This window comes from Nocardia sp. XZ_19_385, assembly GCF_015355755.1.
In the GTDB taxonomy this organism is placed as follows: Bacteria; Actinomycetota; Actinomycetes; order Mycobacteriales; family Mycobacteriaceae; genus Nocardia.
This window is the reverse complement of sequence record NZ_JACVEE010000002.1, coordinates 910,311-966,332: the sequence shown is the minus strand read 5'-3', so window position 1 is coordinate 966,332 and position 56,022 is coordinate 910,311. Positions and strand designations below refer to the sequence as shown.

Genomic DNA, 56,022 nt, shown 5'->3' with positions numbered 1-56,022 from the left:
TTCGCCCGCACCGGTATCGGGCGGTCCGCCTGCTGGAGATCAGCGGCTTCGCGCACAAACCCAAATTCGGCCCGCGCACTCCACTCACCGATCACTCCTGGCACTAGCCGGGACGACGGGACGCGCTGCCGCGACCTTCCCCAGTCGCGGCCGCGCGCCACCCTCGGCGGGGCCGCTTACGTTCGCAGCGCCCGCTCGTCCAGCACACACTTGCCCGCTTCGACCAGTGTCGCCCGCGCGCGGCGGCGCACCCGGCACCGGTCCACGGTGCAGTCGAGGTGCAATTGCATTGCCGCATGCGCCTGTTCGGTCGTCATCGGGCCGGGATCGGTCCCGCAGGCGAGCAGTGCGGCAACATGCATGTTCAGGTTGGTCAATTGCATGGCGCGACCTCCATCCTTTCCCGGGAGCCGGGTACCGGCATTCCACCAGTTACCTCTACCGCTTCGATCGTCCACGGCCCAGCGTGCCGACGCGCGTGTCGTGGGGGAACCATCCAGCGCTCACGGCGGGACTGGTCCGGGCATCGATCATCAACGGCCATGACTCCTCGTTCCTGCGTGCGATTCCTGTGATGTGCCCGGAGCTTTCGCAGCGGGGAGGGGCCGGGCCTGGAAGGCTCCGGGCACACTCTCAGCACACCACCGGATGCGGCGTCGAGCAACGGACTTGCCGGATGCCGGAAGATTTCGCGCGAATTCCCAGCACGAAGTCCATCGGGGAGAGGAAGATTCTCCATATTGGATGAGAAGTGCTGTTGCCCCCAAAGAGCCTATTGCCCAAGTGAAGTGCCGGGCGCCGAGCCGAGCGGCGGACCAGGTACTTCACCGGGTGAGCCGGAGCACTGAACGGAGCGTGCCGTGTCTGCGAGTATGGCAAGAGTTTCCGCGACCGACAGCGATACCGACCGCGGGTCCGCGAGCGCGGAGGGCGGGTCGTCGACGCTGCCCCGGCGCCAGCTCGGCCGCTATCTGCGCGATTGGCGCACGCAGGCCGGGCTGACCATCGCGGAGGCGTCCCGGTTGATGGAGTGGGGCGCAAGCACGTTGCAGCGCATGGAAAAAGGTCAGGCCGACCGGATCCGGACCATCGACATCCAGGAGCTGTGCCGCATCTACGGTATCCCCGGCGATCTGGCCGAAGCCCTCAAGGGCCTGGCCCAGCAGGCGGCGGTGAAGAGCTGGTGGCATGCCTACGGTGATCTGATTCCCGAGAATTTCGATGTCTATGTGGGTTTGGAGGCGTCCGCGCACCGGCTCACCTCCTACCGATCCGAGCTCGTCCTGGGCCAGCTGCAGACCGCCGACTATGCCCGGGCGCTGAACCGGCTCGGCTATCCGGAGGCCTCCGAGGACGAACTCGAGCGGCGGGTGCAGCTGCGCCAGCAGCGTCAAGCCCTGACCTCCCGGAAAACCGCGCCCGCGGCGGTCGACGTGGTCCTGCACGAATCGGTGCTGCGCCGCGTCGTCGGTGACGTGAAAGTGATGGCGGCGCAATTGCGGCACCTCGCCGATATCAGCACCAAACCGAATGTGACGCTGCGTATTCTGCCGTTCGCGGCCGGAATTCCCCTCGGCGACGCGACGGGGCCGTTCACCGTCCTGCACTTCGGGACCGACAGCAAGGGACATCCGGTGGAACCGCCGGTGGTCTATGTGGAGGGTTTCACCGGCGATCTGTATCTGGAGCGCCCGGCCGATGTCGAGCGGTACCTGCGGGCGCACGAAAGTCTGCAGCGCGCGTCGCTGGACGTGCAACCGAGCCGAAACCTGTTGCGGCAGGTAGCGAAGGAGTTCGTGACATGAAGGGGAACGTCGATTTAGCCGGCGCCAACTGGCGGGCGACCGGTGGACCGACCGGCAACGGCGTCGAGGTCGCGCTCCTGGCCGATGGATACGTGGCGCTGCGCAACGGAAATGACCCGGACAGTGGGGTTTTGATATTCACACCTGCGGAATGGACCGCATTCACCGCAGGTGTGCAGGACGGCGAGTTCGATCGGCCGCAGTGATTTGATCACGGAACGCACCGTGTGCTATCACCGGTTTGTTTACCTCGCCTAACAGCGGGGTAGCTATATTCATGTGGACCGTGGGTTGAAGAACACCCATCCCCGGTATCGGAAATTACGTCCGGGCGATTGGGTGGAATGGCTGATCGTGGCGCTGCTATTCGGCGTCTCGGCGATCGGCGTGTACATCTTGTCCGGCTCACTGCTGTCGGCGCTGTTCGTCGGTGTGCTGGTGTGGGTCGTTGCCCTCGGTGTCATCGCTACATTGTGAATTGGGTGCGCGAACCGGCCGGGTGATCCACCCGGCCGGTTTCCCGTTCTAGCGCCGGAAAAGCTTGTTACCCAGCCACACCAGCGGATCGTACTTCCGGTCCACCACGCGCTCCTTCATCGGAATCAGCGCGTTATCGGTGATCTTGATATGTTCCGGGCACACCTCGGAGCAGCACTTGGTGATATTGCACAGCCCGAGCCCGTGCTCCTCCTGCGCCAAATCGCGGCGGTCCGCCACATCCAGTGGATGCATTTCCAGCTCCGCGATCCGCATGAGGAAACGCGGGCCGGCGAAGGACTCCTTGTTCTCCTCGTGATCACGCACCACGTGACAGGTGTCCTGGCACAGGAAGCATTCGATGCACTTGCGGAACTCCTGCGAGCGTTCCACGTCCACCTGCTGCATCCGGTAGTCGCCCGGTTTGAGATCTGCCGGTGGCGTGAAAGACGGGATTTCCCTTGCCTTTACGTAATTGAAAGACACATCGGTGACCAGATCGCGGATCACGGGGAAGGTGCGCATCGGTGTCACGGTGATCAATTCGTCCGCGCCGAAGGTCGACATGCGCGTCATGCAGAGCAGCCGCGGCTTGCCGTTCACCTCCGCCGAACACGAACCACACTTGCCCGCTTTGCAATTCCAGCGGACGGCCAGATCGGGCGCCTGCGTGGCCTGCAGGCGATGGATGATGTCGAGCACCACCTCGCCCTCGTTCACCTCTACGGTGAAATCCTCCAGCGCGCCGCCCGTATCGTCGCCGCGCCATACGCGGAACTTCGCGTCGTATCCCATGGCTAGGCCTCACCTTCCGTGGCAGTAGCCGGTTGGCCCGGGAGTTCGTCCGGGCGGTAGTACTTTTCGAGTTCGGCCACATCGAACAGTTCGAGCAGATCGCCCCGCATCGGCGTCTGATCCGCCGGCGTCACCCGGACGGCCGGCACCGGGGCGTTTGCGTCGTTCGGATCGATGGAGCAGACCAGCAGCTTGTTGCGCCAGGCCGGATCCATCGACGGGAAGTCGTCGCGGGTGTGACCGCCGCGACTCTCGGTGCGCAACAGCGCTGCCTGCGCGACACATTCGCTGACCAGCAGCATGTTTCGCAGATCGAGCGCGAGATGCCAGCCGGGGTTGAACGGCCGCGTTCCTTCGACGACCACGCTGTCGAAGCGCTCCCGCAGCGCCGCGAGGCGGTCGATGGCCTGCTGCAGTTCGTGTTCCTTGCGGATGATGCCGACCAGGTCGTTCATCGCTTCTTGCAGATCGGAGTGCAGGGTGTAGGGGTTTTCCCCGCCACCCTCCTCCGGCAGCTCGAACGGCGCCACAGCGGCTTCCGACGCGGCCGCGACGTCCTCGTCGGTGACCGTGGGCCGCGCGGCCAACTGCTCCACGTAGCTCGCGGCGCCGAGCCCGGCGCGTCTGCCGAAGACCAGCAGATCCGACAGCGAGTTGCCGCCCAGCCGGTTCGAGCCGTGCATGCCGCCGGAACATTCACCGGCCGCGAAAAGCCCTGGGACAGTGGCGGCTCCGGTGTCCGGATCCACCTCGATGCCGCCCATCACGTAGTGACAGGTCGGGCCGACCTCCATCGGCTCCTTCGTAATGTCCACATCCGCCAGCTCTTTGAACTGATGATGCATGGACGGGAGCCGGCGCCGGATCTCCTCGGCGGGCAGCCGCGAGGCGATATCGAGGAAGACACCGCCGTTCTTGGTGCCGCGCCCCGCCTTCACCTCGGAGTTGATGGCGCGCGCGACCTCGTCGCGGGGGAGTAGATCGGGGGTTCGGCGCGCGGAATCGTTGTCGCGCAACCACTGATCGGCTTCTTCCTCGGTTTCGGCGTACTGCCCTTTGAAGACCGGCGGAATGTAGTCGAACATGAACCGCTTGCCCTCGGAGTTCTTCAGCACCCCTCCGTCACCGCGCACACCCTCGGTGACCAGGATGCCCTTTACGCTGGGCGGCCAGACCATGCCGGTGGGATGGAACTGCAGGAACTCCATGTTGATCAGCGTCGCCCCGGCGCGCAGCGCGAGCGCGTGCCCGTCGCCGGTGTATTCCCAGGAGTTCGAGGTGGTCTTGTAGGACTTGCCGATGCCGCCGGTCGCCAAAACCACTGCGGGCGTTTCGAAAAGGATCAATCCGCCGGTCTCACGCCAGTAGCCGAAGGCGCCGGAGATCTTGTCGCCGTCCTTGAGCAGCTCGGTGATGGCGCACTCGGAGAAGACCTTGATCCGCGCCTCGTAGTCACCGGTCGCCGCGAAATCCTCCTGCTGCAGCGACACGATCTTCTGCTGCATGGTGCGGATGATCTCGAGGCCGGTGCGGTCGCCGACGTGCGCCAGCCGCGGGTAGGTGTGGCCGCCGAAGTTGCGCTGGCTGATCCGGCCGTCTTTGGTCCGATCGAACAGCGCCCCATAGGTTTCCAGTTCCCAGACCCGGTCCGGCGCCTCCTGTGCGTGCAGTTCGGCCATGCGCCAGTTGTTGAGGAACTTGCCGCCGCGCATGGTGTCTTTGAAATGGGTCTGCCAGTTGTCCTTCTCGTTGGCATTGCCCATCGAGGCCGCGCAGCCACCCTCGGCCATCACGGTGTGTGCCTTGCCGAACAACGACTTGCACACCACCGCGACGGAGTGGCCTTGTTCCCTGGCTTCGATCACCGCGCGCAGACCGGCGCCGCCGGCACCGATCACGACGACGTCGTATTTGTGCCGCTCGAGTTCTGGCATGGGTGCGAATACTCCTGGGGTCGAGGCTGATTCAGCTCTAGTTGATGAACCGCAGATCCGAGATGGTGCCGCTGGCCACCAACATGACGTAGAAATCGGTGAACACGAGGGTGCCGAGGGTGACCCAGGCCAGCTGCATGTGCCGGGTGTTGAGCTTGGAGATCTGGGTCCAGAGCCAGTACCGCACCGGATTCGCGGAGAAGTGCTTGAGCCGTCCGCCCGCGATATGCCGGCAGGAGTGGCACGACAGCGTGTAGGCCCAGAGCAGGATCACGTTGCCCAGCAGCACGATATTGCCGAGCCCGAAGCCGAAGCCGCCGCCCTTGCCGTGGAACGCGGAGATCGCGTCGTAGGTGTTGATCAGCGAAACCAGCACTGCCACATAGAAGAAGTAGCGATGCACGTTCTGGATGATCAGCGGCAGCTTGGTCTCGCCGGTGTACTTGGCATGCGGCTCGGCGACGGCGCAGGCGGGCGGGGAGAACCACACCGCGCGGTAGTAGGCCTTGCGGTAGTAGTAGCAGGTCAACCGGAAGCCCAGCAGGAACGGCAGTACCAGGAAGCCCAGCGGCAGGATGGCCGGGATCTCCCCGAACCAGGCGCCGAAGTGCCGCGCGCCCTCGACGCAGCTGGTGCTTACGCAGGGGGAGTAGAACGGCGTCAGGTAGTGGTAGTCCTCCACCCAATAGGCCGTTCGCACATAGGATCTCACCGTCGCGTAGATGATGAACGCGCTCAGGCCCAGCACCGTGATCAGCGGTGGAACCCACCACTTGTCGGTGCGCAGCGTGCGCTCGGTTATCCGGGCCCGGGTCTTGGCGAAGACGCCGGTGCCGGTTTCGGGAGTGGATGTCGGTGCGGCACTCACAGCTGGATGCCTCGCTGATCTGCTCTACGGATGGTCATTCGATACCTCCGCGATCGAATGTGATGCTGAGCACCATACGACACGTCAGCTATCGCGTGAGCGGGGTCCTGGCAAAGCTGACCCATATGATCTGCGCCACAACTGATCTTGTGTTGGTATGACACCAACCGAAAAGTAGCACTCGTCGAACTCCGTTCGAACAGAACAGGATTCATGTCACAGCACCCGAAACCAAACCGTACGGCCTTGAACTTCACACGGTCGCAACATGGCTGTGCTGTGCTGACCCGATGAGAAGAGCCGCGATTGTGGCGCCGGTCCGCACCCCGAGTGGAGTCCACGGCGGCGCGCTGTCCGCACTGACACCGGACGGACTGGCCGCCGCGATCCTGGACCGGGTCGTCGAACGATCCGGCGTCGACCCCCGGTGCATCGAAGACGTCGCGATGGCCGGCGGGGGAGTACCCGCCGGACTGGCATTGCCCGGCTTCGGCACCGACCGCCGCTGCGGCAGCGGACTGCAAGCGGTGATCACCGCGGCGATGATGGTGCAGACCGGCGCCGCCGACGTGGTGGCCGCCGCCGGCGTGGAGTCCACGCCGCGCCCGGCCGCGCCGGATCAGCGGGCGCTGGTCAATGCCGAAGTCGTGGCGCAGCGCTACGGCATCGGCCGCATCGAGGCCGACGAGTTCACCGCGGCCAGCCACCGCAAGGCCGCTCGGGCCTGGCGGCAAGGCATTTTCGCGGCCGAGATGGTCGCGGTCGGTCCGGCGGCCGATCGCACCGGCGGCATCGATCCGCTGACCGATTCCGCGATGCACCGGATCCTCCGGGACGAAGGCGTCATCGAGGAGATCTCGGCGCAGACCCTCGGCATGCTGGACCCGGTGCTGCCGGACGGCGTGGTGACCATGGCCAATATGAGCTCGCACCGGCACGGCGCCGCCGGCTGCCTGGTGGTGGCCGAGGACCGGCTGGAGGAACTGGGCCTGCGGCCGATCGCCTACCTGGCGGGCTGGGCGGTAGCTGGAACCGATTCCGCCGCAGCGAATCTCGGCGCCGCACCCGCGGTCACCAAACTGCTGGCCCGCACCGGCCTCACCCTCGACGACATGGACCTGGTCGAGATCAACGAAGCCTTCGCGGTCGAAGTGCTCGCGCTGGCCCGGGAATGGGACCTGGATCCGCAGACCCGCCTGAACGTCAACGGTTCCGCCCTCGCGCTCGGCCACCCCGTCGGCGCGACCGGCCTGCGCATCATGACGACGATGCTGCACGAACTAGCGCGCAACGACGGCCGCTACGCCCTGGAAGCCATCGCCCTCGGCCCAGACCACGGAATCGCCGCGATCTTCGAATCCGCCCGCGAAGCCCCGGTCGTCGAGGCCCCACGCGGCGCCCGCTTCCACGGCTCCCGCCCATCAAGACGTTTCGGCCGCCACCGAGCCTGATACGCCGAACGTCCCGGCTGCTTGCGCGCCGGGACGTTCGAGGAACTGTTATTTGGTGCGAGGACGGGAGTGGAAGCCCAGGCCCTCGTCTTGTGCGCCCATCCACGCCGCCTCGTCGGACTTGCTGTCCGGGACGTAGATGGTTTCACCCGGGCGGCGGGTGATCTCGGGCGGCGGGGCCTGCTCGAAGTCCTCGGCGTCGATGACGAGCCGTTCGAGATCGTTCTCCAGCCGGCGCACGGTGTTGGCGTCGCCGTAGTGCGAGCGCAGTGCGCTGATGGATTGCCGGAGCTGGCCCACCGCATAGCGGAGTTCCGCGATTTCGCTGGCTGTCATCGTTTCCTCCTGTGTTCGCTGGCAGGTCATCGATCGCGATGAGGCTCGACAACCCTGTGACCCACCACACATCGTGATCTACAACACAGTACGTGACGATTGCCGATCTGGCTCGTCGGAACCAGAACTCTGGTGGATAGCCCGAGTGTTGCCCAGACTCTTCAGGGAGTTGTCATAGCTTCCGCCAAGCGATGGACCCCGGCCTCCGCCGGGATGACGGGGGCAGGTGGGCTCAGCTGGCCGCCGCGAACTCCGGCTCCGGTCCGTGCTCGCCGATCGTCGCGCACACCCGGTTGACCAGCGCGACGATCTGCAGCGCCACCTCTTCGGCGCGCTCCAGGATGACGCTGTGCCCGGCGCCCTCCACCCGTACCAGCTCCGAGCTGCTCAGCTGCGAGGCCAGCACCACCGAGTGCACGAACGGCACCACGATGTCGTGCGAACCGGCCAGCACCAGCGCGGGGATGTTCCCCAGATGGTGCAGTGACGCGGTCTCGTCGAAGGCGATCAGCGAGCCGAGGAAGCTGGACATGGTGAGCAGCGGCGTGTCGTTCAGCATGGCGGTGGCGACCGCGACCATGCGCGGGTTCACCTTCTTGGTGCCGAATTGCGCCTCCCGGATGATCGGCTCGAAGATCCGGCGGGAGAACCGCTTCGAGGCCTGCATCACCCGGGGCGCGCGCACCACCGCGGTCTGTAGCGAGTTCACCGCGTACCGGTGCAGGAAACGGCCCAGGCCCACCTCGGTGATGCCGTTGGCGGCGCCGGCGATCAGGCCGACGCCGACCACGCGGGTGCCGATCGCCTCGGGAAACAGGCGGGCATAGGCGAGGCACACCATCGCGCCCATCGAGTGCCCGACCAGGACGACCGGGCCGGCCGAGGCGACCGCCCGCAGCACCGCGTCGAGATCCTGGCTGAGGTGATCGATGGTGTAGGTCGAGGGCGGAGCTACCCCGGATTCGCCGTGCCCGCGATGGTCGTAGAAGACCATCCGGGTGTCCGAAGTCCACCGGCTCAGCAGTTGATCGCGCAGGTAGGACCAGGAGTCGGTGCGCAGGCAGTGTCCGTGCACGAAAACCACGGTGAGTGGGGCGGTGTCGGCGCCGAAGGTTCGCACCGCGATCGGGACACCGTCGTCGGCCGATACCGTGACACGATGGCCGTCGTAATCGGCGGCCACCCGGGCGATGGGGGTGGACATGACTTCTCCTGTGGTGCGTCGACCCAGTCGGAGCTTCTTGCCCGGTTGTCGATATACATTGCCGCCCCGTTAGCTCTTCATACCTGCCGTTATGTACGCGTTGTGTAACTGACGCGGTAGATCGACATCGGAGAATCTAGGAAGCCGTAGGTCAGGCCCTAGATATGGCTAGATCTTCATGATCGATCGGAAACATCTGTCTATCAAGCGATCTCGGAAATGCCGTAGAGAGTCCTAGATATTGTTATCGAAGATGACAAGGGCCCTCGCGGCGAATGGCGAGAGCCCTTGTATCGAGAGTCTTCAGTTATCTAGCAAATATCCAATACGTTCGAATACTTGCCGATCGACCGGCTCAAGTGGTCGTCGTGCGGGTGGAAGGCAGGAACGGATTGAGCAGGTTGGGTTCGGTGGACGCGCCCATCTGCCACTCCGAGATCCACGGTCCGGTGCCTTCGCTCGGATCGAAGACGCCGCCCTCCAGCCAGGTGTAGCGGCCGTCGAGCACGCCACGGGTGACGGCGCGATCCTCGTCGTCGGTGTTGTCCCAGAGCGCGCCGAACAGCTTGCGCACCCGGACCCGGGACTGCTGGCAGAAGGCGTCGGCGAGCTCCGCGGCGGCCTTGCCCTCCGGTGCGTCGCGCAGCGCGTGCGCCCGCACCACCGCGGCCGACATGGCGAACAGTTCGGCGCCGATATCGACGATGCGGCCCAGGAAGTTCTGCCGGTACTCCAGATTCGCTTGCCACCGGCCCATGGCGTACATCAGCGAACGCGCCTGCTTGCGCGAGTTGCGTTCGATGAAGCGCAGATGCTTTGCCAGCGCGCCGAATTCGGCGTAGGTGGCGGGCACCGTGCCGGTGCCGACCGCGAGCTGCGGGAACCACTTGGCGTAGAAGCCGGTAGCGCCCACGGCGGCTTTCGCCTTGTCCTTGAACTCGGCATTGCGGTCCACCAGCGCGCCGGCGGCGGACATGTGCGCGTCGGCCATCTCGCGGGCGATGAGCAGCTTCATGATCTCGCTGGAGCCTTCGAAGATGCGATTGATCCGCAGATCGCGCACCAATTGCTCGGCGGCGACGGCTCTTTCACCGCGTGCGGCCAGCGACGCGGCCGTCTCGTAACCGCGTCCGCCGCGGATCTGGACGAGCTCATCGGCGATGGCACAACTCATTTCGCTGGCCCACAGCTTGGCCAGCGCGGCTTCGATGCGGATGTCGTTGCGGGCCTCGTCGCACATGGTGGCCGAAAGGTCCAGGGCCGCTTCGAGGGCGTAGGTGGTGGCGGCGATGAAGGCGATCTTCTCGCCGACCGCCGCGTGCTCGCCGACCGGCCGGCCCCACTGCACGCGCGCACCGCTCCACTCGCGGGCGATCTTCAGCGACCACTTCGCCGAGGCCGTGCACAGCGCGGGAATCGCCAGGCGGCCCGCGTTCAGGGTGGTGAGCGCGATCTTCAGGCCGTCGCCCTCGCGTCCGATGAGGTTGCGCTTGGGCACCCGGACGTCGTGCATCCGGGTGACGCCGTTCTCGATGCCGCGTAGCCCCATGAACGCGTTGCGCCGCTCCACGGTGATGCCGGGGGAGTCCGCCTCCACCACGAACGCGGAGATGCCGCCGCGATGGCCTTCGCTCTTGGGCACCCGCGCCATCACCACGAGCAGTTCCGCGACAACGCCATTGGTGGTCCACAGCTTGACGCCGTTGAGCACGTAGGCCTCGCCGTCCTCGGTCGGCGTCGCGGTGCTGGCCATGCGGGCCGGGTCGGAGCCGACATCGGGTTCGGTGAGCAGGAACGCGCTCACCGCGCCGGCGGCGCAGCGGGGGAGGAACTCGGCCTTCTGCTCATCGGTGCCGGCCAGCTTGAGCGGTTCGGGTACGCCGATGGACTGGTGCGCCGAGAGCAGCACGCCCAGGCTGGCATGGGCCGAACCGACCAGCATCAGCGCACGGTTGTAGCCGACCTGGGAAAGTCCCTGTCCGCCATAGGATTCCGGGATCTTCAGGCCGAAGCAGCCGAGTTCGGCCAGGCCTTTGACCACCTCGTCCGGGATGCGGGCCGATGCTTCGATCGCGGCGCCGTCGATGCTTTCGCAGAACGGGCGCAGCCGGGCCAGGTAGGCCGCGGTGCGCGCGGCGTCTTCGGCGTCGGGCTGGGGATAGGGGTGGATGAGGTCGAGCCGGAATCGTCCGAGAAACATCTCCTTCGCGAACGAGGGTTTGGCCCAGCTGGTTTCGCGAGATTCCTCGACGAGCGCGCGGGACTGTTCTTCGGTGGCGTCGACTTTGGCGGTGGTCGCCATGATGTCCTCCTTCGGAGGTGATCAGCGTCACATCCGAGTGTAGGAACTATGGTTACCCGCCGGTAGGCATATGGCCGAAAGATCTTGAAGGGTGCGATATCCGGTGCGGATCAGACGCTGCGCAGATAACGCCCGAAGTGCGGAACGGTGAAGCCGATGGTGCCGCGCTCGGCCGAGTAGATCAGGCCCTTCTTGATCAAACCGTCGCGCGCGGGGGACAGGGAGGCGGGTTTGCGGCCCAGCTCCTGCGCCACCGCCGAGGTCGCCACCGGGCCGTCGTCGCCCGCCAGATCGGCCATGGCGCGCATGTACTCGCGCTCGGCCGGTGTCGCGCGCTCGTAGCGTGAGCCGAAGAAGCCCACGGCCAGCTCCTCCTCCGCGGTCGGCGCGGCCACCTCGACGTCCTCGGCGGAGATCGGGCTCTCCGGCGCCTGATCCCAGGCCGCCTTGCCGTAGGCCTGCACGAAGTACGGATAGCCATCGGCTCTCTGGTACAACGCGTCCAGGGCTTCGTCGGTGAATTTCACCTCCTCGCGCTGGGCCGGCGCGATCAGGGCCTGATCCGCGGATTCCCGGTCCAGGCGGTCGATTCGGTGATAGCTGAACAGGCGCTCGGAGTAGCTCTTCGACGCCGAGAGCACCGCGGGCAGGTGCGGGAGCCCGGCGCCGACCACGATCAAAGGCGCGGCGTCCTGGCTCAATTCGTGGCAGGCGCCGCAGATGGCGGAGATGTCGGCGGGGCCCAGATCCTGCATCTCGTCGATGAAGATCGCGATACCGACGCCGATATCGCTGGCCAGGGCCGCCGCTTCCTTGAGCAGCTCCACCAGGTCGATCTCGATATCGCCGGAATCGGCGCGGCCGGAGATTGCCGGGACGTCGATACCGGGCTGCCAGCGGTCCCGCATGCCCTTGTCGGCGGTGGAACGTAGCGCGAAAGCCTTGAGGATGCCGAGGAAGTCGTCGACGCGCTCCGGATTGCGGTGCGCCATCGCGACCGCGCGAGTCGCCATGTGCAGCGCGGAGGAGAGCGGGCGGCGCAGTTCCTGATCGGGGCGGGCCTCGATTTTGCCGGTGCCCCAACTGCGATTGATGGCGGCGGAGCGAAGCTGGTTGAGCAGCACCGTTTTTCCGACGCCGCGCAATCCGGTGAGCATGACGCTGCGTTCCGGGCGACCGCGCGCGATGCGTTCCAGCACGATGTCGAAAGCGGTGAGTTGCTTATCGCGCCCGGCCAGTTCGGGTGGGCGCTGGCCGGCTCCGGGAGCATACGGATTCCGCACGGGGTCCATACTCTGACACCGTAGCGCTTGAAGTCCGTTTTCTCTCAGGCAATCTACGAACTCTCCTAGACGCGACAATTTTGTCCTTGCCATTGCCACGGAAGTCTTGCCCACCCGTCGCCCGACCACCGCCCCCCATTGAATCGCTGCGCGATGCTACTAACCTGGGGCGGTGTCCGAGGAAACCGTTCCCCATACGACTGCCGAGGTAGTCGAGTCCTGGCATGTGCCCGCAGGGGCCACCCAGGCGGAGCTGATCCGATCCAACATCCTGGTCGCGATCGAGCAGGGATACGACGATCCGCAATTGGTGGCGGATCTAGCGGTCGGACCGTTGGTGATGGCATTGGGCAAGCTCGAAGTCGGCTTGGCCGAAGCCCGCCGCCGGATCGCCGAACTCGAACGCGCGCTGGCCGAGCGGAACAGGTAACGGCGTGAGTTGCCCGGCGATATCGAGTTGTAACCCCCATAACGCTGCCGCTGGCAGCGTCCCGTCCTGGGGTTTTGCTGTCGCACAAGAACATGCGCAGGTGTGCGCTGGACAACATTGGGTATGCACCGTAATCTTCTCGTGACTTAGTGGAGTCTGTCGCTCGTAAGAGAAGCGGCGCCACGAAGTCACCACCGATCGGTCGTCGGGGCCTCGTGTCCCCGGTTGGTGGTGGAGTATGAAACGGAGACTCAGCTCGGTGGGTAGACACAGCTTGCAGCGGGAATCTCGGGTTCCGAAGTCCGTAAAGGGCGCCATCGTCATGGGCGCAATTGCTACGACCGGCGCGATGCCCGCCATTCAGGCGCAGGCCGCGACGATCAACGTCCCCGGTATCGGCGACTTCGATGTCCCGGTGCCGCAAGAGTTCGAGGCGCAGGCCCAGGATCTCGGCAAGCAGCTGGGTCAGGCGCTGTCCTCGGTTCCGCCGTCCTCTCTCGGCACCCTGCCCGATCCGGGCATGGCCCTCCCGTGGGATGCCCCGTCCTCCTCCCCGGCCGACATCGCGCTGGACGCCGCCAAGACCAAGGTCGGCGCCGCGTACTCCTGGGGTGCCTCGGGCCCGTACAACTTCGACTGCTCGGGTCTGGTCCAGTGGGCCTACAAGCAGGCCGGAATCGAACTGCCGCGCACCAGCTTCGAGCAGTCGCACGTCGGCGCGCCGGTGGCCTTCAAGAACCTACAGCCCGGCGACATCGTCATCACCAACGGCGGCGGCCACGTCGGCATCTACGCCGGCGACGGCAAGCTGCTCAACGCGGTCCAGTCCGGCACCCCGGTGTCCTACACCCAGCTGCGGCCCGACCAGGTCGTCACGGCACGCCGCGTCGTTTAATTTGTAGGGGTGCCCCCTACCGAACGGATTGCTCCCGTCCAGGCCCGCGTCGACGCGTGGACCTGGGCGGTGCGTCTTTTCAAGACCCGTTCAGCCGCCGCCGAGGCGTGCCGGGGCGGTCACGTCCGCGTCAACGGCGCCACGGCGAAGCCCGCCCAAACCGTGAAACTCGGTGATGAGATCCGGATCCGCGGCGGCGGTCTCGAACGCATCGTGATCGTGGAGCGCATTGTCACCAAGCGCGTCGGTCCTCCGGTCGCCGCGCAGTGCCTGATCGATCGCAGCCCGCCCCCGCCGCCGAAGGAAGTGCTCGCGAGTCTGCCGGTGCGCGACCGCGGCTCGGGCCGGCCCACCAAACGTGAGCGCCGCGAAACAGATCGGCTGCTGGGCCGGGCCGAATAGTTCTCCGGATTCACCTAGATCACCTACGGTGACAAGCGTGCCAGATTCCGATGGTTCCAGAGCCGGGCGGACACCAACCCTGTCGACCGTGCTGCGCTGCTGTGCGGCGCTGGCGGCGACACCGGGGCGACTGTTGCGGCCGCGGCAACCCGACACTGCGTTGCTGGCCGGCCTGACCTCGGCCGATGCGCCGCCTGCGACCAATACCGTCCGGCTCACCGTGCTCAACCAGGCGACCATGTCGGCACCGGAAACGATTGTTGCCGAAGGAGTGCGGAGCCTGCGGGAACTGCCGCTGACCATGGCCGCGTTCCTGATCGAGCACCCTCGAGCCCGGTTTCTGGTCGATCCGGCGCTGTGTTCGGGTGTGCACGACCGGGTGATCCCGGAAATGCCGTTCCCGATTCAGCTGCTGGTGGCGCCGGACAAGCCGGTGCTGGGTCTGGCCGACGCGCTCGCCGCGCGCGATATCGCGGGCGGTGACATCGATTTCGTGATCCCGACCCATCTGCACTGGGACCACGTTTCCGGCTTGCTCGACTTGCCGGCCTCGGTGCCGATGAAACTTCCTGCGGTGGAGCACGATTGGGCACTGGGTGGGCCGCACGCGCCGATCGGGGTAGCGCGTGGCCCGCTGCGCGAACGCACCTTCGACCTGTTCGAGCTGGACGGCCCGCCGGTGCTCACCTTCGCGCGCAGCAAAGATCTGTTCGGCGACGGATCCGTTGTGCTGGTGGATCTTTCCGGCCATACGCCCGGCAGCATCGGAGTCCTGCTCGCTGTGGACGATGGGACCCGGGTGCTGCTGGCCGGTGACTCCGTCTGGAGCAAACTGCAGATCGAACTGCTGCGAGAGAAGGCCCCGATGCCGGGTCTGCTCTTCGACAACAACCGGGACGCGGCGTTCGCCACCATCCACCGGCTGCACGCGCTACCGCCCGGCATCGAGGTGATCGCGGGCCACGACCTGGCCGCCGTCACCGCGCGCGCCGCCAAGAATTAACTGCGCGCCGCGACCCCGAGGCCCGCGGGCACCGAGCGATGGATCGGCGTCCAATCCAGCTCGCGCCGGGCCTTTTCGGCCGACACCCGCATCGAGGTGTCGGACATGAGGCAGGCCAGGTAGGGCACCGTCAGCCGGATCAGCCAGGTGGGCATGGCCAGTGCGCGCGGTGTGTGGTGCGCGGCGGCGACCGCGTCCACGAACTGCCGCCAGGTGATCGGCACGTCGTCGACGATGTTGTAAGCCTGTCCGCCGCGCCCGTTTTCGAGCGCGGCGACGGTCGCCTCGACCGCGTCGGCGATGTGGACCCAGCTGGCGAACCCGCCGCCGCCCATCGGAATGACCGGGGTGCGCTTGCGCATCAGGTCGGCGAACATGTCACTGAATGCCCGCGGGCCGTAGAAGAGGCCGTAGCGCAACGCGATTCCCTCGATCTCGGCCGCGAACACCTGCTCTTCGGTGGCGCGGCAGCCCGCGAGCACCGGGTCGGCGTAGCTGCCGGTTTCTACACCGAAGGGGTCGTCCTCGGTGAGCCGCTTGTCCCCGTGATCGAAGTATCCGTACCCGGTGATCAGGGACTGGGTGATGAACCGGTGTGCGCCGACCACCTCTGCCGCCGCCAATAGGTGCGCGGTTCCCCTGTCCCGCAACGCGTTTGTCGGGTCGTCGGCGGTCAGCTTGCGGCCTACGCCCTTCAGGGCTGTCGCTTCGTGCAGCACGGCATCGGCACGGAGTCCCCGCACCGCCCGCAACAATCCGTCCCGATCCATCACGTCGGCGGTCACCGGCTCGCCGCCCAATTCCCGGATCAGTCCGTGGCTTTCGGGCTTGCGCGCCAGCGCCAGCACCTGGTGACCGCGTCCGGTCAGCGCCGCGATCAGTGGCTGCCCGATCGCTCCGGTCGCACCGGCAAGAAGAACTCGCATCGTCCCATCTCCTGTTCGTCGCTTGTACCCCTTGGACGAGACAGCGCGCGACGATGTGATGCGGAGTGACACAGCACACGACGCCGACACAGCCGCTGACCGTGCTTGCCGGGTTCCGGCGGCCACCCGGGGAAGAATCCGTGCTGACTGCCACCCGCCCGAAGGAGCCGGATTTGGGAGAGTTCGTCGCATACAGCCCGCAGGAACTGCGTCAGCATGCCCTGCGCCAGCGTGACCCGGAGTTCACCACGTGGCTCGCCGCGATGGACGAGGACCTGGAGCGACTGGCCCTCGACGAGGTGCCGGAACTCGGTGCGCGACCCTGGGGGCCGGACCGGCTGCCGATTTTGGAACAGGCGCTGCTGCGCCACTTCCCGACCGGTGGATTGGCGCCGACGGTGGCGCAATACAGCCTGTTCGAGCGGTTCGCCCGCGGTGTCGGGCACATCTTCGCCAGCAACCTGGACGGTAACTGGGTGTATGCGACACCGATCGTCGCGCCCGGCGCACCGGCCCATCCGGTGGTCGAAGTTCCGCCGTTGCCGGTCTGGATAGATCCCGGCGCGTTCCTGGGTGAGGCGCTGACCCGGCGCAGCGGCACGATTTTCGAATCCGCCTACGAGGTGGCGGCCACCGAGCACCGGCACTGGATTGCCGCGGGCAGCCCCGACCCGGAGCAGTGGGCGCGGACCCACTGACCCCGGGGTTCGTCACTCGTATTCGGTGCCGCCGTCACGGAGCAGGTACGCGTTGGACACGATCTTCCCGATGGCGCGGCCGGCCAGGATCGGTGCGTACCGCTCGACGGCGGGCCGGACCACCAGGCCCTCCCGGATGTTCGCACCGGTACCGGTGACGGCTTCCTTGCCCTCGGCGAGTTCGAGCAGGACCTCGGCGTCGTACGGGCCCTCGTACAGCACCGGTACGCGGGGCACCGAGATGCCGAGATCGCCTAGTGCGGCATCGATTTCGGCATGGCTGAGCCACCGCACCGGTTCCGGTTCCGGATCGATCGCGATGTCGAACAGCGCATAGCCGAGGGTCTCGTCGTGCGCGGCGGCAGCGCCGTAGTGCAGGTCCTGCACGCCCTGGCCGTACACCTCGCCGAAGAACGCGACCCGCGCGAGACCCATTGCGGCACTGAGCTTCCGAGCCGCTTCGAGCAAGCCGTGCCGGTGCACCGCGCGCCAGTACAGGTTGCCCTCGGCAGCCACCAGCGCCAGCGACTGGCCACCGACGCCCTTGGAGGACACCTGAACTCGGTCGCCTGCGCGGAGGTAGGTCATGAGGCAGGCGCTGCCGTGGATCTTCTCGGTGGCGACCACCGCTTCGCCCGGTTCGAAGATCCCCGGGTACCGCTTGATGTTTTCCACATCGATCCACCGGATCAGCTCCGGGGCGGACTCCACCTGCCCGGACATGGCGACCGGAATCGGCGGCACCCACTTGATGACCCCGAGCAACTCGGCGAAGTCCGTCCGCTCGGCCTCGGCCCGGGCCAGATCGACGCCGTCCAGTGCCGCGGGCCGGCACACGATGCCCTGCGACACCTCACCGCGCAGCCGCACCGTCTTCACCCGATTGCGTTGTGCGCCCGCCAGTTTCCCGGTCAGCCCGAGCTCCTCGATCAGCGCCTCGGGCAGGATCGCCTGCTCCGGGATGTACAGCGCGTAATCGCCGGTCGCGAACTCCCCTTTGGCGACCACGGCGCGATACAACCCGACCTGGGCCAGCTCGAGCCGGTCGGCATTGGCATGCGGGTGGACAACCAGCTTTTCGACAGTGACGGACAAAGTAGACATGGACATCCCCTCCAGAAGATCGCGCCAGCCTACGTCCGCACCGTTCCCGCGGTCGAAGGATTTTCCGCCGCATCCAGCGCGAAGGGGTGCCCGCGCCGCAGCGCGAACACCCCTGTCCTGCCTATCGGTTCGTCAGTTGGCGCACGCCGAGATCAGGATCTCGGCGGTCTTGGGCGCCGCGCTACCGAAGTTCGGGAACGGCGGATCGAGCGGCCCGAGATTGCGGATCGCGGTCAGTTCGGCGAGCCGAAGGGTGGGGCCGTAGCCCTCGATCCACTCGTTGTCGGAATTCACCGCGATAGCGGCACACTCGTCCTGGAAGCGCACGACGATGACGCAGTCGGCGCTGCCGCACTCCTCCAGCGCCCTGGCATCCGACGCCGCCCAGTCCGGGTAGTTCGCGCCCCATCCGGAGTCGCCGTTCCGCTCGTTCAACGCGAACGAGCCGTACAAACTCCCGTCCGGCCCCGGCTCGGCCTGTGCCGCACCGGCCCCGGCCGTAGCCAGCGCGATCGTGGCGACCGCAACCAGGGCTGCTTTGCGCGACAATGACATTCAGTACTCCCACTGCAGAAGAAATCCCGACCCGGCCGAGATCTTTACCGAGACATCCGATTTGTCCAAATAACGCATACCGATCGGTATGTAAGACCTGGTCGGGGCTCAATGGCAGCTTCGTACTGAAAGATTCATTCGGCAGTCGTCAGGCGACGAAGTCGGCCAGGCGCGCCTTGATGAGGGCTTCCGCCTCGGTGACCATCCGCTCGATGAGCTCGGCACAGGTGGGGATGTCGTGGATGAGACCCTGCGCCAGGCCGGCCGACCAGATACCGGCGTCGAGGTCGCCGTCCTCGAAGACGCGACGGCCGCGCGCACCGGAAACCAGTTCCCGGACATCGTCGAAGGTGCCGCCGGACTTCTCGATCTCGACGACCTTGCGGCTGATCTCGTTGTCCGCGACCCGAGCGGTATTGCGCATGGTGCGGAAGATGAGCTGGGTGTCGAGCTCGCTGTTGGCGACGATTTGTTCCTTGACCTTCTGATCGATCGAGGACTCCTGGGTGCACAGGAAGCGAGTGCCCATATTCACACCGTCGGCGCCGAGCGCGAGCGCCGCGACCAGGCCGCGGGCGTCGGCGATGCCACCGGAGGCGACCATCGGGATGTCCAGCGCGCGGGCCGCGGCGGGGATCAGGATGAGCCCCGGGATGTCGTCCTCGCCGGGGTGGCCGGCGCATTCGAAGCCGTCGATGCTGACGCCGTCGACGCCGATCTTCTGCGCCTTGAGGGCGTGCCGGACGCTGGTGCACTTGTGTAGCACCTTGATCCCCGCTTCGCGGTAGTACGGCAGGAACGGCTCCGGGTTGCTGCCCGCGGTTTCCACGATCTTGATGCCGCTGTCGATGATGGCCTGCACGTATTCGGCGTACGGCGGCGGGTTGATCGACGGCAGGATGGTGACGTTCACGCCGAACGGCTTGTCGGTGAGTTCCCGGGTGCGCGCGATTTCCTTGCGCAGGTCCTCGGGGGTGGGCTGGGTGAGCGCGGTGATGAAACCGAGGCCGCCGGCGTTCGCGACGGCGGCGACGAGTTCGGCGCGGCCGACCCACATCATGCCGCCCTGCACGATCGGGTGCTCCACCCCGAAGGTCTCGGTGAACCTGGTACGCAGCATCGACGCTCTCCTGTATGTCTGTCGGACTTCGGCCTTGATGGTGACACGAGAGTCGCTTGGTATACAAGCAGGAAGTGAGCCGTGATTCGCTATAAAACGATCGACTACCTGGATTTCCCGCACATAGATTCGCTCTTGCCGCTGAATTAAGTTAGTTGTTATTCTCGTCTCAGTCGGCCCCGACGGTGTGGGCCGCCGGCGAGGAGCTCAACTCATGACCAACGGTGCCCAAGCGCTCGACGAGCCGATTCGTTCGCGGCGCAACCACTGGAACAACCAGCTCGCGACGCACGCGCTGATGCGCCCCGCCGCGGTCGCGCTGCGGTTCCGGGGGCAGGACACCACCTGGGCGCAGCTGCACGAGCGGTCGCAGAAGTTCGCCGACGCGCTGGCCCGCCGCGGCGTCGGCTTCGGGGACCGGGTGCTGTTGCTGGCGCTGAACTACCCCGAATACCTGGAGGCCGTGTTCGGCATCAACGCGCTCGGCGCGATCGCGGTGCCGGTGAACTTCCGGCTCACCCCGCCCGAGGTCGCCTACATCGTCGGCGACAGTGGCGCGAAGGCGATCGTCACCGACACGGTGCTGCAGCCGCTGGCCACCGCGGTGCAGGCGCAGGCGCCCACGCTGGCGACCTGCGTCGTCATCAACGGCAAGTCCGGCGAGGGCGTACTGGGCTTCGATGAGCTGCTCGAAGAGGGCGGCGCGGCGCACACCCCGCTCGACATTCCCGAAGACACCCCGAGCCTGATCATGTACACCTCGGGCACCACCGGCAGCCCCAAGGGCGCGGTGCTCTCGCACGCGAACATGAACGCCCAGGCGCTGACCTGTATCCGGGCCATGGAGATCACGCCCGACTCGGTCGGCTTCTGTACCTCGCCGCTGTTTCACATCGCCGGATTGGGCAGTCTCGCACCGTATTTCATGCTCGGCGGCAAGACCATCCTGCATCCGCTGGGCGCCTTCGACGCGACCGAATACCTGGACGCGGTGGAACGCGAAGGGGCCACCACGGCGTTCTGCGTGCCCGCGCAGTGGCAGCTGATCTGCGACGAGCCGACCGTCAAGCAGCGCAAGCTGGCGCTGAAGATGCTGAGCTGGGGCGCGGCGCCCGCCTCGGACACCGTGCTGCAGGCCATGGCCGACTGCTTCCCGGAGGCGCAGAACGTCGCGGTGTTCGGGCAGACCGAGATGTCGCCCATCACCTGCGTTCTGGAGGGCAAGGACGCGATCACGAAGCTAGGCTCGGTCGGCAAGCCCATCCCCACCATCCAGACCCGGATCGTCGACGACGAGATGAACGATGTCGCGCCCGGCGAGATCGGCGAAATCGTCTACCGCGGACCGACTCTCATGCAGGGCTACTGGAACAAGCCGGAAGCGACGGCGGAGGCCTTCGCGGGCGGGTGGTTCCACTCCGGTGACCTGGTGCGTCAGGACGCGGACGGTTTCGTCTACGTCGTCGATCGCAAGAAGGACATGATCATCTCCGGCGGTGAGAACATCTACTGCGCCGAGGTGGAGAACGTGCTGTTCGCGCACCCGAAGATCCGCGAGGCCGCGGTGATCGGGCGCGCGCACGAGAAATGGGGCGAGGTGCCGGTCGCGGTGGTCGCGCTCACCGACCCCGCGGCGGAGCTGACCATCGCGGAACTGGAACCGTTCCTCAACGAGAACCTGGCCCGCTACAAGCACCCGAAAGACCTGGTCGTGATCCCGGAACTGCCCCGCAACGCCAGCGGCAAGGTAGTCAAAGTACAGCTCCGCAAGGATTATTCGGCCTGAACCGTGCGCCGCCGGTGCGGATGCTTCATGATCGGCCCATGGCTACTCCCCGCATCCGCGCCGCCGTGCTCGGACTGCACTGGCAGGTGAATGTGATTCGGCCCGAGGGCTTCTTCGGGCCGATGCTGGCGGCCCCCGTCGCACGCAGCGGGGTGGTGCGCCGGGCCGTCGGCTTCCACGCGGGCGCCCTCGATGCCGGGGTGCCGGTGGTGTTCACTCGCTTCACCATCCCGATCGGGGAGGGCGAGCTGGTCCGCAACACCGGTTTCATGCGCTCGGTCGCGGCCGGGCAGACCGATTTCCGCCCGGGATCGGCTGGGGCGCAGACTATTCCGGAGATGGCCGGGCGGTACACGGTGGCCTTCGAAAACCAGAAGCTGTCCGGTCTGGCCGGTAGCAAGATCGTCGAATGGCTCACCGAACACGAGGTCGACACTCTTTTTCTGACCGGCGTGGCCACCAATCTCACGGTCGAGCAGACGGCGCGCCACGGCACCGATCTCGGGTTCACCGTGCACGTCGTCACCGACTGCGTCACCGCCGCCACCTCGGAGGCGCACGCCGCGTCCCTGGCCAACCTGGAGCTGGTCACCGCGGGCAGTCTCACCTCGGCGGTGGCGCTGGAGTTGTTGCGCCGCCGCTGAGTTCAGCGCAGCTGGGCGCGAAGCCCGGGTTCGACCAGCTGATTCAGGCGCCGGTACGCCTCGCGCGGGGGAGTCGGCGGATCGTCTTGCGCGATCGCCCCGAGCAGCCCGACCACGCCCCAGGACAGGAACGTCACCGTGGCGGCCAGCTCGGCCTTGTCCAGATCGAGGCGATCCGCCAGTCGTTCGCTGAGTATCTCGGCCAGCACCGCCTGGTAGGCGCGCAACAGCTCGCCGCTGCTCTTGCGGCCCAGCCAGGCTCGGTACACATCGGAGTATTCGGCGGTCAGCCAGAAGATGGTGTACATCGGCGCGAGCGGATCGGACTCCGGCGGTGCCCAATCGGCATGCGGCGCACTGCGTTCGGCCGCACTCAGGGCCGTTCGCAGGAACTCGGTGCTGCTCACCACCAGTAGATCGTCTTTGTCGCGGAAGTGCGCGTAGAACGTGGATCGTCCGACATCGGCGCGTTCGAGGATGTCGCGCACCGTGATTCGGTCGTACCCGCGCTCGAGCATCAGCTCGATCAACGCCCGGTGCAGCAGCTGCCTGGTCCGGCGGACGCGGCGATCCGCGCTCTCGTTCATATCGTCTCCCGAAGCCGGACAATACCCGGCAAGGTGTCCGGAAACGAACTGTTTGCCGCGCATTGTTCCTGGTAGATACCGCCTTACCCGCTGACCATAAAGCTATGAACGAATCCACGACGCACTCCGCGAACCCTGCCGACGAGGTCGGCATCCTGCTCACCAATCCGCGCAGCTACCTGATCTTCCGCTCGGTGTTCATGCTCGGCCGCAGCACCTCGCTCAACCGTAAATTGGCGGTCCTGAGCGGTGTACGGCCGGGCAACCGTGTGGCCGACATCGGTTGCGGGCCGGGCGATCTGGTACGTCACCTCGCCCAGCGCACCGGTGCCGAAGGATCGGTGACCGGCGTAGATCCTTCCCCGGAGATGATCGCCTACTCGACCACTCACTCCGCGCACCTGCCCAACTGCACCTTCGAACTCGCTCCGGCCCAGCAACTCCCACTGCCCGATGCCAGTCTCGACGTGCTGACCTGCACCTTCGTCATGCATCACATCCCGGAAGCGCATCGGCCCGCCGCGGTGGCCCAGATGTTTCGGGTGCTGCGGCCCGGCGGCCGAATCCTGCTCGCCGACACCCATCCGCGCGGCCTCGTCCTGCCGGCACTGATCCGCGCGATGGGCCGCTCGGCCGGGCGCAAGACCCACGATCACGCCGCGATCGGCCCGGACGCCGATCCGGTGGCCGCGGTCGACATCCGCCGCTACCGGGACCTGCTGCGGCAGACCGGCTTCCGGGACATCGAGTTCACCGCGGTACGGCCGATCACCGGTGCCCTGCTCGCCGTCAAACCGGACTAGATCAGGTTGCGTGACGTCATCCAGCGCATGGTGAACCAACCGCAGAAGACCGGCAGCCAGCAGGTCAGGACGCGATAGAGCAGGACGCTGGGGACGGCGATGGCCGGAGGCAGGCCGAACGCGGCGAGGCCGCCGATCAGGGCGGCCTCGACCGCGCCGACGCCGCCGGGGGTGGGCGCGGCCGAGGCGAGGGTGCCGCCGATCATGGTGACAATGGTGACGGTGACGAAGTTGGCGCCGCCGCCGAAGGCCTGAACGCTGGCCCACAGCGCGCCGGCCATGCCGAGGGTGATGGCGGCCGAGCCGAGCACGATGATGGCGAACCGCCTCGGGTCGCGGGCCAGATCACCGAGTTCGCCCAGTACCTCCTGCAACTGCGGGCGCACCGAATTGTTGAGCCAGCGGCGCAGTTTGGGGACGAACATGAAGGTCCCGATGACGCCGACGCCGACACCGGCGGCCAGATACAGCACGGTCGCGTCGGGTACGAAATGCGAGAGATTCGTCGAGGTGCCCGCCACCACGCTGAACAACAGCAGCAGCGAGAGGTGGGTGATGATCTGCACGGCCTGCTGCAAGGCCACCGCCGCGGTCGCGCGCACCGCCCCGAGCCCGCTCTTCTGCAGGAACCGCACACTGAGCGCGAGGCCGCCGACGCGCGCCGGCGTGGTGGTGGCGGCGAAGGTGTTGGCGATCTGCATGATCACCAGGTTCGGGAACGACGCCAGCCCGGAAGCGCAGGCCCAGAGTGCCGCCGCCGCACCGATATAGGTCAGCAGCGAGACACCCAGCCCGGCCAGTGCCCACCACCAGTTCGCCGTTTTCAACTGGGTGAAGAAGGTCGGCACCTGGCTGATGAACGGATACGCGACATAGACCAGGCCGATCAGCAGTGCCAGCTGAATGATCTGCTTGCGGCTGAACCGGGTGATCTGATCGGCTTCGATCTTGTCCTTGCCGGTTTGCTCGCGCACCTCGTCCCGGGTCCCGGCGAGTACGGACTTCCACTCGGGGATCGACTTGCGGATCCCGGAGGGCATGGCGGACTTGGTGAGTCGCGGTGAGGCGGTCAGCACCGGCTCCTCGCCGAGCGCGTCGATCGCCGCCCGCACCGCGGTTTCCTTGCCGAAGACCGCGGAGCTGAGCACCAGCAGCTGGGCGATATCCGATTTCTGCTGCACCTCGGAGGCGCCGAACTCGGCATTGCCGAAACCGGCGAAGCGGGTGATGCCGTCGTCAGCGAGCCGGACCTCTTCGGGCCGCAGGTCGCCGTGCGACACCTGGCCACTGTGCAGGCCCTGCAGCGATCTCCACACACTGGGCAGGTCCTCGGCGGTCAGTTCGCTCAGCGGCTTGCCGCGGGGGATGGTGTGCGCGTACAGCATCCAGCCGCGATCGAGCGCAGCGACCGCGATGGTGTCCTGGGCGGCCAGGCCCAGATCGCCGACCGCGACGGCCATCAGCGCGCGATGCTCGACGGCGCGATGCATGGACCCGTGCAGGGCCGCGGTTTCGCCGCGCCGGATGGTCAGCCACCGGAACAGCATTCGGATCGCGCCGTGACTGCGCTGATCCTTGCCGTACAGCTCGACATTCAGGTCACCTTCGTCGCCGACGGTGGCGGCGGCCAGTACCAGGGGACCGGGCCCGGCCGGGCGCACCACCCGGAACGCGGTGACGGTGTGCCCGCGCTTGGCCAGCACCCGCACGGCGGCGTCCAGTGGCACCTCCAACGCCGGCGTGCCGACCAGCCACACCAGGACGGCGCCGACGAGCCAGCCGACCGCCAGCCCGAGCATGGCTCGGGCGGGCACCACGGTCGAGAGCACCAGGTGGATCGGTGCGAACAACAGCAGCAGGAACCACAGCCAGCGCCGCGGTGTCCGCGGCAGCCACGGGCTCGACACCGTGAGCACCGCGGCGATCATGGCGATCCAGCGCGGGTCGTCGAGGAATTGGGACAGGAAGGTGTCCAGGCGATCCGGCACCTGCAGATGCCATTGCGGCGCGGACAATCCGGTGCCGGTAATCGAGAGCAGCAACCCGGCCAGTAGCGCCGCGGCCGCGTATCCGGCCAGCAGCTTCCACTGTCTGCCGATGATCAACTCGACCAGGATCGCGAACGGCAGGATCAGGATCAGCACGCCGTAGACGAGATAGACCAAATTCGACTGATCCGGCGTCAGGAAGCTGACGATATCGGAGACGGAGCTTTCCAGCGCCAGCCATTCCGGGCGGGTGATCACCGACGCGGCGATGATGATGCCCAGCCAGGCGGCGGCCAGCACGACGCGAACTATGTCGGTGGTCCGCCTGGTCAGGGGCTGCAGCAGGCTGCCCGTGACCGGGATGTCCCGCCCGTCGACTCGCATGTCGTATCGGCACTTTCGGATCGAGTTGAGCTGCATCCTGCGCTGAGTGGCGGGCCACCCCGTGGTGAGTATGCAGCAGCCCGCCGGGACGTTCGGCGCCAACACGCCGACGTCCGCGCGGTGATCAGCCTGCCAGAACCGCACCCGCCGGTCGCAGTCCGGGAGACATCTTCGGCGCGACCGCGGGTATGCGCCCTTGAAGAACTCTTCCTTACCATCGACGATCAGGGAGGGTAGGCAATCCAGGGAGGAAGTTATGGCAGTGCAGGACAAGGACTTACAGGGCAAGACGGTGGTCATCACCGGCGCCAGCAACGGGATCGGCGCGGTGGCGGCCGAGCGGCTGGCCGAGCGCGGTGCGACGGTCGCGGTCGTCGGGCGCAATCCGGAGCGGACCGCGCAGGTCGCCGACAAGATCGGTGCGGCGCATTTTCTCGCGGATTTCGCCCGGCTCGACGACGTGCGCAAGCTCGCCGATCAACTGCTGGGGCGTTTTCCCCAGATCGACGTCCTGGTCAATAACGCGGGCGGCTCCTGGGCCGAACGCGCCGTCACCGCCGACGGTAACGAACGGACCTTCCAGGTCAACCATCTCGGCGGCTTCCTGCTGACCGCGCTCCTGCTGGAACGCCTGCAAGCCGCTCCGCAGCCGCGGGTCATCAACACCTCGAGCGTGACCTATCGGACCGCGAAACTGAACCTGGACACCGCGAACGCGCCCACCGGCTCGTTCTCGATGCTCGGCTCCTACGCCGGCTCCAAGCTGGCCAATATCGTGTTCACCCGGGAGCTGGCGCGCCGCACCGCGAGCACCGCGCTGGTCACCGCCGCGTTCCATCCGGGTGCGGTCGCCACCAATGTGTACGACAACATTCCGTTCGGGGTCGGCGCGCTCATCCGCTCGCCGCTGTCGCGGCCGTTCTTCATCCGGCCCGAGAAGGGCGCCGAACCGATGGTGCACCTGGTGACCACTCCGGATGCCGCGGCGATCAACGGCAAGTACTTCCACCGGTTCAAGGAAGAGCCGCCGAGCGTCAAGCAGGCGGTGGATCCCGCTTTCGCCGAGCAGCTCTGGGACCTGTCCGAGCAGCTGACCGGGGTGAGCTACCAGCGCTGACGCGCCGTCAGGCGGGCAGGGCGTGCCTGCCCGCCGGCGGTTCCCCGGATTCGAAATCGACGTCGAAGACGCCGCCGGTCATATCGCCGTTGTCGAGTTCGAAGATGGCGCGCAGCACGTTCTCGATCGGCACGACACCCGGAAAACTGTTGGGCGTGATGGCATTCACGCGGATCCCGAATTCGGTGAACTCGGCGGCCATATGCCGGGTCAGATGGTTCAGCGCGGCCTTGGACGCCGCGTGCAGCGCCTGCCCGCCGGGGAAGACCTCGGTGCCGTAGACGCAGGAGACATTGACGATATTGCGGTTCCAGGTCTGGTTCCCGGCGCGGTCGTGCAGCCAGCTGCGCTGCGCTAGGCGGGTTGAAAGGCGCAGGGGCACACCGACGTTGGTGCGGAAGGTGCGATCGAAATCGTCGAGTGCGGCGTCGCCGTCGACGAGCCCGTAGAGATGGGTGGGAATGTGCACCGCGTTGTTGACCAGCAGGTCCACCTGGCCGAACCGGGCCAGCGCCAGGTCCACGACCCGCTCCACCTCGCCCGGCTCCGTCAGGTCGGCCCTGATCAGATGGACGCGCGAATCGTTCTCCGGCACAGCGCCGTCCGGCTGGAACGGGTCGATGAACCATTCGTGCTGGGAGGGCGCCGAGGGCACCCGCTCGCGATGTACCGCGACGATGTCGTATTCGGTATAGAGGCGGCGGCAGAATTCGTCGCCGAGCTGACCGCCCGCGCCGGTGAGCAGGCAGACGCGGCGTTCACCACTCGACAATGTGGTTCTCTCCCCAGCGCCGGACGGCCTCGGACTTCGGCCGGTGCAGCCACATCACCACGCAGTTGCGATCGTGGACGTTGTTGCCCGCGAAGGTGTGCCAGGACCGCGGCGTGCACTCGAAGATCACCATGGAGTTGTTCAGCGGCGGCACCAGCAGGTCGGGCTCCGGATCGTGACGGCCGTGCACATGCGCGAACAGCGCGGTCTCGCCGCCGTCGCCGGCGTTCCAATTCGGCTCGTTGGCGAGGTAGAACATGATCGCCACGCCGCGCACCAATTCGCGGGCGGCGACATCGGGTTCGCGTTCACCGTTCTGGATGTCGACGGTGTTGTCGGGGAGCCGGGTCTCATCCGGCGCGGGCGGTTCGCCGGGGAACCAGGCGGGCGCGAGGTCGCTGTGCGGCCAGCCGCGCGGGCTCTCCGGCGGGTGGTGGTGCACGCCCCCCTCGATGTCGCCGGTCCCGGGCACGCCGGCGACACCCGCGATCAGGTCGTGCCATTCCCGGGAGGTGAACAGCGCCAGCGGCCCACTCCGCAGCTTGTTCAGCGAGATCGAGTCGGCGCTGTAGTTCTCGTTGACCTCGTGGAATTCCGCCGGCCGTTCGCGGCGCACGCGCTGGTATTCGGCCGAGAGCCGCTGATAGAACTCGTCGACGAACACATCGCGGACATAGACGTGCGGAAACGGCGTGGCGCGGCGGACCCACCGCCGATGCGCGAACAGCTCGGTGAACCAGCCGGGCAGCGTGGTCGACGGACTTTCCATAACGCCGGTCAAGGTCACTCCCTCCCAAACGAACATCGCGATCCTATTGGGTCGGTGCCGGATTCGGCGTCCCGGTTAAGGAGAAATTGAGGCTGTACCGACAAAACTAGAACGTGTTACTGTCAATTCATGGTGCACCCGCCAGTCGATGCTGCCGCTGCCGCGCCACGGCGATACTCGCGGTATGCGGCAGTTTCGAGCGTTGCGGGCCGCAGCAAAACTGTAACCAGTTCCGCGAGGGAGACCAGCACGCCATGCGTACCGAAATCTGCGACCGGCTGGGGATCGAGTTCCCCATCTTCGCCTTCACTCACTGCCGCGACGTAGCCGCCGCGGTCAGCAATGCCGGTGGCATCGGCGTGCTCGGCGCGGTGGGCTTCACCGCCGAACAGCTCGAGGTCGAGCTGGCCTGGCTGGACGAGCACGTCACCGGCGTCTACGGCGTCGACTTGGTGATCCCGTCCAAGTACGAGGGTAAGGGCGTCGAGGGCCTGAGCCCCGAGGAACTGGAAGCCAAACTGGCGGAACTGGTTCCGCAGGGCCACCGGGATTTCGCCGAGAAACTGCTCAACGACCACGGCGTGCCGCATCTGCCCGAGGAGGAGCAGGTCACCCAGCTGCTCGGCTGGACCGCGACTACCGTCGCGCCGCAGATCGAAGTCATCCTCAAGCATCCCAAGGCGAAGCTGGTCGCGAACGCGCTGGGCACCCCGCCCGACGACGTGATCAAGCAGATCCAGGACTCCGGCCGCTTGATCGGCGCGCTGTGCGGTTCGGTCAAGCACGCGCTCAACCACAAGGCGGCGGGCCTGGACTTCGTCGTCTGCCAGGGCACCGAGGGCGGCGGGCACACCGGTGAGGTCTCCTCGATGGTGTTGTGGCCGCAGGTGGTCGACGCGATCGGCGAGCTGCCGCTGCTCGCCGCGGGCGGTGTCGGCAACGGCCGCCAGGTCGCCGCCGCGATGGCGATGGGCGCGGCCGGCGTGTGGACCGGTTCCATCTGGCTCACGGTCGAGGAGGCCAATGTGCCGCCTGCCCAGATGCAGAGCTATCTCGAGGCCTCCAGCAACGACACCGTGCGCTCCCGCGCCTGGACCGGTAAGCCGGCCCGCATGCTCAAGAACGACTGGACCGAAGCCTGGGAGGCGCCGGAGAACCCGAAGCCGCTGGGCATGCCGTTGCAGATGATGGTGGCGATCGATGGTGTCAAGCGCGGGCATCGCTACCCCGAGCAGGCCAAGGACGTGAACTTCAATCCGGTCGGCCAGGTCGTCGGCATGATGAACAAGGTCGAGCGTTCCGCCGATGTGGTCGCGCGCCTGATCCAGGAGTACGTCGACGCCTGCGACCGGTTGAACAAGCTCAACGACGCGCTGTAAGGCCGTAGCGCAGTTCGAAGTCCGGCACCGATGGTTGCCATAGGCTTGCCCGAAACCGGTAACGGCAGGGAGGTGAGCGGGCAGCGTGCACTCGGGACGGGTGAGGTCGTGGGTCGACGGGCGGTTCGGGGACCTTGCCGATTTCCTGTTGCGGCACTGGGACGCGGCGCGGGCGCCGTTGCCGCCCAAGCCGTCTCCGCTCGCGGAGCCACCGGTGTCGGCGGACCTGCTCGATCTGCTGCGCTGGCTCGGTGTCGCCCTGATCGGGGCTGGTGAGACCACTAACCGAGTGCAGTCGATGCTGGACGAACTGGCCCACCGCTACGGCGCGCAGGGCGTGCATTTCTTCGTCCTGCCGACCGGGGTCTTCGTGCGGATCCAGGACGCGAACGGTTCCGCGGTCGACATCCTGAGCGCCTCCGTGGATACCCTGCGGCTGGACCAGATCGCGGCGCTGTACCGGCTGTTGGATCGGGTGAAGGCGGAGCTGCCGCCGCCCACCGAGGTAACCAGGTCGTTGCAAGGCATCTTCGACTCGGAACCGCGCAACCCGGTGCTGCTGACCATGCTCGGGCAGGTGGTGCTCACCGTCGGGCTGGGGCTGATGCTCAACCCGGCCGCGCACGCGCTCGTCGGCTACTGCGTGCTCGGCGGGCTGGTCGGCGTGCTGGTGTGGCTCGCGCACCGGATCCCGCTGCTGTCACTGGCGCTGCCGGTCACCGCCGCGGCGCTGGTTTCGTGGGTGGCGTTCCGGTTCCCGGCGCAGCTGTCCGGCGGGCATCCCAGCCAGCTGCTGATCCCGGCGGTCGCCACCATGCTGCCCGGGGCCATGCTCACCAACGGCACCATCGAATTGGCCACCGGGTCCATGGTGGCCGGGGCGAGCCGGCTCATCTACGGCATGAATGTGCTGCTGCTGTTGTCCTTCGGACTGCTGATCGGGCTGGAAGGGCTTGGGCGGCACCCGGTCCCGGAATCCAGCGGGGTCGATCAGCTGGGCTGGTGGGCGCCGTTCCTGGGCGTGCTGCTGATCGGCATCGGGCATTCCTGGCGGGCCAGCGCGCCGCCGAAATCCCTGGGCTGGTTGCTGATCGTGCTCTATGTGACCTACGCGGCGCAGGCGCTGGGCGGGCACTTCTCCGGACAGGTGCTGGGTGCTTTCCTCGGCGGGCTGATCGCGGTCCCGGCCGCCTACCTGGTGCAGCGCCGCAAGAACGCGCCGCCGTCGCAGGTCGCGTTCCTGCCCGCGTTCTGGATGCTGGTGCCCGGCGGGATCGGGCTGACCGGGGTTTCGGACCTGATCGGGCAGTCCGATCCCAATGGGCTGCATGTGATCGTCTCGGCGCTGCTCACCGTGCTGTCCATCGCCCTGGGTGTGCTGGTCGGCTCGGGTCTGGTCGGGGATCAGCGACCGCGAATCAGCACGCTGCTGGACACTTTCCTGCCCGCCGGTCGCTCCTAGGCCGCGGCCCCATCGGCGGCGTAGCCGGGCAGCCATCGTTGCACCAGGCCGAGGAAAGGACCTTCCGCGTCCAGCTGCGCGCAGACACCGACAACCCCGGCGAATGTCCTTCCGAGCATGGCCAATTCGGGCCACTGCGCGGGCGCCTTGATCGCCATCGCGTTGTTCATCGACATGTTCTTCACGTCCAGTGCGCGAGCGGTGTGACCCTGCAACAGTTTTCGGCTGATGTGCAGGTTGTCGCCGTCGATCTGGGCGACGATCGGTGCGACCAGGCGTTGGATCGGTTCGATCTCCAGCTGCTGGCCCGGGCGCAGGAATCCGTTGTCCTGCAATGTCTTCGCCGCCGCGAGGTAGTCCTCGGCGACGGCGTGCCGGGCCAGTTCTCCGATGACTGCGGGAATGCCCTGCGGCAGTGCGATGGACGCACCGAAGTCGATGACGCCCAACCGGCCGTCATCGAGCAGCTGGAAATTGCCGGGATGGGGATCACAGTGCAGGTAGCCGACGCGCGCCGGTGAACTCAGGCCGAATTCGGCCAGCAGCAGTCCGGCGCTGTCGCGCTGCGCTTTCGAACCGCCGGTGATGATCTGCGCCAGCGGGGTGGCTTCCAGCCATTGGGTGACAAGCACTTTCGGGGCGCTCGCGATCACCTTCGGCACGAAGAATCGCGGGTCACCGTCGAAGGCCAGGGCGAAGCGCCGTTGATGCGCGGATTCGATGCGGTAGTCCAGCTCATCGGCGGTGCGGGCGATGAACTCGTCGATCAGGCCCTTGGCGTCCGCGCCCGGCATCAGCTTGGTGAAGGCGCCGGAGAACATCTGAAGCATCTTCAGATCCGACAGCAGCGCGGTATCCGCGCCCGGATACTGCACTTTCACCGCGACGGTGCGTCCGTCGTGCCAGACAGCGCGGTGCACCTGGCCGATGCTGGCCGCGGCGACCGGCTCGTCGTCGAACACGGAAAACCGGTCCCGCCAACGGGTTCCGAGCTGTTCGGTGAGCATGCGGTGCACCGATCGGGTGGACATCGGCGGCGCCTGCGACTGCAGTTTGACCAGCGCGGTGCGGTAGCGGTCGGCGAAGCGCGGCGGAATACTCGCCTCCGCGACGCTGAGCGCCTGCCCGAGCTTCATCGCGCCGCCCTTGAGTTCACCGAGCACAGCGAAGACCTCGTCGGCGGCTTTCTCGATCAGCGCGTCGTCGAGGTCGCCGCGGGAGGCGCCGGTGACCAGTGCCTTGCCGGTCGCGGTGACCCGGCGGGCCATGATGCCCATGGGCAGGCTCGCGAGCTTCGCCGATCGCGCAAAACCGGTGCGTCTGCTGCCTGCCATGGTGAACTCCCTTGTTCGGCCGTCACCCCACGGTATGGCGTCCCAGACAGTCGGTCAACCTGGCGTTCCCCTACGCGGTGGCCGCGTGCGCCTCTTCCGCTTCGCCGACGGCGCCGACGAGCTCGTTGAAGCGCGCGACGACCTTCTCGTGGTACATCCCGAACAGGTCCTCGAACAGCGCCAGTTGCGCCTCCGAGGGCCCCGACCCGGATTCCCACACCGCGATCAGCGCCCGCCATACCAGCACATGCAGGTCCGCGGCGCCGGCGAAGAAAGCTTCGATGGCTTCGGGTACTTCGAGCACCATGTCGCCGATGGAATTCAGGATCGCGCGCTGCATGCTCGAACCGATACTGGTCAGCAGGGTGCGCACCAGCGTGAGTTCGATATCGAGAATCCGGTGGAAATCCGGAACTTCGAGGCGCGCCAGCGCTTCCATCTCGTCGACGGCCGATTTCAATTCCGCCGATTCGATCTCCTGCGCGCTGCCGGTGTAAGCGAGCAGCGCCTCCATCACGATCCCGCGTTCGACTTCCACGATGTCGCGGAACATGTCGATCGCGACCTCGGGACTGGAAAAACGAAACAGATGCCGGTACACATCGATGCCGCCCGCCTCCCGGACGTCACGAATGGTGAACCCCTTGCCCCGGCGTGCTTCGACGAAACCGTAGGACTCCAGCCGCCCGAGAGTCAGCTGCGCGGTCGCGCGGTTCATCTGGAATTCCTCGGCGACCTGGCGGACCGAGGGCATCAAATCCCCTGGCTGATATTCCCCTGCGGCAACCCGGCGCGCCAATTCGTCGGCAACGTCGGCGACTACCGTTTGGGATCCCATCGATGCCACCTCTCAAGTCTGGGCCAATTATCCCAGACAGTCTAGGCCCTCTTGTGCCATACCGCACCTGCGGTAACACTGGTCAGCGCAGAGTGTGAGGTGATTCATGACTGGGCTGGGTTCTGGAAAGAAGCCGCCGGTACGGAGCTCGGTGCGCAGTGCCAAACTGGCGGCGTTGCCGGTGGCGTACGCGGGGCGGCAGGCCGCGGGGGTCGGTAAGCGGGTGCTCGGGCGTTCGTCGAGCGAGATCAATCGCGACATCCAATTGCGCACGGCCCAGCACATCTTCGAGGTATTGGGTGAGCTGAAGGGGTGTGCGGCCAAACTCGGGCAGCTGCTGGCGATCTATGGTCTGGCGTTGCCGCGCGAGGTGGCCGAGCCGTACACAGTCGCGCTGAGCCAGCTGCAGGATTCGGCCCCGGCCATGCTGCCGGCGATGGTGCACGCGACCATGGCCGAGCACCTGGGCGCGGATTGGCGCTGGCATTTCCAGGAATTCGACGATCGCCGCGCCGCCGCCGCGTCCATCGGGCAGGTGCATCGCGCGGTGTGGCAGGACGGCCGCCGGGTCGCGGTAAAGATCATGTACCCCGGTGCGCGGGCCGCGATCGAAGGCGATCTGGTGCAGTTGCGCCGTATTTCCATGCTGGCCACGGTGTTTCTCTCCGGCGCCGACGTGAAGGGCGTGACCGAGGCGATCTGCGACGGCGTGCGGGCCGAACTCGATTACGCCGCCGAGGCCGAGCATCAGCGTGCGTTCGCCGCCGCCTATGCCGACGATCCCGATTTCTGCATCCCGAATGTGGTGGCGCAGCGCGGCGATGTGCTGATCACCGAATGGCTCGACGGCACGCCGCTGACCCGGGTGCTCGCGAACGGCAGCCAGGACGAACGGGATCGGCTGGGCATGCTCATGCTGCGTTTCGTGTTGTCCGGGTGGGCTCGCGACGGACTGCTCTATGCCGATCCGCACCCCGGGAATTTCCGGGTGCTGCCCGACGGACGGCTCGGCATCGTCGATTTCGGCGCCTGCTGCCCGTGGCCGCCCGCGGGTTTCGACGAGCTCGCGTTGGATTACTGCACCGCGATTTTCAAAGGCGGGCCGAAAGATCTGGAGCTGGCCGCGCGCCGGCACGGATTCGTGGAATCGAGCCGGGTTTTCGATATCGACGCGTTGTTCAAGACGGTGCAGGCCGCCAGTGAGCCTTTTCGTCGTTCCAGATATCGACTGACCACCCCGTGGCTGCGCACCCAGGTCCAGCGGACGACGAAACTCGAATTGTCGAATGTGACAAGGCAATTGACCATGCCCGCCTATTTCACGCCGTTCGCCCGGTCGGCGCTGACCTTGATCGGGACGCTGTCGCAGCTGGAAACCGAAGGGCCGTATCGAGACGAGATCGTGCGCTGGCTACCGAAGCTGGAGGAAGCACTGGAGGCGCAGCCACGGAAGCCCAGCGGCCCTGTCGATTTGGCCGGTGTGCGGGAGCGGCGGGAGCAGGCCGAGGTCCGCCGAATCGGGTGATTCCCATCCGTCCCAGACAGTGCTACCGTCGATAGTGGACTACCAACGGAGGTAACCATGTCGACTGCACTGCAGCGCGCGGAGCGACCGGCGTCGGGCGAACGGCCCGACTACGACGTCGTGGTGATCGGGGCGGGTTTCGGCGGCATCGGCATGGGGGTGGAACTGCGCAAGGCCGGTATCCACAATTTCCTCATCGTCGACAAGAACAGCGATATCGGCGGCACCTGGCATGCCAACACCTATCCCGGTGTGGCCGTGGACATTCCGTCGGTCTACTACAGCTTCTCCTATGAGCCGCCCAAGCAGTGGTCGCGGATGTTCGCGCCGGGCGCGGAGGTGAAGGCGTATGCCGATCAGGTGGTCGACGCCTACGGGCTGCGTTCCCGAATCCGGTTGAACACCAAGGTGGTCGGCGGCGAATGGGACGAGCAGCAGCACCTGTGGCGCGGGCGCACCGACACCGGGGAGGTAGTCACCTCGCGGTTCGTGGTCGGTGCGGTCGGCGGGCTGGAGGTCCCCAAGCTGCCCGAGATCGAGGGCATCGGCAAGTTCGCGGGGAAAGTCGTGCACACCGCCGACTGGGACCACGACTACGACTACCGGGGTAAACAGATCGCGGTGATCGGGACGGGTGCGACCGCGCTGCAATTGATTCCGGAGCTGGCCGACGTCGCCTCCCGGCTGACGGTGTTCCAGCGCAGGCCGATTTGGGTGGTGCCGAAGGCCGATTTCCCGATCCCCGAACTGGCCAAGAACATCATGGTCAATGTGGGTCCGCTGCGCCGGGTGATCCGCGCCGCGGTGACCCTGGGCATCGACTTCGGCATCTCCGGTGTCGGAGTGTTCCACAGCTATATCCCGGGCGTCGTGAAACTGGCGCAGCGCGGCGGCGGCGCGCTCTACAAGGCACAATTGCCCGGAAATGACGCGCTGGCAGCACAATTGACGCCCGACTATGCGCCCGGGTGTAAGCGGCCCTCGGTGTCCAACCGGTATCTGCGGACCTTCACCGAAGAGCATGTCGAGCTGGTGACCGACCCGATCCAGAAGATCACCAAAACCGGGGTGGTGACCGCGGACGGGAAGCTCCGCAAGATCGATGTGCTGGTGTGCGCCACCGGATTCCGGGTCATGGAGAAGGGATTCACCCCGCCCTATCCGCTGGTCGGGCGGGACGGCGTGGAGCTGGGGGAGTTCTGGGATCGCGAGCGCTACCAGGCCTATCAGGGCGTCAGCGTGCCGCGATTCCCGAATATGTTCCTGATCACCGGGCCGTACGGGTTCGCGGCAGGCTCGTATCTCGCGATGATCGAGTGCACCAGCCGGCATGCGGCCCGGGCGATCAAGGAGGCGGGCCGCCGCGGGGCCACGGCGGTGGAGATCAAACAGGAACCGCACGACGCCTACTTCCGGAAGTGCCAGAAGCGGGGTGCGCAGACGATGTGGCTGTCGGACGCGTGCGCGGACTCCAACACCTATTACGTGAACTATCAGGGTGATCCGGCGCCGATCCGGCCGAGCACGCACTTCGAGATGTGGCTGGGCAATAAGTACTTCCCGTTCAGCCACTACTCCTTCACGGCGCGACCGGCTACGGCCGCCGCGCCGGTACAGCTGAAAACTGTAGGAGCGCAGCGATGACGAAGCTCTACGACCACGAGATCGTCGTCATCGGAGCGGGACCCGGCGGGATCGCGGCGGGGGTGAAGCTGATCCGCGCCGGGCTGGACGACTTCGTGATTCTGGAGCGCGCCGATGACGTCGGCGGCAGCTGGCACGAAAACCATTACCCCGGGCTCAGTGTCGATATCCCGGCGCTCGCCTATCAGTATTCGTTCGCGCGAAAAGCGGACTGGAGCCGGGTTTTTCCGCGCGGGGCCGAGGTGAAGGCGTACCACGTCGAGGTGGCGCGGCGGTTCGGTTTGTATCCGCACCTGCGCTTCGGCACCGAGGTGACGCGCCAGGAATGGGACGAGAACCGGCATGTCTGGCGTTTGCATCTCGCCGGCGGCGGGGAGGTCACCGCGCGATACGTGATCAGTGCGGTCGGCGCGTTCGTGAACCCCAAAGCGGATCCGGGCATTCCGGGGCTGCTGGACTACCACGGCAAGCTGCAGCGGCCCAGCGATTGGGATGACGACTACGACTATCGCGGCAAGCGGGTCGCGGTGATCGGGACCGGGGCCAGCTCGGTGCAGATCGTGCCCGCGCTGGCGCGTTCGATCGCGAGTCTGACGGTCTTCCAGCGCACGCCGGTGTGGTCGTTGCCCAAGCCCGATGCGCAGGTGCCCGCTGCCGTGCAGTCGATGCTCCGAATTCCGGGAGTACAGGCCGGGATTCACGGCGGGGTGCTGGTCGCGGTGGATCTGGTGTTGCGGGCGGGGGTGACCGCGCCGATGTGGCTGGTGCGTCCCGCGCTGCGCACCCTCGACAATGTCGCGATCGGTGCGTACCGGCGCTACCTGCGACGGGTGGTGCGGGATCCGGAAACGGCGGCGGCGCTCACCCCGAACTACGGTCCGATTGCCAAGCGCCCCACCATGTCCGGGTTCACCTTCGCTTTCAACCGGGACAATGTCGCGCTGGTCACCGACCCGATCCGGGCGATCACCGCGACCGGAATCGAAACCGGCGACGGCACCCGGCACGAGTTCGACATGATCGTGCTCGCCACCGGATACGAGGTCTTCTGCGACCCGGAGACCTATCGGCCCGGAATGATCGTGGGCACCAACGGCTTCGATCTCAGTGCGTTCTACAACGAACAAGGACTCCAGGCTTACCAGAGCGTCGCGCTACCGCGGCTGCCCAACCGCTGGATGCTGGTCGGGCCGTACTCGTGGACCGGTAGCGGCTGGCACGCCTTCGTCGAAATGACGGCGGACCACGCGGTGCGTGCCATCACCGAAGCCCGCCGTCGTCAGGCGACCAGGGTGGAGGTGCGCCAATCCGTGCACGATGCCTACCATCAGCGCATTCACCGCAGGGCGGCGTTCCTGCGCTATTACCTGGCCGAACTCAACGCGCACGTGCCGACCTATTACCGAAACTCGCAGGGCGACAGCACATATATCCGGCCATCGGGATTCTTCGAAGCGCGCCGCGGCAACCAGCGATTCCCGCTGGACGACTACGAATACACCTCACTGCAAGCCGTTTTGGTATCCGGGCGCAGTAATGGCAAGGCGACGACAACGGAGTCCGCGACAGCGTGAACTAGCGCGACAGCCACTCCCGCCAATGGGGCAACACCAGGGCGGCGAGGACGTCATACCCCGCGGCACCGGGATGCGCCCCATCCCCGTCGCGCACCTCACGCATCCACACTTCGCTGCCCAGAAGTGCCTGATGGACCTGGATATACGGCACCTCGGCCGACGCGCAGATCTCCGCGAACCGCTCATCGAGCTCGGCGGTCCGCGCGTTCTGCTCGGCGTCGCTGATCGGCGGCGGCGCGACCATCAACACCTGCCACGCTTGTGCGGCCGCCTGCTCGAGCAGTTTCGTGAGGTTGACCGCCGACCCTTCCGGATCGACCCGCGGCCCGCCGTTCTCGTGGGTGGTGTCGTTCACCCCGAACGACACCACCACGCGCGCATCGGTCCCGGCGAGCAGTCGCTGCTCGCATTCGGCGCCGAACCGGCTCAGCACATCCGCCGAGGTCTGGCGGCGCACCCCCAGGTTGTAGGCGGTGAGCTGGACACCGTCGGCGACCGCACGCTGCCCGAGCCGGCCCGCCCAGCCCAGCAGCAGCGGATCGCCGACTCCGGCCACGAAGGAATCCCCGACGAAACACACCCGCACATCACCGCTCACCAGGCCATCCTGGCAGTCGTTCGCGGCTCTGGCCAGCCGATTCTCGGGTGTCGGTGCTAGATCGCGTCTTCGAGCTCGGACAGTGCGTTTTCCAGGTGATCCAGAATCCGGTGCATATCCGGCACGCTGCGCCGGCACCCGACCAGACCGAAGTCCAGGTTCTCGGCGGTGGTGGTCAGGGTGATGTTCATGGCCTGCCCGTCGAACGGGATCGACATCGGATAGCTGGCGTCGAGCCGCGCGCCGTTGAAATACATCGGTTCGCGCGCACCCGGCACATTCGAGATGACAACGTTGAACGCCGGCGAGGTCCGCTGCACCAGGGCGGGCAGCAGCGACATCGCGATCGGGCTGAGCGTCAGCGCGGACAGCGCCATCGACTGGGTGCTGGACAGTTGCCGGTAGACGTTCTTGACGTCGTGCATCGATTCGCTGATCACCGCCAGCCGGGCCAGCGGGTCGACGACGTCGGTGCCCAGGTTGCACAGCGCGGCGCAGACCTTGTTGCCGCTGGTGTCGGTGTCGTCCTCGCCGCGCAGGTTCATCGGCACCATGGCGATCAAAGGCTTGTCCGGCAACGCGTCTCGTTCCAGCAGGTAGCTGCGCAGCGCACCGGAGGACATGGCCAGCACCACATCGTTGATGGTCTTTCCGCTCGCCTTCTTCACCTGCTTGATCCGCTCCAGCGGCCAGGACCGCACCGCGACGGTGCGCGCGCCGCCGATCGGCACATTGAGCATGGTGCGCGGCGCTTCGAACGGCAGGGTCAACTGCTGCTCCAGCAGCGCCGAGCGGGCGGCGCGCGCGAGCTTGGGGCCGAAGCTGGCGGCGGACATCAGGTTTCGTGCACCGTCGCCGAGCCGCGAGCTTTCGGGCTTCGGATCACGCTGGCGCTTCGGCAGATTCCAGGGCACACGGACTTCGCGCGCGGCTGGATCGCTGGTGAGGGTGCGTTGCATCAGACGCTGCGCGGCGACGCCGTCGATGAGTGCGTGGTGCATTTTCGTGTACAGAGCGAACCGGCCGTCGTTCAGCCCTTCGACCACGCGGATCTCCCACAGCGGACGATGCCGGTCCAGCAGCTGCCCGTGTAGTCGGGAGGCCAGATCCAGCAGCTGTGCGAACGTGCCGGGGCTGGGTAGCGCGGAACGTCTTACGTGATAGTCGAGTTCGACGTCGGGATCTTCGGACCAGCCCAGCTGCGGTGCTCCGAGCCAGGTGGCCGGCCGCTTCCGGAAGGTGGGGCTGATCGTCTGTTGCGCCAGCACTTTTTCGTAGACGGACCGGGCGAAATCGGGCCCGGCGTCCTCGGGCGCCTCGAAGAGTTGCAGGCCGCCCACGTGCATCGGGTGTTCCCGGGATTCGGCGAGCAGGAAAATGGCATCGATCGGTGAGAGTAACTCCATGGAGCGTCGCCCCCTGACGACAGTGGTGAAGTCTTGTGACGGATCGACCACGTTGTCGGACGAGCGATAGTCCAAAGTTACCCGGCCGGTAGGCCTCGTGTACGGCGAATTATCGTGGCTTGCAGCACAACACGTAAGCCTGCTCGAACCGCTCGCCGGGTCCGGGTTCCCGGACCATCCGCGCGAGTACCTCGAACCCGCTCTCGCGCAACAGCTCGGCAAGCCGTTCCGGCGACCAGCGGTACGCGCGAATCACCTTGTGATCGAACGGTTCCACCACTTCACAACCGTCCGTCGCCTGGAAGGCGAACAAGGCGTGCCCTCCCGTTCGGAGTACCCGATGAAACTCGGCCAACACCCCGGGAATCCGCTCGGGCGGCAGATGGATCATCGAATACCAGGCGACGAGGCCGTCGAGGGTGGCAGCACCGAAGTCGAGTTCCTCCATGCTGCCTTCGTCGAAACGCAGGTGCGGGAATTCGGTGCGCGCCATGGCGAGCAGGCGTCGGGAGAGGTCGATTCCGCGCACGTCCAGGCCCGATTCGGCCAGTTGCGCGGCGATGCGGCCCTGACCGCAACCGATATCGGCGACCGCGCCGCCGGAGCCGACCAGCGCGGCGAAGGCGGCCAGCATCGCGTCGTCGAACGGTGTGCCGTAGAGCGGCTGCCGCACCAGTTCGTCGTAGAGCTCGGCGATTTCGTCATAGGCCGCACCGATCGCGGCGATATCGTTCATCGGCGCTCATCATAGGCGCCGGGCGGTACCGGCACATCGGCACACGGGACCGCCACCGGGGCTTCGGTCTTGGGTTCGGCGCCGCGCGAGCGGGCGGTGCCGAGAATCGAACCGAGGATGACCAGCGGAAAGCCGATGGCCATGCCTGCGGTCAGCGGTTCGTTCAGCGCGGTGACACCGAGCAGGATCGCGACGGCCGGGTTGATGTAGGTGATCACGGTGGCGCGGGACGGGCCGACTTCGCTGATCAGGGCGAAGAATACGAGGAACGCCAGCGATGTGCAGAGGACTGCCAGGCCCAGCACCGACCAGCTGGCGTCGGCGGGGTAGTGATCGGGCCAGCGCAGCGCCGCCATCGGCGCGTAGATGATCGCGGCCAGGATCAGCGACGCGGTGACCACGCCCATCGGCGGCAGATCGGCCAGCGAGCGGGTGATGATGATCGGCCCGAGCGCGTAACCGATGGCGGTCAGTCCGATCGCGCCGATCGCCGCCGGGTTGGACAGATCGACATCGAGACCGACCAGGGTGGCGACCCCGCCGAAGCCGACGATCAGCCCGAGAACCCTTCGCCTATCGAAGGTTTCGTGCCCCATGGTGGCCACCATCACCACCGCGATCAACGGCACCGCCGCGATCAGCAGCCCCACGGTGGAGCTGTTCAGCGTGGTCTCCGCGTAGCCGATCAGGAACCAGGGCCCGGTGATTTCCACCAGGGTGTAGGCCAGCAACGGTTTCCACCGCCGCAGCACCGGCATCAGCGCTTTCGTATACAGCGCGATCGGCAGCAAGATCAGCCCGCCGATCAGCGTGCGCGCGAACGCCACCACGAACGGATCGAAATCCTCGACCGCGATCCGGATCATCGCGTACGGGACACCCCAGATGGCCCCCATCGCGAGAAACAGCACCCATCCACGCCTGGTCATCGGCTTTCTCCTCTGCGATCCACCCCGCAGCCTAACCAAAGATCCGATGATCCGACACAGTGAATTCCGGGGGCCTGCGGCGGCGTGGCTCAGGCCGAATCGGCCAGCTCCCTGATGGTTTCGATGAAGGGGCGGACCAGCGGGTTCTTATGCGCGGTGGGCCACATCAGGCCGTAGTCGATCGGCGGGGCGTCGCGGAAGGGGACGAAGGCCATGCCCGGGCGGGTGTGGAACTGTTCGGCGGCCGCCGAGACCGTGCTGACGCCGGCCCCCTGGCTGACATGCACCAGCACCTCCGGCCAGTACACCGCCGCGGGCCCCTGCGGGATCGGGCGGCCGGACGGGGTGCGGCGCGGAAAGTAGTAGTCCATCCAATAGCGTGGGACGGCTTCGCTGTTGATGGTGATCAGCGTGGTGTCGGCGAGATCCTCCAGCGATACCGAGTCCCGGCTCGCGAACGGATGGTCCGCGGGCACCATCAGGCTGCGGGGTTCGGAGAAGATGATCGGCCCGGTGCTGATGTCGGGTTCCGAGATCGGGAACTCGGTCAGCTGCAAATCGACTGCGCCAGAACGCATCCGGCCGAGCGGGTCGGTCAGCTGGATCTCCTCGACGGTCACCACGCTGCCGGGGTAGCGGTCCCGGAAGACCTTGGCGGACTTGATGATCAGGTTTCCGCACCAGGGCGCGGAGAAGCCGACCGTGAGCGTCCGGATGAGCAGGTTCCCGCTGCTGGCGGCCGCCACCCCGGCCGCGATCTGGTCATAGGCGGGCCGCAGCTCATCCCGCAACTGCTTGCCGACGACCGTCAGCACGACCCTGCGGCTGGAGCGTTCGAACAGCGGTGCGCCGATCCGGCGTTCGAGCTGGCGAATGGTCTGGCTGACCCGGCTCGTCGTCACATGCAGCCGTTCGGCGGTGCGGCCGAAGTGCAGTTCCTCGGCGAGCGTCAGAAACGCCTCCAGTTCCAGCCGTTCCAGCATCGATGTCCCTATCGTGAAGCAGAAGTCAACGCAGCGTAGCTGTTTCGGGACTTGACGCCATGCCCCAATTTCCGCAGGTCAGGGTCATTGCAACGCGGAATCGGGCCGCGCTCGGGAGGCGGCGCGCCCAGGGTGCGGAAACCGGCCCGGAGATGAGCTCGGTCACCGCGTGACACCGAACGCAAAACGAACCGGCCGGATAGGCATCCGGCCGGTTCGTTGTCGTGCGGTGGTTGCTACTTCGACTCGGTGGTGGTCGGCGCGGCCGATTCCGTGGTCGTCGTAGTGGTGGGCGCGACCGTGGTGGTCGGCGCCGCGGTGGTGGTCGGCGCGACGGTCGTCGGCTTGGGAGCCTCGGTGGTCGTCGGGGCCGTGGTGGTGGAGCTCGGCGCGGTGGTCGAGCTCGAGGTCCCGGACGACGTGGTGGTCGGCGCCTGGGTCGTCGACGCTACGGCCGCATCGGACTTCGTGGTCGTCGTCGTGGTGCTGGTCGAGGTCGCCGCCGGGGTGGTGGTCTTCGGCGCCTTCGACTCGTCGACCGCCTTGTACATCGCCTGGACGTCCTCGGTCTTCGGCGTGGCCGTCTTGTCCACCGGCTCACCGGCCTGCGCCTGCTTCGCCAGGTGCGTCAGCCACGCGGCCGCGTACTCGGCGGAGGTCAGCGGCTTGCCGTTCTGCGGATCAGCGTTCTTCCAGTAGTCGAAGTGATGACCGGTGTGGTTCGGGCCGAGGGTGAGCTTGTACGGGTCGCTCATGACGACGGGGATCGTGTTCTGGTTGGTCACGATCAGGCCGATGATCTCGTTGAGCACCTTCTGCGGCAGGTAAGCCAGCGGCGACATCTCGTCGGTCGAGATCTCCGACTTCACCGGTGTCGCCTTGGGGGTGTGCGTCCCCGGCTTGTAGGCCGGATCCGAAACCCGCAGCAGCACAGTCAGGAACGTCTCGTCGCTCGCCATCCAGTTCGGCTGCGCCGCGATATCGGCGAACGCCGTCATCGCGATCCGGCCCAGCACCTCGGCGACATTCTGGCCGGTCGCCGGGGTCAGCCCGTCCCGTTCCAGGTTGTCCACATTGATCTGCCGACCGACGTTGGCGGCCAGCTGCAGCAGCGAAATGTTCTGCGGTGCGGCACAAGTCAGGTCACCCTCGGAACAGAACGAGGCGATTTTGCCGTTCAGCTTGCCGAAGCCGCCGCCGGTGCCTTGCATGACGCCCTGGCCCGAGATCGGCTTGCCGTTGTACTTCTGGTCGAAGTTGTCCGGGTTGTTCGGATCCTTGGCGCCGATGAAGGTGCCGTCGCCGGCCGAGCGGCCCGGGTCGGCCAGGATGACCACGCCGACCACGTCGTCCGGGTTGACGATCCCGTACTTGCCGTCCTTGTCGGCCTCCTGGTTGCCGACCTCCATCGCGACCCGGCGCACGACATCCGCGCCCTCGCTGTAACCGACGATGGAGAAGCGGGTGTCGGGGCACGCCTGGGCGATCTCCCGCATGACTTGCTTGGTGTTCGCTACACCGGCGTTCACCGAGTCCTCATAGCTGGACATGTTCGCCGGATACGCGACATACACCGCGCGATACGAGCCCGGGTCGACTTGTCCGGCCGGTGCGTTGACCACCGGATCCACCCACTCACTGCGGTGGTCGCCCGACAGCGCGGCCGGCAACGGGTTGCCGTTGGCGTCGAGCAGCATCGCGGTGGTCTGCGGATTCGGAGTGTCGTTACGACCGGCGACCGAGATGGTCACCATGTCGTGGCACTCGGTAACCGAGCTGGTCAGCCGCGTATCCCGGGTCTCCGGTGTGGATGTCAGCGCGAACGAGGCGGCAACCAATGCCGTCACGCCGAGCACTGCTGGTGCGGCAACGCCCACACCGATGCGGTGGCGCGCAAAGAACTCGCGAAGAGCCATGTCCTGATCCCCAATTTCATGAAGCGACAAGAAGAAATGGACAGGCCCCCCGACGGGCCATGTGTCACGGATGCTGTCGTCTCAGGACACGCGGGTGTTACGGATTGTGTGCTACGCCCTGCTCAACCCGGGCTGCCGGGGAACCGTTGGCCTGCACCAGCCGACGACGGTTGTCGTCCTTGACCCAGGTCAGCGAGCCGGGTTTGGTTGCCTCTGACCTTCGCGGCCACGCCGCCGCCGAGGTACCAGCGCTTCGCGGTGTCGTCCTTGGACGAGAACTGGAAGATGCCGGCGCGGCGGCCCAGGCTGATGCACTGGCCGATGAAGCCCAGGTTGATGGGTGCGGGTTGCTCGTTCGCGATGCGGTGCAGCACGGTGTCGGCGGCGTGCGCGCCGATTCGCGTGGCGGCCTGGCAGCTCATCCGGAACGGCAGGTTCGAGGGTGCCGCCGAATCACCCGCCGCGAGGATGCGCTCGTCGTCGAGGCTGGTCAGGGTTTCGTCGGTGAGCAGACGTCCCAGGGTGTCGGTGCTCAGGCCGCTGCGCCGCGCCAGATCCGGCACGCCGAAGCCGGCGGTCCAGATGGTCAGCGCGCTCGGCAGTGCGCGGCCGTCGCCGAGTCGCACCGAATCGCGGGTCACGGCGGTCACCTTCGCGTCGGAGCCTTCCAGGATTCGTACTCCGAGTGCGGTCAGCCGTTTGGTGACCGAGCGGCGGCCGCGCGGGTGCAGGTAGGGGCCGAGGATGGTGCCGCACACCAGGGTCACCTGGCGCCCCTGTTCGGCCAATTCGGCGGCGGTCTCGATGCCGGTGGGGCCGGATCCGACCACGGTCACCACGCCCGCGGCCGACAAGGCTTCGACGGCCGGACGCAAGCGCTGCGCCTCCTCGAAACTGGCTATGGGGTAGGCGAATTCGGCCGCCCCCGGCACCTGTGGGTCGGCGCTGCCGCTGCCGACCGCGTAGATCAGGTAGTCGTAGCGCAGGGTGTCGCCGGTCGCCAGCGTCACGGTGCGGCCCGCCGCGTCGATGTCGGTCACGGTGTCGACGACCAGTCGAATGCGTTCGGACAGTAAATCTTTGAAGTCGACGACCGCGTCGTCGGACCCGCCCACCAGCTGGTGCAGCCGGATGCGCTCGACGAAATCCGAGCGCGGGTTGATCAGCGTCACGGCGACGTTGTCGCGCTGGGTGAGGCGGTTGGCGGCCAGGACGCCGGCGTATCCGCCGCCGATCACAACCACGGAGATGTTCTCGGACATGGCTTTTCCTCGATTCACGATGCTCGGATTCAGCGGGTGACCGGCGCTTCGGCGCGCGCGGCCTGCAGCAGCTCCTGCCGCTTCTCGTCCTTCGACCACCAGGTGCGCGCACCGGGCTTGCGGGCCTCGTAGCTCAGCTGCCAGACGGTGCTCCAGCAGACCGTCTCCTTCAGCAGCGCGCCGGGACGACCGCCGAGGTAGTGCTTGTTCGCCTGGTCGTCCTTGGACGAGAACTGGAAGATGCCCGCCCGCCGGCCCAGGCTGATGCACTGCCCCGCGAAACCGACGTCGATGGTCGACGGCTCGTCGCCCGCGATCCGGCTCAGCACTGTCTCGGCGGCCTGCGGTCCGGTCTGCACCGCGGACTGGCAGCCCATCCGGAACGGCAGATCCGAGGGCGCCGCCGAATCGCCGGCGGCGATGATGCGCTCGTCGTCGATGCTGGTCAGCGTCTCGTCTGTGCGCAGACGGCCCGCCGCGTCGGTGCTCAGGCCGCTGCGCTGCGCCAGGTCCGGCACGCCGAAGCCCGCGGTCCAGATGGTCACCGCGCTCGGCAGTTCACGGCCGTCGGCCAGCCGCACGGCAGCGCGCGTCACGCCGGTCACCTTCGCGCCGCCGCCTTCGAGCACGGTCACCCCGAGCTTGGCCATCCGCTTGGCGATCGTGCGCCGGCCGCGCGGGTGCAGGTAGGGCCCGAGCACTCCGCCACACACCAGCGTCACCGTGCGGCCCTGCTCGGCCAGCTCCGCGGCCGTCTCGATACCGGACGGCCCGGCCCCGACCACGGTCACCGCGGCCTGCGCCGGTGCGGCGTCCAGTGCCGTGCGCAAACGCTCGGCCTGCTCGAAACTACCCAGTGGGTAAGCGAATTCGGCCGCACCGGGCACGCCCGGATCGGCAGTGCCGCTGCCGACCGCGTAGACCAGGTAGTCGTAGCCGAGCGTGCCGCCGTCCTGCAATGTCACCGAGCGTCCGGCCGCATCGATCCGCGTGACGGTGTCGACCACCAGCCGCACCCGCTCGTTCAGCACCTTGCTGTACTCGGCGACCGCGCTGTGCGTTCCACTCACCAACTGGTGCAACCGGATTCGCTCGACGAAGGTCGCCCGCGGGTTGATCAGCGTCACGGTCACGTCGTCGCGCTGGGTGAGGCGGTTGGCCGCCATGACTCCGGCGTACCCGCCGCCGATCACAACCACATCGATCTTGCCGCTCATGGTGTCTCTCCTCTGTTTCAGGCGTTCGGGCATGAAGACACCGGATGCCCAGAGGTTGTGACAGCTGTGTGAGCCAGATCACTGTTGAGGTTGACCCGGGGTCAGGGTGGATGTTTCTCGCAGAACGAGATCGGAACACAGTCGAGGAGCAACCACCATGAACGCCCAGGACAGCACCGTCACCACCCAGAACGGCCCGGAACTGCAGCAGACCATCGAGGAGCTCGTCGGCACCGGCTTCACCGGATTGTCGCTGCGGATCAACGACGAACTCGGCGAGTGGGCCGGCAGCGCCGGTGTCGCCGAGCTCGGCAAGCCTGACGTGCCGCCGGTCGACGGGCACATCCGGATCGGCAGCAACACCAAAACTTTCATCGCGACGGTGGTGCTGCAGCTGGTGGCCGAAGGCAAGATCGTCCTGGATACCCCGATCGTCGAATACCTGCCCGAGTTCGAGCTCGATCCCCGGATCACGGTGCGGATGGTGTTGCAGCACACCAGCGGTGTCTTCAACTTCACCGGCGAGGTCTTCGAGGACGGCACGACCGCGCCGGGGATCGACTGGTCGGGTCAGGCCTGGGTGGACAACCGCTTCAAGACCTACCAGCCGCAGGAACTGGTCCGCTTCGCCTTGTCCAAGCCCGCCCGCTTCGAGCCGGGCACGGATTGGAGCTACGCCAACACCAACTACGTGCTGGCTCGCCTGCTCGTCGAGCAGGTCAGCGGCCGATCGCTGGCGCAGGAGATGCGGCGGCTGATCCTGGGCCCCCTCGGACTCGCGGGCACCGTGGTCCCGGAGACCGCCACGGAGATCCCGGAGCCGCACGCCCACGCCTTCTACCGCTACACCGACGCCGCGGGTATCGAGCAGATCGTCGATGTCACCAGCCAGAACCCGTCCTGGATTTCCGGCGGCGGCGACATGATCTCGACCACCGCGGACCTGCACACCTTCGTCTCCGCACTGGTGGGCGGCAAGCTGGTGCCGCCGGCGCTGCTCGAGGAAATGTTCACCCCGCACGCCAAGATCCCGTACGGCCTGGGCGTATTCGTCCAGGAAACCGCCAGCGGCACCGTCATCACCCACAACGGTGGCCACGGCGGCCACGGCGCCCTGATGTACGCCACCCGCGACGGCCGCAAAACCATGACCGCCACCCTGAACTACGTCGACGACGCCGACCTGTCCCTGGCGGGCGAGTTCCAGGCCGCAACCCAGCGCCTGATCAACGAAGTGTTCGGGGCTGTGCCGGCGGAGTAGACAACCGGCGGTGTAGACAACACGAACCTGTGCGTATCCGCGTCAACCATTAGTGGTCCATGTGGACAAAGGTTCCCCCTCGGCCGAACCGGGAATCGCAGTCTGGCCCGAAGGGTGTTTGTGGCTGTGCGGCAATGGATTCGAGCAGCAGGGTGCGTTGGCCGCCGTGGGCTCTGGCGGAACGCCGCTCATTTGCTCACGGCGCAACTTCGTCCCCGACCCCATAACCCGTTTCTCATTCATCCGATGACCGCCCTTCGGCGGCCACCTCACAACACGCAGCAACTCCCAGTGCGAATCGTAAAGGGTGGACGGTTTAGCTACCAACTGGAAGGGTCGGCCGTCGAATGCCCAGTTCAGCGATAGTCATTGTGCGCGATCAGTTTTGAAGTCATCCAATCTGTGGATGGCATCGTGATCGCCGCACAATCGGCAGCTATCGGATGGCTAGGGAAGGGGCTTCGCGGTTGACGAGGATTCGGCACCGGGTGTCCGGTTTCGCCCGTATGTCACACTTTCCTGCCCTGCATCGTCAACCATGCAGCAACCTACAACGCCACAGCAACAAGCGAGGACAGAGCAATGGGTATCGAGGATCTGCGCAGCGTGGTCCGTGGGAGCGTTCTGCTGCCGGGCGACACGGGATTCGAGCAGGCGGTGCAGCCGTGGAATCTGGCGGTGGCACAGCCGGTTTCGGCCGTCGTCGCGGTAGCCGACGCCCAGGATGCCGCGGACGTGCTGAAATACGCGAGCAACGCGGGCCGGCAAGTGGTGACACAGACGACGGGCCACGGCGCGACCGGCGGTATCGACGAAGCGATCCTCATCCACACCAGCGCTCTGGCCCGCCTCGAGATCGATGCCGAGCGACGGGTGGCCCGAGTCGGCACCGGCGTGCAATGGGGCGCCGTGCAGACTGCGGCCGCCGCACACGGGCTGACCGGGCTAGCCGGTAGCAATCCCGTAGTCGGCGTCACCGGATACACCCTCGGCGGCGGATTCGGCTGGTTCGCACGCAAATACGGCTGGGCCGCGGACGCGGTGCGCGCTTTCGAGATCGTCGACGCCGACGGCCGGCGCGGCCGGATCACCGCCGACTCCGATCCGGAGCTGTTCTGGGCACTGCGCGGCGGCGGCGGCGATTTCGCGATCGTCACCGAGATCGAGTTCGACCTGTTCCCGCTGCCGCGTCTGTACGGCGGCCGCGTCATGTGGTCCGCCGACCGCACCCGCGAGGCATTCGACCTCTTCACCGAGCTCACCGCCGACGCACCCCGGGAACTGTCGGTCTGGTTGCAGCGCTACCAGATCCCCGGCGCCGCACCGACGGTCGCCATCGACTTCGCCTACCTCGGCGAGCCGGAAGAGGGCCGTGCGCTGACCGCCCGTCTCGACAGCATCGAGGGCATCCTCGCCGACACCCGAGGCGCGCTGACCCCGGCCCAGATCGGCCAGATCACCGCGGAACCCACCGACCCGAGCCCGTCGCTGTCCCGCGGCGAACTGCTCACCGATCTCGATGACGCAGTGCTCAAAACCCTCATCGAGGCCCCGGTCGCGCCGCTGCTCAACATCCAGCTCCGCGGCCTCGGCGGCGCTCTCGCCGAATCCCGCCCCGAAGGTGGCGCCCGCGGCCCCGTCACCGAGCCGTACGCGCTTTACCTGCTGGGCCTCGGCCTTCCGCATCTGCTCGGCGACATCCGGACCCGGTTCGCCGATATCCTCGACGCCCTCGGCCCGCACATCACCGGATCCAAGCCCTACACCTTCCTCGCCGGCGGCGAGTCGGCGTCAGCGGCCTTCGACCCGGAAACCCTGGCGCGGCTACAGCAGATCAAAACCGCCCGCGACCCGCACAACGTCATCCGCGCCAACTTCCCGCTGCACAGCTGAGACTGCCCACCGGCGCGGTGATCGAGCAGCCGCCCTTACCTCCGAGGTAATCGACGCGAGGCCCGCCGACATGCAAATGTCGTGCGGGCCAGCAATCGTGCGATGCCCGTAGGAGGGACACATGACCGGCACCACCGCAGAAGCCACCCGAACCACCGTCAACGCCTTTCTCGCCGCCCGCGCCAACGCCGACACCGCGAAACTCACCACCTTGTTCGCCGACGAGGTCGACTGGCAACTCGCCGAGAACCCCGGCGTCCCGTGGATCAGACCGCGCCGCACCGCCGCCGAATGCGCCGCCCAATTCGACGAACTGATGGCCCACATCGTCCCGGAAGACGCCCAGGCCGCCATCGACACCGTCCTCGTCGACGGCACAGACGCCGTCCTCTTCGGTCACCTCTCCGGCACAGTCCGCGCCACCGGCAAGCCCTTCCAGGGCCCCTTCGCACTGCGCCTAACCGTCGAGAACGGCCGCATCACCCGGCACCACCTGTACGAGAACAGCGTCTCCATCGCCGCGGCCTGCACGCCTTCGTAGGGAGCGGCGGACAACAGCTGTAGGGGAGTTGGGCGGCGTGTCATGGCGTGTCGAAATCGTTGGCGGACAGCGACCTCAGTCGATAGCGCCGCCATACCAGGTCGGAAACGGGCGCGCCCCGTTGGCGACCTGGTGGGCGGCCGCAGCAACCAGGCGAGTGGAATCCAGTGTGGGCAAAGGGGATACGTCCGGCGTCACCAACAGCGGGATCTCGGTACAAACCAAGGCGACAGCGTCACAGCCCAGACCCTGCAGCCGGTTGATGATATCGAGGTAGCGCTGCCGGGATGCGGCCGTGAACACTCCTTCGCACAGTTCGGTGAAGATGATGTCGTCGATCAGGCGGCGCTCGTCGGAGTCCGGGATCTCAGCGATGTGCAGACCCGGCAGAGCCAGGTCATCACCGTCGGACTCCAGCGCCATATGCGCGGTGTTGTCGGGGCAGACGAAGAATTCGGCTCCGGCGTTGGCGAGGCGATCGACGCTGGTGGCCAACGTCTTTCGAATCGCGCCGTGATCACCGGCCTCCCACGCGGGCATGCTGCGGCCCATCGCGATGCAATCCAGGGTCACATCGGCGTGCTCGTGCGTTCCGAGATCACGGGCACCCTCCTGCGACAGCGTCCGCAAGCAGAGCGACGCGACAGCAGCAACGATCAGCCGCGGGCCATATCCACGAACCGGCTCAAATGCAGCTGGTGCGCAACAGTAATCGTGGCGGTGGGACCGTTACGGTGCTTGCCGAGGATCAGGTCGGCCTCGCCGCCACGGGGGTCGTCGCGTTCGAAGGCGTCCGGACGGTGCAGCAGGATGACCATATCCGCGTCCTGTTCCAGCGAGCCGGACTCGCGAAGGTCGGAGACCATGGGCCGCTTGTCGGTTCGCTGTTCCGGACCACGGTTCAGCTGGGAGATCGCGATAACCGGAACTTCGAGTTCCTTCGCCAGCAGCTTCAGGTGTCGCGAGAATTCCGAGACTTCCTGCTGCCGAGACTCGACTTTCTTACCGGACGACATCAGCTGGAGGTAGTCCACAACAACAAGCTTCAGGTCATGCCGCTGCTTCAGCCGCCGCGCCTTCGCCCGGATCTCCATCATCGTCAGGTTCGGTGAATCATCGACGAACAATGGCGCTTCACTGATCTCGCTCATCCGGCGAGCCAGTTTCGTCCAGTCGTCATCACTCATTCGCCCGGAACGCATATCACCGAGTTTGATTTTCGCCTCGGCGGAAAGCAGGCGCATGACGATTTCGGTGCGGCTCATCTCCAAGGAGAAAATAACGCTGGCAAGACCGTGCTTGATGGAGCAGCTGCGCATGAAGTCCATGCCGAGCGTGGAGTTGTGGGTCGGGACCATCGAGCGGCCTGCCAGGTACAGGTGGTCATCGTTGTCGACCTCGACGCAGCGAACGGGCACGGTGTCGATCTTGCGGACGTCGACGATATACCGAGACCCGGAACGCGCTGTGTTCTTGCTGGCTCGGCGTTCCTTGTGCAGCAGCGCCTTTCGGTACAGGCCGAATACTTCATCATCCGTCGCGAAGGTGACGGTGTACGCGGTCGAAGAGTTCTCGGAGCGTCCCCGGACGCGTTTGGTCGAGACGCCGCAGCGATACCCCAGGCTGACGATCAATTCGCAAACATCCTGGAAGAGCCGCTTGTCAGTCACCGCGAACTGGACTGACCCGCCGTGTGTCACAGTGCCGTCGGTGTCGAGCAGACCCGCTAGCAGCGCACGACGCTGCGCTTCCGACGATCGCAGATACTTCGTGGGGATGTGCTTGTTGTTTAGGACCCCGATTGTCCGCAGCCGGGCCTGGACACTGCCGACACTGTTCCGGCACGACTGGCATAGCCGGAGCCCGATCGACGGCCCACCGCAAGCCGGGCAAGTCGGCGCGGGGACAGGCGCCGAAAGGAATCGCGCTTTGCCGCCGCAGGACCTGCCGCAGGTGCGAACCTCGCTGGTGAACGGGACGAATTCCGTACCGCACACTACGCATTCACGCGCTTCGACGGGCTCGTCGGCGGGCAGCTGCAAGTAATAGCGCAGTGCCGCGGACTGCGAGGGAACCGCGACGATTCCCTCCGCCTCGATGCGGGCAATGATCTCGGGGTCCGCCGAGGTTATCTGTGCGGCCGCCGAAGTCCCGTCGCCGAGCCAGGCGCCGAGGGTGTACGGCGGGATCAAGAACGAGCGGGCAGGCAGCTTCAGCGGTTTCGTGTTGGTGACCGAATGGTTCAGCCTGCGGTCAGCGGTATCGCACCGTACTGTCCGCGCGATCTCCCCGGTGGTACGAACTTCCGCGAACGTGCGCTGGTTGCGGTAGCGCTTGTACCCCGTCGCGGCTTGTTGCGCCGAGCGCCGGGAGCTCCGTGTCTCCGTGAGCCATTGATGCTGCTCATCGGCGACAAGCACGGTCCCGTCGGAGAATTCGACCTCGTAGCATGGACGGCCGCTGAGGACCTCGGTGGCGGCGAGGACGCGGGTGGGGCGGCCGTGCGCGTCGAGGAGTTCGTCGCCGACGCGGACCTCGCCCATCGTGGTCCAGCCGGTGGGTGTCGGCAGGGGGGTATCGAGTGCCAGGGCCTTACCGACACCGGGTCGGGCCGCGACGATGATCATCTGGCCGGGGTGCAGGCCGTTGGTGATTTCGTCGAGTTCGGTGAAGCCGGTGGGGACGCCGAGGGAGATGCCGCCGCGGGAGGCGATGGAGTCGATTTCGTCCATCGTGGGCTGGAGGAGTTCTTCCAGGGGCACGAAGTCTTCGGTGGTTCGGCGTTCGGTGACCTCGTAGACCTCGGCTTGGGCGCGGTCGACGACTTCGGCGATGTCCTGGCCGTCGGCGCCGGCGTAGCCGTATTGGACGATGCGGGTGCCGGCCTCGACGAGGCGGCGCAGGATCGACTTCTCGGACACGATTTCGGCGTAGAAGCCGGCATTGGCGGCGGTGGGGACGGTCTGGGTGAGGGTGACCAGGTAGGGCGGGCCGCCGATGCGTTTGAGCTCGCCGCGGCGGTCGAGACCGGCCGAGACGGTAACCGGGTCGGCGGGTTCGCCGCGGCCGTAGAGATCGAGGATGGTGTCGTAGATGGCTTGGTGCGCGGGGCGGTAGAAATCTCCGGGGCGCAGCACCTCGACGACGTCGGCGATGGCGTCCTTGGACAGCAGCATGCCGCCGAGAACGGACTGTTCGGCCGCCATGTCGTGCGGGGGCTGGCGACCGAAATCCTCGCCGGGGGGTTCGGGCGGGAACTCCGAGGTGTGCCCGCGGTCATCGACGACTGCCACCAGACTCGACCGTCCTCTCGTCCCCTCGACCGGGATCACACTATCGATGAGTTGTTCTACTCCCGGGTACCGACACGTTCGCCGGGCGACCCACGCCACCAGGCACTTTCGCCGACACCCTTGGGTGGGACGCCAGCAAACCGTTGCGGCACGGTCGAACCCGATCTTCGTTCCCGGTGCTGGGATGAACCTAGGCGACCGCGCGGCGGGTCGCCAAACCGCCCTGTGTACACAACTGTGGATAACTTGGGGAGTGTTCACCCAGCCGTGTGCAGCCGCTGTGGACTACTTGGGGAAAACCCAGGTCACACCGCAGAAACGTGCAGATGGACAGGGATTTCCCGATCTATCGGCGTGTGGATTAACAAAGTAACGGCGTGTCGGTCGAGATGAACAACCGGGCGTGTTGGGTAAACGGCGGATGTGGAGAAGGCTGCCGCGCCTCACATTGCGATCGGTCGCTTTCCTAGTAATCCACAGGCCGAATAACCGGTGGTAGAGCCGGGGTCAGAAATTCGCCACGGATACACCCGGGCGTCACCCTCGGGGAATGGCAAACACGCGGCTATCGATGAATTCCACCGGCGCCGCGCAGCCGAAGACCACCCTCGCGCGAACACGAGGGTGGTCTTCGAACTGAAATCAGTTGGCCGCGACCTGCAGGTCGAACTTGGCAACCACATCGGGGTGCAGGTGCACCACGACGCCGTGCTTGCCAACGGTCTTGATGTGCGACTTCGGCAGCTCGATGCTGCGCTTGTCGACAACGGGGCCGCCCGCGGTCTTGATGGCCGCGGCGACATCCGCCTGGGTCACCGAACCGAAGAGCTTGCCGGTGCCGGCAGTCTTCACGCTCAGCGAGACCGACTCCAGGCCTTCGATGGCCTGCTTCAGCTCGTTGGCGTGATCCAGGTCGCGGACCTTACGGGCGTCCTGCGCCCGGCGGATGCCGGCAACCTGCTTCTCGGCGCCACGGCTGGCCGCGATGGCCAGGCCGCGGGGCAGCAGGAAGTTACGGCCGTAGCCGTCCTTGACCTCGACCGTGTCACCGGGCGCACCGAGGTTGTCCACATCAGCAGTAAGAATGAGCTTCATTGCGATGCTTCCCTTTCTCAGCGAGCCGTGGAGACGTAAGGCAGCAGGGCCACCTCACGGCTGTTCTTGACGGCAACGGCGACATCGCGCTGGTGCTGCACGCAGTTACCGGTGACCCGGCGAGCGCGGATCTTGCCGCGATCACTGACGTACTTACGCAGCAGCGTGGTGTCTTTGTAATCGATATTGACGGTGCCGGACTTGGCTTCCTTGCAAAAAGCGCAAGCCTTCTTCTTCAGCACCTTTTCGCGCGCGGGCGCTTTAGGCATGGTTTTTACTCCGTTGGTTATCGGGCCCGAAGCCCAGGTTTGCCGTTCTTAGAACGGCGGTTCGTCATCTACGCGGCCGCCGCCCCCGAAGGAGCCGGCCGCGGGCGCACTGCCCCAGGGGTCGTCCTCGGCGCCGCCGGAACGACCGCCGCCACCACCGGAACCGGAGGAGGACGCGGCGAAGTTGTTACCGCCGCTACCGCCACTGCCACTGCCGCCGCCGAAGCCGCCTCCGCCGCCACCACCGCCGCGATTGGCCTTGTTGACCTTCGCGGTGGCGTAACGCAGCGAGGGACCGACCTCGTCGACCTCGAGTTCGACGACCGTGCGCTTCTCACCCTCGCGGGTTTCGTAGGAGCGCTGCTTCAGTCGTCCGCTCACGATTACTCGCGAGCCTCGGGTCAGCGATTCGGCGACATTTTCCGC

Annotated in this window: 53 protein-coding genes (2 of these 53 running past the window's edge); 22 read left to right on the top strand and 31 right to left on the bottom strand. The window is 66.6% G+C overall.

What is annotated here, in order from left to right; all coding sequences use genetic code 11:
• Positions 1 to 107 carry the 3' portion of a DNA-3-methyladenine glycosylase gene (locus IBX22_RS17160; RefSeq protein WP_194816556.1) on the top strand. 832 nt of this gene lie to the left of the window's left edge, so only the last 107 of its 939 coding nucleotides appear in the window; the start codon falls outside the window, past its left edge; it ends in the stop codon at positions 105 to 107.
• A 69-nt stretch (positions 108 to 176) separates the two neighbouring features.
• On the opposite strand, the gene IBX22_RS17155 is transcribed toward IBX22_RS17160, so the two are convergent.
• Positions 177 to 383, bottom strand: coding sequence for a hypothetical protein (locus IBX22_RS17155; protein ID WP_194816555.1), 207 nt, complete (start codon positions 381 to 383; stop codon positions 177 to 179).
• 477 nt (positions 384 to 860) lie between these two features.
• On the opposite strand from IBX22_RS17155, the gene IBX22_RS17150 reads away from it, so the two are divergent.
• The 3 genes from IBX22_RS17150 (at position 861) to IBX22_RS17140 (ending at position 2,282) form a co-directional block, all read left to right on the top strand.
• Positions 861 to 1,805: a helix-turn-helix transcriptional regulator gene (locus IBX22_RS17150; RefSeq protein WP_309234648.1), complete on the top strand. Its 945-nt coding sequence runs from the start codon at positions 861 to 863 to the stop codon at positions 1,803 to 1,805.
• On the top strand, positions 1,802 to 2,011 hold the full coding sequence (locus IBX22_RS17145) for a DUF397 domain-containing protein (RefSeq protein ID WP_194816554.1): 210 nt from the start codon (positions 1,802 to 1,804) through the stop codon (positions 2,009 to 2,011). The genes IBX22_RS17150 and IBX22_RS17145 overlap by 4 nt, the downstream gene beginning before the upstream one ends.
• A 73-nt stretch (positions 2,012 to 2,084) precedes the next feature.
• On the top strand, positions 2,085 to 2,282 hold the full coding sequence (locus IBX22_RS17140) for a hypothetical protein (protein WP_194816553.1): 198 nt from the start codon (positions 2,085 to 2,087) through the stop codon (positions 2,280 to 2,282).
• 48 nt (positions 2,283 to 2,330) lie between these two features.
• Here the strand turns inward: IBX22_RS17140 and IBX22_RS17135 are convergent, their stop codons facing one another.
• From IBX22_RS17135 to IBX22_RS17125, 3 genes are read right to left on the bottom strand one after another with little or no spacing between them, the layout of a single operon-like run.
• Entirely contained in the window at positions 2,331 to 3,077 is a 747-nt protein-coding gene (locus IBX22_RS17135; RefSeq protein ID WP_194816552.1) for a succinate dehydrogenase/fumarate reductase iron-sulfur subunit, read from the bottom strand.
• 2 nt (positions 3,078 to 3,079) lie between these two features.
• Positions 3,080 to 5,011: a fumarate reductase/succinate dehydrogenase flavoprotein subunit gene (locus IBX22_RS17130; RefSeq protein WP_194816551.1), complete on the bottom strand. Its 1,932-nt coding sequence runs from the start codon at positions 5,009 to 5,011 to the stop codon at positions 3,080 to 3,082.
• Between the two features lie 37 nt (positions 5,012 to 5,048).
• The gene (locus IBX22_RS17125; RefSeq protein WP_194816550.1) at positions 5,049 to 5,879 is read right to left on the bottom strand and encodes a hypothetical protein; all 831 of its coding nucleotides are present in this window, start codon (positions 5,877 to 5,879) and stop codon (positions 5,049 to 5,051) included.
• A 290-nt stretch (positions 5,880 to 6,169) separates the two neighbouring features.
• On the opposite strand from IBX22_RS17125, the gene IBX22_RS17120 reads away from it, so the two are divergent.
• Entirely contained in the window at positions 6,170 to 7,330 is a 1,161-nt protein-coding gene (locus IBX22_RS17120) for an acetyl-CoA acetyltransferase (protein ID WP_194816549.1), read from the top strand.
• A gap of 48 nt (positions 7,331 to 7,378) precedes the next feature.
• Here IBX22_RS17120 and IBX22_RS17115 read toward each other — a convergent pair whose 3' ends face one another.
• The 4 genes from IBX22_RS17115 to IBX22_RS17100 form a co-directional block, all read right to left on the bottom strand.
• A complete protein-coding gene (locus IBX22_RS17115; RefSeq protein ID WP_194816548.1) occupies positions 7,379 to 7,666 on the bottom strand; it encodes a hypothetical protein in 288 nt (95 codons plus the stop codon).
• A gap of 232 nt (positions 7,667 to 7,898) precedes the next feature.
• Positions 7,899 to 8,870, bottom strand: a complete 972-nt coding sequence (locus IBX22_RS17110) for an alpha/beta fold hydrolase (RefSeq protein ID WP_194816547.1) — start codon at positions 8,868 to 8,870, stop codon at positions 7,899 to 7,901.
• Positions 8,871 to 9,225: 355 nt separating this feature from the next.
• On the bottom strand, positions 9,226 to 11,172 hold the full coding sequence (locus tag IBX22_RS17105) for an acyl-CoA dehydrogenase family protein (protein WP_194816546.1): 1,947 nt from the start codon (positions 11,170 to 11,172) through the stop codon (positions 9,226 to 9,228).
• 110 nt (positions 11,173 to 11,282) lie between these two features.
• On the bottom strand, positions 11,283 to 12,464 hold the full coding sequence (locus IBX22_RS17100) for an ATP-binding protein (protein ID WP_194816545.1): 1,182 nt from the start codon (positions 12,462 to 12,464) through the stop codon (positions 11,283 to 11,285).
• Positions 12,465 to 12,627: 163 nt separating this feature from the next.
• Here IBX22_RS17100 and IBX22_RS17095 point away from each other — a divergent pair, with 163 nt between their 5' ends.
• The 4 genes from IBX22_RS17095 (at position 12,628) to IBX22_RS17080 (ending at position 15,185) form a co-directional block, all read left to right on the top strand.
• Positions 12,628 to 12,885: a hypothetical protein gene (locus IBX22_RS17095; protein ID WP_194816544.1), complete on the top strand. Its 258-nt coding sequence runs from the start codon at positions 12,628 to 12,630 to the stop codon at positions 12,883 to 12,885.
• 259 nt (positions 12,886 to 13,144) lie between these two features.
• Positions 13,145 to 13,780: a C40 family peptidase gene (locus IBX22_RS17090; protein WP_375540246.1), complete on the top strand. Its 636-nt coding sequence runs from the start codon at positions 13,145 to 13,147 to the stop codon at positions 13,778 to 13,780.
• A gap of 9 nt (positions 13,781 to 13,789) precedes the next feature.
• A complete protein-coding gene (locus IBX22_RS17085) occupies positions 13,790 to 14,182 on the top strand; it encodes an RNA-binding S4 domain-containing protein (protein ID WP_309234646.1) in 393 nt (130 codons plus the stop codon).
• Between the two features lie 37 nt (positions 14,183 to 14,219).
• A complete protein-coding gene (locus IBX22_RS17080; RefSeq protein ID WP_309234645.1) occupies positions 14,220 to 15,185 on the top strand; it encodes an MBL fold metallo-hydrolase in 966 nt (321 codons plus the stop codon).
• Here the strand turns inward: IBX22_RS17080 and IBX22_RS17075 are convergent.
• The gene (locus IBX22_RS17075; RefSeq protein WP_194816542.1) at positions 15,182 to 16,111 is read right to left on the bottom strand and encodes an NAD(P)-dependent oxidoreductase; all 930 of its coding nucleotides are present in this window, start codon (positions 16,109 to 16,111) and stop codon (positions 15,182 to 15,184) included. The two genes, IBX22_RS17080 and IBX22_RS17075, sit on opposite strands and share 4 nt — an antisense overlap.
• A gap of 65 nt (positions 16,112 to 16,176) precedes the next feature.
• On the opposite strand from IBX22_RS17075, the gene IBX22_RS17070 reads away from it, so the two are divergent.
• Positions 16,177 to 16,809: a hypothetical protein gene (locus IBX22_RS17070; protein ID WP_194816541.1), complete on the top strand. Its 633-nt coding sequence runs from the start codon at positions 16,177 to 16,179 to the stop codon at positions 16,807 to 16,809.
• A gap of 12 nt (positions 16,810 to 16,821) precedes the next feature.
• On the opposite strand, the gene IBX22_RS17065 is transcribed toward IBX22_RS17070, so the two are convergent.
• The 3 genes from IBX22_RS17065 to IBX22_RS17055 all read right to left on the bottom strand — a co-directional run bounded on the left by IBX22_RS17065 (position 16,822) and on the right by IBX22_RS17055 (position 19,588).
• A complete protein-coding gene (locus IBX22_RS17065; RefSeq protein WP_194816540.1) occupies positions 16,822 to 17,913 on the bottom strand; it encodes an RNA ligase (ATP) in 1,092 nt (363 codons plus the stop codon).
• Between the two features lie 132 nt (positions 17,914 to 18,045).
• The gene (locus IBX22_RS17060) at positions 18,046 to 18,468 is read right to left on the bottom strand and encodes a DUF4189 domain-containing protein (RefSeq protein ID WP_194816539.1); all 423 of its coding nucleotides are present in this window, start codon (positions 18,466 to 18,468) and stop codon (positions 18,046 to 18,048) included.
• Between the two features lie 148 nt (positions 18,469 to 18,616).
• Positions 18,617 to 19,588, bottom strand: a complete 972-nt coding sequence (locus IBX22_RS17055) for a nitronate monooxygenase family protein (protein WP_194816538.1) — start codon at positions 19,586 to 19,588, stop codon at positions 18,617 to 18,619.
• Positions 19,589 to 19,802: 214 nt separating this feature from the next.
• Here IBX22_RS17055 and fadD5 point away from each other — a divergent pair, with 214 nt between their 5' ends.
• Complete coding sequence (gene fadD5 / locus IBX22_RS17050) at positions 19,803 to 21,374, top strand: fatty-acid--CoA ligase FadD5 (RefSeq protein ID WP_194816537.1); 1,572 nt, start codon at positions 19,803 to 19,805, stop codon at positions 21,372 to 21,374.
• A gap of 38 nt (positions 21,375 to 21,412) precedes the next feature.
• Positions 21,413 to 22,018 carry a cysteine hydrolase gene (locus IBX22_RS17045; protein ID WP_194816536.1) on the top strand — a complete coding sequence of 202 codons (606 nt, stop codon included), beginning with the start codon at positions 21,413 to 21,415 and terminating at the stop codon, positions 22,016 to 22,018.
• A gap of 2 nt (positions 22,019 to 22,020) precedes the next feature.
• Here the strand turns inward: IBX22_RS17045 and IBX22_RS17040 are convergent, their stop codons facing one another.
• Complete coding sequence (locus IBX22_RS17040) at positions 22,021 to 22,605, bottom strand: TetR/AcrR family transcriptional regulator (protein WP_194816535.1); 585 nt, start codon at positions 22,603 to 22,605, stop codon at positions 22,021 to 22,023.
• A 104-nt stretch (positions 22,606 to 22,709) separates the two neighbouring features.
• Here IBX22_RS17040 and IBX22_RS17035 point away from each other — a divergent pair, with 104 nt between their 5' ends.
• Positions 22,710 to 23,408 (top strand): methyltransferase domain-containing protein, encoded by a 699-nt coding sequence (locus tag IBX22_RS17035; RefSeq protein ID WP_194816534.1) that lies wholly within the window; start codon positions 22,710 to 22,712, stop codon positions 23,406 to 23,408.
• Here the strand turns inward: IBX22_RS17035 and IBX22_RS17030 are convergent.
• A complete protein-coding gene (locus tag IBX22_RS17030) occupies positions 23,405 to 25,780 on the bottom strand; it encodes a lysylphosphatidylglycerol synthase transmembrane domain-containing protein (RefSeq protein WP_194816533.1) in 2,376 nt (791 codons plus the stop codon). The genes IBX22_RS17035 and IBX22_RS17030 overlap by 4 nt on opposite strands.
• Positions 25,781 to 26,036: 256 nt before the next feature.
• Between IBX22_RS17030 and IBX22_RS17025 the strand changes: the two genes are divergently transcribed.
• Positions 26,037 to 26,897 (top strand): SDR family NAD(P)-dependent oxidoreductase, encoded by an 861-nt coding sequence (locus IBX22_RS17025; protein ID WP_194816532.1) that lies wholly within the window; start codon positions 26,037 to 26,039, stop codon positions 26,895 to 26,897.
• A gap of 7 nt (positions 26,898 to 26,904) precedes the next feature.
• Here IBX22_RS17025 and IBX22_RS17020 read toward each other — a convergent pair whose 3' ends face one another.
• Both IBX22_RS17020 and IBX22_RS17015 read right to left on the bottom strand, forming a co-directional pair.
• Positions 26,905 to 27,669 carry an SDR family NAD(P)-dependent oxidoreductase gene (locus tag IBX22_RS17020; RefSeq protein ID WP_194816531.1) on the bottom strand — a complete coding sequence of 255 codons (765 nt, stop codon included), beginning with the start codon at positions 27,667 to 27,669 and terminating at the stop codon, positions 26,905 to 26,907.
• The gene (locus IBX22_RS17015) at positions 27,656 to 28,474 is read right to left on the bottom strand and encodes a 2OG-Fe(II) oxygenase (RefSeq protein WP_228538848.1); all 819 of its coding nucleotides are present in this window, start codon (positions 28,472 to 28,474) and stop codon (positions 27,656 to 27,658) included. Before IBX22_RS17015 ends, IBX22_RS17020 begins: the two co-directional genes overlap by 14 nt.
• Before the next feature lie 218 nt (positions 28,475 to 28,692).
• Here IBX22_RS17015 and IBX22_RS17010 point away from each other — a divergent pair, with 218 nt between their 5' ends.
• Positions 28,693 to 29,817, top strand: coding sequence for a nitronate monooxygenase (locus tag IBX22_RS17010; protein ID WP_194816530.1), 1,125 nt, complete (start codon positions 28,693 to 28,695; stop codon positions 29,815 to 29,817).
• A gap of 100 nt (positions 29,818 to 29,917) precedes the next feature.
• The gene (locus tag IBX22_RS17005; RefSeq protein WP_194816529.1) at positions 29,918 to 31,279 is read left to right on the top strand and encodes a threonine/serine exporter ThrE family protein; all 1,362 of its coding nucleotides are present in this window, start codon (positions 29,918 to 29,920) and stop codon (positions 31,277 to 31,279) included.
• Here the strand turns inward: IBX22_RS17005 and IBX22_RS17000 are convergent.
• Entirely contained in the window at positions 31,276 to 32,613 is a 1,338-nt protein-coding gene (locus IBX22_RS17000; protein WP_194816528.1) for an AarF/ABC1/UbiB kinase family protein, read from the bottom strand. The genes IBX22_RS17005 and IBX22_RS17000 overlap by 4 nt on opposite strands.
• Positions 32,614 to 32,683: 70 nt before the next feature.
• Entirely contained in the window at positions 32,684 to 33,451 is a 768-nt protein-coding gene (locus IBX22_RS16995; protein ID WP_194816527.1) for a FadR/GntR family transcriptional regulator, read from the bottom strand.
• 106 nt (positions 33,452 to 33,557) lie between these two features.
• On the opposite strand from IBX22_RS16995, the gene IBX22_RS16990 reads away from it, so the two are divergent.
• Genes IBX22_RS16990 through IBX22_RS16980 form a run of 3 tightly spaced genes read left to right on the top strand, consistent with a single transcriptional unit; the run spans position 33,558 to position 38,194 of the window.
• The gene (locus IBX22_RS16990; protein ID WP_228538847.1) at positions 33,558 to 34,976 is read left to right on the top strand and encodes an AarF/ABC1/UbiB kinase family protein; all 1,419 of its coding nucleotides are present in this window, start codon (positions 33,558 to 33,560) and stop codon (positions 34,974 to 34,976) included.
• Between the two features lie 57 nt (positions 34,977 to 35,033).
• Positions 35,034 to 36,620: an NAD(P)/FAD-dependent oxidoreductase gene (locus tag IBX22_RS16985; protein ID WP_194816526.1), complete on the top strand. Its 1,587-nt coding sequence runs from the start codon at positions 35,034 to 35,036 to the stop codon at positions 36,618 to 36,620.
• Positions 36,617 to 38,194 (top strand): NAD(P)/FAD-dependent oxidoreductase, encoded by a 1,578-nt coding sequence (locus IBX22_RS16980; protein ID WP_194816525.1) that lies wholly within the window; start codon positions 36,617 to 36,619, stop codon positions 38,192 to 38,194. Before IBX22_RS16985 ends, IBX22_RS16980 begins: the two co-directional genes overlap by 4 nt.
• A 1-nt stretch (position 38,195) precedes the next feature.
• Here the strand turns inward: IBX22_RS16980 and IBX22_RS16975 are convergent, their stop codons facing one another.
• The 8 genes from IBX22_RS16975 to IBX22_RS16940 all read right to left on the bottom strand — a co-directional run bounded on the left by IBX22_RS16975 (position 38,196) and on the right by IBX22_RS16940 (position 47,244).
• Entirely contained in the window at positions 38,196 to 38,795 is a 600-nt protein-coding gene (locus IBX22_RS16975; RefSeq protein WP_194816524.1) for a GDSL-type esterase/lipase family protein, read from the bottom strand.
• 56 nt (positions 38,796 to 38,851) lie between these two features.
• On the bottom strand, positions 38,852 to 40,201 hold the full coding sequence (locus IBX22_RS16970) for a wax ester/triacylglycerol synthase family O-acyltransferase (RefSeq protein WP_194816523.1): 1,350 nt from the start codon (positions 40,199 to 40,201) through the stop codon (positions 38,852 to 38,854).
• A gap of 109 nt (positions 40,202 to 40,310) precedes the next feature.
• Positions 40,311 to 40,937, bottom strand: coding sequence for a class I SAM-dependent methyltransferase (locus tag IBX22_RS16965; protein ID WP_194816522.1), 627 nt, complete (start codon positions 40,935 to 40,937; stop codon positions 40,311 to 40,313).
• Complete coding sequence (locus IBX22_RS16960; protein ID WP_194816521.1) at positions 40,934 to 41,866, bottom strand: DMT family transporter; 933 nt, start codon at positions 41,864 to 41,866, stop codon at positions 40,934 to 40,936. The genes IBX22_RS16965 and IBX22_RS16960 overlap by 4 nt, the downstream gene beginning before the upstream one ends.
• 89 nt (positions 41,867 to 41,955) lie before the next feature.
• On the bottom strand, positions 41,956 to 42,849 hold the full coding sequence (locus IBX22_RS16955; protein WP_194816520.1) for a LysR family transcriptional regulator: 894 nt from the start codon (positions 42,847 to 42,849) through the stop codon (positions 41,956 to 41,958).
• 236 nt (positions 42,850 to 43,085) lie between these two features.
• Entirely contained in the window at positions 43,086 to 44,765 is a 1,680-nt protein-coding gene (locus tag IBX22_RS16950; protein ID WP_194816519.1) for a cutinase family protein, read from the bottom strand.
• A gap of 122 nt (positions 44,766 to 44,887) precedes the next feature.
• Positions 44,888 to 46,027, bottom strand: coding sequence for an FAD-dependent oxidoreductase (locus IBX22_RS16945; RefSeq protein WP_194816518.1), 1,140 nt, complete (start codon positions 46,025 to 46,027; stop codon positions 44,888 to 44,890).
• A 29-nt stretch (positions 46,028 to 46,056) separates the two neighbouring features.
• Complete coding sequence (locus IBX22_RS16940; protein WP_194816517.1) at positions 46,057 to 47,244, bottom strand: NAD(P)/FAD-dependent oxidoreductase; 1,188 nt, start codon at positions 47,242 to 47,244, stop codon at positions 46,057 to 46,059.
• A 157-nt stretch (positions 47,245 to 47,401) separates the two neighbouring features.
• Between IBX22_RS16940 and IBX22_RS16935 the strand changes: the two genes are divergently transcribed.
• The 3 genes from IBX22_RS16935 to IBX22_RS16925 all read left to right on the top strand — a co-directional run bounded on the left by IBX22_RS16935 (position 47,402) and on the right by IBX22_RS16925 (position 50,939).
• Positions 47,402 to 48,505 (top strand): serine hydrolase, encoded by a 1,104-nt coding sequence (locus IBX22_RS16935; protein ID WP_194816516.1) that lies wholly within the window; start codon positions 47,402 to 47,404, stop codon positions 48,503 to 48,505.
• Positions 48,506 to 49,087: 582 nt separating this feature from the next.
• A complete protein-coding gene (locus tag IBX22_RS16930) occupies positions 49,088 to 50,398 on the top strand; it encodes an FAD-binding oxidoreductase (RefSeq protein WP_194816515.1) in 1,311 nt (436 codons plus the stop codon).
• Between the two features lie 121 nt (positions 50,399 to 50,519).
• Positions 50,520 to 50,939 carry a nuclear transport factor 2 family protein gene (locus IBX22_RS16925; RefSeq protein WP_194816514.1) on the top strand — a complete coding sequence of 140 codons (420 nt, stop codon included), beginning with the start codon at positions 50,520 to 50,522 and terminating at the stop codon, positions 50,937 to 50,939.
• A gap of 75 nt (positions 50,940 to 51,014) precedes the next feature.
• On the opposite strand, the gene IBX22_RS16920 is transcribed toward IBX22_RS16925, so the two are convergent.
• The 5 genes from IBX22_RS16920 to IBX22_RS16900 all read right to left on the bottom strand — a co-directional run.
• Positions 51,015 to 51,569: an aspartate/glutamate racemase family protein gene (locus IBX22_RS16920; RefSeq protein WP_228538846.1), complete on the bottom strand. Its 555-nt coding sequence runs from the start codon at positions 51,567 to 51,569 to the stop codon at positions 51,015 to 51,017.
• 26 nt (positions 51,570 to 51,595) lie between these two features.
• Positions 51,596 to 54,232, bottom strand: a complete 2,637-nt coding sequence (gene dnaB / locus IBX22_RS16915) for a replicative DNA helicase (RefSeq protein ID WP_194816513.1) — start codon at positions 54,230 to 54,232, stop codon at positions 51,596 to 51,598.
• A 642-nt stretch (positions 54,233 to 54,874) separates the two neighbouring features.
• Complete coding sequence (gene rplI, locus IBX22_RS16910) at positions 54,875 to 55,327, bottom strand: 50S ribosomal protein L9 (RefSeq protein ID WP_194816512.1); 453 nt, start codon at positions 55,325 to 55,327, stop codon at positions 54,875 to 54,877.
• Positions 55,328 to 55,344: 17 nt separating this feature from the next.
• Positions 55,345 to 55,596, bottom strand: a complete 252-nt coding sequence (rpsR, locus tag IBX22_RS16905; RefSeq protein ID WP_194816511.1) for a 30S ribosomal protein S18 — start codon at positions 55,594 to 55,596, stop codon at positions 55,345 to 55,347.
• 48 nt (positions 55,597 to 55,644) lie between these two features.
• Positions 55,645 to 56,022: the 3' portion of a single-stranded DNA-binding protein gene (locus IBX22_RS16900; protein WP_194816510.1), read on the bottom strand. Its footprint extends 189 nt past the window's final position; 378 of the gene's 567 nt are visible here — the last part of the coding sequence; the start codon falls outside the window, past its right edge; the stop codon is at positions 55,645 to 55,647.

What these genes read in the sequence shown, in the direction of transcription:
- IBX22_RS16950 (WP_194816519.1), bottom strand. Translation starts at nt 44,765, where the DNA reads ATGGCTCTTCGCGAGTTCTTTGCGCGCCACCGCATCGGTGTGGGCGTT.
- IBX22_RS17040 (WP_194816535.1), bottom strand. Translation starts at nt 22,605, where the DNA reads ATGAACGAGAGCGCGGATCGCCGCGTCCGCCGGACCAGGCAGCTGCTG.
- IBX22_RS16985 (WP_194816526.1), top strand. Translation starts at nt 35,034, where the DNA reads ATGTCGACTGCACTGCAGCGCGCGGAGCGACCGGCGTCGGGCGAACGG.
- IBX22_RS16940 (WP_194816517.1), bottom strand. Translation starts at nt 47,244, where the DNA reads ATGAGCGGCAAGATCGATGTGGTTGTGATCGGCGGCGGGTACGCCGGA.
- IBX22_RS17060 (WP_194816539.1), bottom strand. Translation starts at nt 18,468, where the DNA reads ATGTCATTGTCGCGCAAAGCAGCCCTGGTTGCGGTCGCCACGATCGCG.
- IBX22_RS17105 (WP_194816546.1), bottom strand. Translation starts at nt 11,172, where the DNA reads ATGGCGACCACCGCCAAAGTCGACGCCACCGAAGAACAGTCCCGCGCG.
- IBX22_RS16925 (WP_194816514.1), top strand. Translation starts at nt 50,520, where the DNA reads ATGACCGGCACCACCGCAGAAGCCACCCGAACCACCGTCAACGCCTTT.
- IBX22_RS17010 (WP_194816530.1), top strand. Translation starts at nt 28,693, where the DNA reads ATGCGTACCGAAATCTGCGACCGGCTGGGGATCGAGTTCCCCATCTTC.
- IBX22_RS17130 (WP_194816551.1), bottom strand. Translation starts at nt 5,011, where the DNA reads ATGCCAGAACTCGAGCGGCACAAATACGACGTCGTCGTGATCGGTGCC.
- IBX22_RS17115 (WP_194816548.1), bottom strand. Translation starts at nt 7,666, where the DNA reads ATGACAGCCAGCGAAATCGCGGAACTCCGCTATGCGGTGGGCCAGCTC.
- IBX22_RS17110 (WP_194816547.1), bottom strand. Translation starts at nt 8,870, where the DNA reads ATGTCCACCCCCATCGCCCGGGTGGCCGCCGATTACGACGGCCATCGT.
- IBX22_RS17145 (WP_194816554.1), top strand. Translation starts at nt 1,802, where the DNA reads ATGAAGGGGAACGTCGATTTAGCCGGCGCCAACTGGCGGGCGACCGGT.
- IBX22_RS16980 (WP_194816525.1), top strand. Translation starts at nt 36,617, where the DNA reads ATGACGAAGCTCTACGACCACGAGATCGTCGTCATCGGAGCGGGACCC.
- IBX22_RS16965 (WP_194816522.1), bottom strand. Translation starts at nt 40,937, where the DNA reads ATGAACGATATCGCCGCGATCGGTGCGGCCTATGACGAAATCGCCGAG.
- IBX22_RS17120 (WP_194816549.1), top strand. Translation starts at nt 6,170, where the DNA reads ATGAGAAGAGCCGCGATTGTGGCGCCGGTCCGCACCCCGAGTGGAGTC.
- IBX22_RS17055 (WP_194816538.1), bottom strand. Translation starts at nt 19,588, where the DNA reads ATGCTGCGTACCAGGTTCACCGAGACCTTCGGGGTGGAGCACCCGATC.
- IBX22_RS16990 (WP_228538847.1), top strand. Translation starts at nt 33,558, where the DNA reads ATGACTGGGCTGGGTTCTGGAAAGAAGCCGCCGGTACGGAGCTCGGTG.
- IBX22_RS17075 (WP_194816542.1), bottom strand. Translation starts at nt 16,111, where the DNA reads ATGCGAGTTCTTCTTGCCGGTGCGACCGGAGCGATCGGGCAGCCACTG.
- IBX22_RS16945 (WP_194816518.1), bottom strand. Translation starts at nt 46,027, where the DNA reads ATGTCCGAGAACATCTCCGTGGTTGTGATCGGCGGCGGATACGCCGGC.
- IBX22_RS16960 (WP_194816521.1), bottom strand. Translation starts at nt 41,866, where the DNA reads ATGACCAGGCGTGGATGGGTGCTGTTTCTCGCGATGGGGGCCATCTGG.
- rplI (WP_194816512.1), bottom strand. Translation starts at nt 55,327, where the DNA reads ATGAAGCTCATTCTTACTGCTGATGTGGACAACCTCGGTGCGCCCGGT.
- IBX22_RS17100 (WP_194816545.1), bottom strand. Translation starts at nt 12,464, where the DNA reads ATGGACCCCGTGCGGAATCCGTATGCTCCCGGAGCCGGCCAGCGCCCA.
- IBX22_RS17155 (WP_194816555.1), bottom strand. Translation starts at nt 383, where the DNA reads ATGCAATTGACCAACCTGAACATGCATGTTGCCGCACTGCTCGCCTGC.
- IBX22_RS17025 (WP_194816532.1), top strand. Translation starts at nt 26,037, where the DNA reads ATGGCAGTGCAGGACAAGGACTTACAGGGCAAGACGGTGGTCATCACC.
- IBX22_RS17045 (WP_194816536.1), top strand. Translation starts at nt 21,413, where the DNA reads ATGGCTACTCCCCGCATCCGCGCCGCCGTGCTCGGACTGCACTGGCAG.
- IBX22_RS16995 (WP_194816527.1), bottom strand. Translation starts at nt 33,451, where the DNA reads ATGGGATCCCAAACGGTAGTCGCCGACGTTGCCGACGAATTGGCGCGC.
- IBX22_RS16930 (WP_194816515.1), top strand. Translation starts at nt 49,088, where the DNA reads ATGGGTATCGAGGATCTGCGCAGCGTGGTCCGTGGGAGCGTTCTGCTG.
- IBX22_RS16970 (WP_194816523.1), bottom strand. Translation starts at nt 40,201, where the DNA reads ATGGAGTTACTCTCACCGATCGATGCCATTTTCCTGCTCGCCGAATCC.
- IBX22_RS17015 (WP_228538848.1), bottom strand. Translation starts at nt 28,474, where the DNA reads ATGTTCGTTTGGGAGGGAGTGACCTTGACCGGCGTTATGGAAAGTCCG.
- IBX22_RS17135 (WP_194816552.1), bottom strand. Translation starts at nt 3,077, where the DNA reads ATGGGATACGACGCGAAGTTCCGCGTATGGCGCGGCGACGATACGGGC.
- IBX22_RS17065 (WP_194816540.1), bottom strand. Translation starts at nt 17,913, where the DNA reads ATGTCTACTTTGTCCGTCACTGTCGAAAAGCTGGTTGTCCACCCGCAT.
- IBX22_RS17000 (WP_194816528.1), bottom strand. Translation starts at nt 32,613, where the DNA reads ATGGCAGGCAGCAGACGCACCGGTTTTGCGCGATCGGCGAAGCTCGCG.
- rpsR (WP_194816511.1), bottom strand. Translation starts at nt 55,596, where the DNA reads ATGCCTAAAGCGCCCGCGCGCGAAAAGGTGCTGAAGAAGAAGGCTTGC.
- IBX22_RS16935 (WP_194816516.1), top strand. Translation starts at nt 47,402, where the DNA reads ATGAACGCCCAGGACAGCACCGTCACCACCCAGAACGGCCCGGAACTG.
- IBX22_RS17035 (WP_194816534.1), top strand. Translation starts at nt 22,710, where the DNA reads ATGAACGAATCCACGACGCACTCCGCGAACCCTGCCGACGAGGTCGGC.
- IBX22_RS16955 (WP_194816520.1), bottom strand. Translation starts at nt 42,849, where the DNA reads ATGCTGGAACGGCTGGAACTGGAGGCGTTTCTGACGCTCGCCGAGGAA.
- IBX22_RS17030 (WP_194816533.1), bottom strand. Translation starts at nt 25,780, where the DNA reads ATGCGAGTCGACGGGCGGGACATCCCGGTCACGGGCAGCCTGCTGCAG.
- fadD5 (WP_194816537.1), top strand. Translation starts at nt 19,803, where the DNA reads ATGACCAACGGTGCCCAAGCGCTCGACGAGCCGATTCGTTCGCGGCGC.